We start from the raw sequence: 53,290 nt of genomic DNA, 5'->3' as shown, positions 1-53,290 counted from the left end.
CGATGCCCGAGCGCTCGTGCGCCAGCAGCGCCTTGGCGCAGGTCCAGCCCTGGTTCTCGTGGAAGATGCGGTTCTCGACCGGCACCTTCACATTGTCGAGGAAGACGTCGTTGACCTCGTGGCCGCCCTCCAGGGTGATGATCGGACGCACGGTGATGCCCGGCGTCTTCATGTCGATCAGCAGGAACGAGATGCCCGACTGCGGCTTGGCGTCCGGGTCGGTGCGGACCAGGAAGAAGCCCCAGTCGGCGTACTGGCCCAGCGTCGTCCAGGTCTTCTGGCCGTTCACCAGGTAGTATTCCTTGCCGTCGTCGCCGGTGATGCGCTCGGCCTTGGTCTTCAGGTTGGCGAGATCCGAGCCGGCGCCCGGCTCGGAGTAGCCCTGACACCACCAGACATTGCCGTTGTAGATGTCGGGCAGGAACTTCTTCTTCTGCTCGTCGGTGCCGAACGTGTAGATCACCGGCGCCAGCATCGACATGCCGAACGGCAGGATGGGCAGGCAGTCGGCGCGCGCGGTCTCTTCCGACCAGATGTACTTCTGGGTGGGGGTCCAGCCCGTGCCGCCCAGCTCCTTCGGCCAGCCCGGCGCGACCCACCCCTTGGCGGCCAGCACCTTGTGCCACATCAGGTACTCGTCCTTGGTCAGGGCGCGGTGCTCGTCCTGCGCCTTGCGCAGGGCGGCCGGGTAGTTCTCCTTGATGAAGGCCCTAACCTCGTCGCGGAACGCGTTTTCCTCAGGGGTGAAGTCGAGGTTCATCGGGTCATCCTCCAGTCGCGGCTTACGCCGTAATTCGATTGGAGCGACCCTATACGCGCGGCCATGACGGGAGAAAAGATGACGCTAACGTCAACGTAAGCCGCGCTATTTGGCGGCCTTCGCCGCGACGTCGAGACACTGGCGGAGAATGGGCGTTCCAGGCAAGGAAATGCCCGCCTCCGCGCCACGTCGCGCCGCCGAAAGATTAGTCTCGAATGTCTCAGGGCTGGCCCTCGCCTCGGTTTCCCGGAATGCGACCTGAGCCGCGAAGAACGCGTACGCTCGACTGGCTTCGCCGTTGGTCGGTTCCTTCTGAGCTGCCGCAGCCGTAACGCCGTAGCATCCAAGCATCGCCGAAAGAGGATCGATCTGGTTGTCGATGTGAAACCGGATCGGAATTTTGACCGTGCCGCCGGCTACAGTTTGGCCTTGGGGCGTCAGTGCCTGCATCTTGAAGGATGGGGCCATCCGTAGCGCAGCGTCGCCAAACCCTTCTTCAAGCGGGGCCTCCTCAAGGACCTGACAGCCGGTGAGGGTTCCTTCGCCGGTGACCGAACAACTGATCGTCGCGCGCCCCGAAATACCTCTGCGATAGGCATCCTTTGGATAAAGACGATTGATGTCTTCGCCCGTTGGACGCTTTAGCCACTTGGGACCGAGGATTTCAGAAGCTGGCGCCGCCTGAGGCTGGTCCGGCCCTGCACTCGCCTGAAGCAACACCGCTATCAGCGCCAGAAGCATCGAATCCCCCAATTCCAAGGCAAAGCTTAGAGTTGGAGGCTAACCACGCGCCACCGCCTCGTTTAGTCGCCCTGGACAATCGAGAACATGATCGGGATGCGGATCGTGCGGCCGGCGGTGGCGCTGCCGTCCGGGGCGCTGGCGCTCATCTTGAACAGCGGCGCGAGTTCCAGGGCGGCCATGCCGAATTCCAGGCCCACCGGGTCCTCGATCTGCACCGCGCACTTCTCGAGCGAGCCCTGGGTCGCGACCTTGCACTCCAGCAGCACCGCGCCGCTCTTGCCGGCCTGAACCGCGGTGGGGGGATAGACGTTGGCGATGTCCTGCCCCGTCGGCGTCGCCACCCAGGTCACTTCCCGAAGCTCCGGGGCCGGAGCCGCCGAGACCGCTGCTGCCGAGGAGATGGCCGCACTGGCCAGGGCGATCAGATGGAGCATTTCGGTCCCTACGCTTTGGTTATTGAAACGTTAAAGCAAGAGCCGGGCCAACCGCAAAGCGGTCTTTCCTTCGCCCCAGAAACCGGCCACACCTCCCCACCCAAATGACCCGCATCGTGACCTACAACGTGCACCGCTGCGTCGGGAACGACCGTCGCCTCGACGTCGCGCGGGTGGCCGCGGTCCTGGCGGCGCTCAATCCGGACATCGTCGCACTGCAGGAGCTGGACGTAGGCCGCCGGCGCACGAACCACGTCGACCAGGCGCACGAGATCGCCGAACGGCTGGAGATGGCGTGCCATTTCCATCCGGCGTTCCGGGTGGAGGAGGAGCTCTACGGCGACGCTATCCTCACCTCGCTGCCCGAACGTCTGGTCAAGGTGGGACCGTTGCCCGGCTACAACCGCATGCGGGCGCTGGAGCCGCGCGGCGCGCTCTGGGTCGAGGTGGAAATCGACGGTCGGCCCGTGCAGATCATCAACACGCACCTGGGCCTGGTGCCGCGCGAACAGCAGATCCAGGCGGCCCACCTGGCTGGGCCCCAGTGGTTGGAACATCCCTCGTGCCAGTGGCCGGTCATCCTGCTGGGCGACTTCAACGCCACCGCGAGCTCGATCGTCTACCGCACGCTGACCCAGCGGCTGCAGCCGGCGCGCCGGCTGGCGCGGCGCAAACAGCCCACCTCGACCTTTCCCTCGCCGCTCCCGGTGCTGCGGATCGACCACCTGTTCGTCAGCCCGGGGATCGAGGTCCAGGACGTAACCGCTCCCTTCGATCCCCTTACCCGCGTGGCGTCAGACCACCTGCCGCTGGTGATGGACTTCGAGCTGACCTAATCCGGGCGAGACCGGGCGGCGCCCAGCGCCCTGGCCTGTTCGAACAGCCGCTCGCGCCGGCGACCCAGCCGCCAGGAATCCTCGGGTCCCGCGGGATCGCCCAGGTGTAGCGCCGCAATCAGTTCGGCGAAGGCGTTGCTACGCGATGGATCGACCTGGCACAGGCGGCCGTCGCGGTTCAGGGCGTCGATCGCCGCGACCAGGCTGCCGCGCTCGGCGCGCGCCTTGCCGACGGCGTCGCCGGTGTAGCCGAGGAAATGGCCGACCAGCCGGTGCAGCAGCGCCGCGGCATGCGCGCGGGCGTGCTCGCCGTCGCACTGGACCGCCAGCTCGATCTCAGTGTCGAAGCCGAACGAGCGGTTGTTGAGGTTGGCGGAGCCCACCCGCACGATCCGGTCGTCGAAGATGCTGGTCTTGGAGTGGACTATGATCTTCGAGCCGCCGCTTGCCAGGGGATAGAGCGCGCGGAATCGCCCGAAGACGTCCGCCGATCGCAGCCGCCAGACCATGGCGCCGCGCGCGTTGTCCATCGTAAGCCGATCGAACCAGCTCGGCGCCTCGCCAGTGGTCACCAGCACCACCTCCGGCCCGTCCGGCTCAGCCAGCCGCCGGGCCAGCGCCTCGGTGATCACCGGCGAGGTAAAGTACTGGTTCTCCAGGTAGATAGTCTCCCGGGCCTCGGCGATGCAGGCCAGGGCCAGCGCCAGGATCTCGTCGGCCGGCGGCTGGCGCCGCCACGGCGGCCGCGTCCGGGCGATAGAGACGGGCACGCCGATGAGATGCGGCGGAACGTGGTCGGGCCACGGGTCGCCGCCCGCGTCCGGCGGGGGCTCCAGCAGGCCGCCACCCGGGCTGAAGCTCCACCGCTCGCGGAAATGGTCGCCGAGCGCGCGGGCCGCCGCGCCGTCCACCATCATCATGACTTCGTGCCGCGGCGCATGGCATTCCTGGTCGGGCATGATCCGGCGGCGGTCTTCCTCCAGGTGGCCCGGCGTATCCCAGCGATCGATGGCGATGTCGCCGCCGCCGCAGAACGCCAGCCGATCGTCGATCACCACCACCTTCTGGTGATGGCACGCGCCGAACGGCACCTGGTCGTCCAGGCGGAACTCGATCCGGCTGTCCTCGAACCACTTGCGCGCCTTGTGCGGGAAGAACTCCTGGGTCGCGGCGATCGGCAGCGCCGACTTCCAGATCAGCAACCGGATGTCGAGCTCCGGGCGGGATTCGGAGAGCCGCAGCAGCACGCGCCCGACCTCATCCGGATCGTTTGGCCCGTCATAGCCGTCCGGAAAAAGGCGGGTGCGCGGATCGAAACCCCACCCGAGGATCAGGATCGATCGGCGGGCCTTCTGCATGGCCTCGTACAGCGCGGTGAAATAGGCCTCGGTGTCGACGAGGAAGGCGATGCGGTCGGCCGGCTCGGTCCGCCAGCATGTCTCGCCTGGAATCAGCACGCTCATGAGCACCCTCGCCACGGCCCGCGCCGCGAAGGCTCAAAGCCTACGGCCGAGCTAGGGTTCCAGGCAAAGGCGAACGACGCGGTCGCTGCGCGCTTGGCTCTCGAGAAAAGAAGCCGGTCGTCCGAGGACGATCCCAACCCAAAAAAAGAAGCGGATCGTCCGAGGACGATCCGCCGGCGGGGGGCCTGGAGGTGGGCTTGGGAACTATTGCTTGGCGACGTTGGTGGCCGCGCCCAGGTAGGCTTGGCAGGAGTTGGTCAGTTCGGCCGTCAGGCGTTCGCGACGGTCGCCGCTCTTGGCCTCCTTGCGGGCGCGCTGGAACTCTTCTTCGCCGCGGTTGACGATGTAGTTCGCCCGCGAGCCGCGCTCGGCCTTGACGAAGCTGTTCAGCGCCGCGGGATCGACGACGCCGTCGATGCTCGTGGCGAGGCCGCGGCAGCGGTTGGCTTTCAGATAGTCGACGTCGCTGAACTTCTCGGAGGCGGAAGCAGCACCCGCGGCAAAGGTGGCGACGACGAGCGTGATGACTGCAAATTTCATGAGAATGTCTCCCTCAGAACCTGGGAGAATGCTGCCCATCCGCAGGTCTCAACTCAAATGAACAAGCCGCAATGTTGAGCAATCCCGGATTAATATTAGGTCATGATACGTGTTTGTTACGCCGGAGATAAATTGCTTGTAATAAATCTGTCGCCGACGTCACAAGAGGCCATGGCCACGCTCGAACCTAGACTGACCGCGGACGAGACGAATGCGCTGCTCCGGCGCGCGTTTCCCGACGCTCCGTCGGCCGCCTTTCCGCGTGTGACGGACGTATCGCCCGGACGCGTCTGCGTGCTGGCGCCTTATCGCGAGGGCCTGTTGCGCCCCGGCGGCGTGATCGCCGGTCCGACGCTGATGTCGCTGGCGGACACCGCGGCCTACGCCCTGGTCCTCGCCCATATCGGCGACGAGCTCATGGCGGTGACGTCGCAGCTCAACATGAGCTTCCTGCGGGGCGCGCGACCCGGAGACATCCACGCCGAGGCCGAGATGCTGCGCCTGGGCCGCCGGCTAGCGATCTGCGACGTCCGGATCTGGACCGAGGCGCCCGACCGACTGGCGGCGCAGGCCAACGTCACCTACGCTATCCCCGGATGAACGCCCCACCAGCCCCCATCAAGACCCCTTGCATCAAGGTCTGCGTCGTCGACGGCGAGAGCGGCCTGTGCCTGGGCTGCTATCGACGCCTCAGCGAAGTGGCGGCCTGGGCGCGCTTTTCAGACGAGGAGCGCGACCGCATCCTGGCCGAGCTTCCGGACCGCCGCAGCCTGATCCGCCCGGAGAAGCTGGGCCTGTTCTGACCCGAACACGGGCAGATTCAGGAATGTGAAACCCTGCGCGTTCACGGGTTCCAAACGCAACCTCACATAGCTTTCACCCCAACAAGACAGGCCAGAACGGCCGCTTTTCGTGGTGATCGAGGTGTCTTCTTTCGGCAAACTCGCCGTCGTGGCGGGCGTGTCGGCGCTGGTCAGCGCCTGCGCCGTCGCCGCGGTCAGCCCGCAGCCTCTGCGGATCGCGCGGCTCGGCGTGGACGGCATCGAAGCCGGGCCGCCGAAGGCCGGATCCGGCGCGGTCGCCAAGGCTTCGGACGGTCACTTCTGGGCCGACGCCGAGGTGGCCAGCACGGCCGGCGCCAAGGAACAGGTCCACTTCCTCGTCGACACCGGGGCCACCGCCGTGGCGCTGACGCCCGACGACGCCGCCAAGCTGGGTATCAAGCCCACAGAGCTGAAGTACGGCCACAGCGTCACCACGGCCGGCGGCCAGGCGCGCGCCGCGGCGGTCACCCTGGCGTCCATCTCGATCAACGGCGCGCGGCTCGAGAACGTGCAGGCGCTGGTCGTTTCAGACGGCCTCGACGTCTCGTTGCTGGGGATGAGCTACCTAGGCCGCCTCACCCGCTTCGAGGCCACGCGCGACACGCTTCGCTTCGAGCCCTGATCGGACCTCCGCCAGCGCGCGGTCGATCACCTCCAGGCCCGCCCCCGCCTTCACCCCTTCGACGGTGAGCGTGCGGCGCCAGGCCCGCGCGCCGGGCAGTCCGTGGAACAGGCCCAGCATGTGCCGCGTCATGGCCGCCAGGTGCGTCCCGGCCGCAAGCTCGGCCGCTACGTAGTTGCGATAGACCTCGACCGCGGCGAACGGGTCGACCGCCTCGCCCTCTCCGAAGATGCGCTTGTCCGCCTCCGCGAGGACCGCCGGGGTGTGGTAGGCCGCACGGCCCAGCATCACGCCGTCCACGTGGGCCAGTTGCTGGTCCACCTCGTCCAGCGAGCCGATCCCCCCGTTGATGACGATCGTCAGCTCCGGGCGCTCGCGCTTCAGCCGCCAGACCAGGGGATAGTCCAGGGGCGGGATGTCACGGTTCTCCCTGGGCGACAGCCCCTTCAGCCAGGCCTTGCGCGCGTGGACGACGAAGGTGGTGACGCCCGCCTTCGCACATAGATCCACCAGCTCGAAGAGGCTCTCCTCCGGGTCCTGGTCGTCGACCCCGATGCGGCATTTCACCGTCGCCGGGATATTCACGGCCGCGCCGATCGCCGCCATGCACTCGGCTACCAGCTCGGGCTCGCGCATCAGGCAGGCGCCGAACCGGCCCGACTGCACACGGTCGGACGGACAGCCGACGTTCAGGTTGATCTCGTCGTAGCCCTCGGCCTCGCCGATACGGGCCGCCGCGGCAAGCTCCGCCGGCTCCGAACCGCCAAGCTGGAGCGCCACGGGATGCTCCTGCGGGCCGAACCGCAACAGCCTGTCGCGATCGCCGTGCAGCACAGCGCCCGTCGTCAGCATCTCGGTATAGAGCAGGCTTTTGGCCGTCAGCGTCCGATGGAACGCCCGGCAATGCCGATCCGTCCAATCCATCATAGGTGCAACGGATAGCGAATAAGCTTGCTTTTTCAATGTTTTGCGCTTACATTTCAACTGACAAGAACAACCGTCTGACTCGCTATTTTACGACGTTCCACGATCCGTTTCGCCCGGTTTCGATCCTCCACCGCACCCGTATTGCACGCGAAAAATGGCCTCCATCCGCAAGCAAAAGTCCGGCCACTGGCGGGTCTGGGTTCGCCGCAAGGGCAAGTCCCTGACGGAGACTTTCGTCAACCGCGAGGACGCCAAGAACTGGGGTCTCGAAGCCGAAAGGCAAATCGACCGCGGCGGTTCGCCCCTGCCCTCCCGTGTCTCCCGCATCACCAAGTTCAAAGACCTCATCAACCTGCACATCGCCGACATGACCGAAGTCGGCAAGCCACCAGGCCGGTCGAAGGCGGCTACCCTTGAGATGCTCAAACGCGAGTTGGGGGCCAAGAGCGTCGTCGACCTGGATCGTGGTGAGCTCCTGAAGTTCGGGCGCGCCCGCGCCGCGCAGGGCGCCGGACCGGTAACGCTGTCGATGGACATCGGCGTGATCAAACTGGTGGTTTCGCATGCCGCCGCGGTTCACGGCCTTGATGTCAGCGTCGAGCCCATCAACCTCGCGCGCATCGCGCTGAAGCGGCTGGGTCTGATCGGCAAGAGCAACGAGCGCGACCGGCGGCCCACCGATGAGGAACTCGAGAAGCTCTTCCGGCACTTCGACAAGAACGAGCGCTACACGATCCCGATGTCGCGGGTGATCCGCTTCGCGATCGCCACGGCCATGCGGCAGGAGGAGATCTTCCGCGTCACCTGGAGCGACTACAACCCGCGCACCAAGATGCTCCTGATCCGCGACCGCAAGGACCCGCGCGAGAAGAAGGGCAACGACCAGCGCATCCCGCTTCTGGCTGTCTCGGGGTTTGACGCCGCAGCCCTGGTCGAGGAGCAGCGCGCGATCCGCGTCAACGACGACGACCGGATCTTCCCCCATCATCACAAGTCCGCCGGCACCGCGTTCACGCGCGCCTGCACCATGGCCGGTGTCTTCGACCTGCACTTCCACGACCTGCGGCACGAGGGCGCCAGCCGGCTCTTCGAGGCTGGCTTCGCGATCCAGCAGGTGGCGCTGGTCACGGGCCACAAGGACTGGAAGATGTTGCGGCGGTACACCCACCTGAAGCCCGAGTCCCTGCATGCGATCGCGGCGGGGCTCGGCCGATGAGCGACTTGCGTAGTATAGTCCTAGGGACTACATTTCCTCGCAAGCGCTCACGATGAGCGTCTACCAAACGAAGGGGTTCGGCCGCTTTGCCCGCAAGGCAAAGCTAGAGGTGTCGGAGCTCTTGGAGGCCGCGGCCGCCGTCGCATCCGGCGACTGGGATGCGGACCTGGGCGGCGGCGTCTTCAAGCAGCGTATCGCGCGTCGCGGTAGCGGGAAGTCCGGCGGCTTTCGGACGATCCTCTTGTTCAAGGTTGGCTCGCACACGTTCTTCGTCGTGGGGTTCGCCAAGAACGAGAGGGCGAGTTTGACGGATCGGGAACTGAGGGCCCTGAAGAAGCTGGCGGCCGCCTACCTGGCCGCGGACCTTACGATGGTAGAGGCCCTGGTCGACGCCGGAGAGATCGAGGAACTTAGGGACGATGGCGAAGGTGGCTCGTAAGGCAGGAAGCAAGGTTCTCGCAGCGGTTCACGAGGCCGCGGAAGGACTGTTCAGCGTCGGCCTGGTCGACAAGGCGACGATGCGCCAGTTCGATGAGTTGTGCCTCACGCCGGTGGAGGCCATGTCGCCTGATGAGATACGCGCACTGCGCGAACGGGAGCAGGTTTCCCAGCCGGTCTTCGCCCGCTACCTGAACGTCCGAAAGGACGCGGTCAGCAAATGGGAGCGTGGCGAGAAGCGGCCCGACGGCCCTTCCCTGAAGCTGCTGGCTCTGGTGAAGGCCAAGGGCCTGCAGGCCATCGCCTAGCTGGTCGGCTTGGCGACAGTCGAGACCTCGCCGATCCACAAGCTTCGCCCGACCAAAGCTTGGCCAGCAACGCGCCAAGGCGCATCATCGAGGCATGAGCGAGCGGTTCGTGGTCAGGCCCGATACGAAGGGTTTCAGCGTCTTCGACCTGGCGCTTGGCCAGGTGGCGGAGATCGCGAAGATCCCGCAGCGGACCCTGTCGACCGAGGACGCCGAACACCTCGCGCGGCTGCTGAACCAGCAGCCGCCGGCCGCGCCGGCCGAACAGCTCAACTGAGGTAACTGCGATGCTCGCGCTGGTGCCGAGCCGCGCTGATCGCGGCCTCGGCCTGCTCGGTCGTGGAGGTGCGCGCGCCCCGATCCGCCCACGCCTGCAGGTCATCCATCGCGTAGACGACCCGGCCACCGATCTTGCGATAGGCCGGCCCGGTCCCGAACGTGCGGTGCTTTTCGAGGGTGCGGCCCGACAGGCCCAGCCAGTCGGCGGCCTCATTCGTGCGGAGCAGGCGGTGGGGCGTGGCGGTCAGGACGTCGCTCATGGTCGCGGTCTCCAACGGATCTTCGCCATCCTGCCCGCCGGCCGCGGCGCTGCCGAGGGCGTAACCCTACCCACGTACCGACACGACCCGGGCCAGAAGCGTCGATCACCCGACCTTGGCTTTTGACACAGGCCTACCGCGCATGAACAACATGCAACAAGTTCCGGTTGTTGCGTGCGCGGCTCATGGATGTCTTGCAGGACCAGGATGCGGCTGCCCGACGCGCAACGCTGAGGGCGATCCTGAAGCTCTTCCGCAAACGTAGCGGCCTGAAGTCCGCGGAGATGGCCAAGCTGATGGGCAAGGGCCTCCGGACCTACCAGCGCTGGGAGTCCGGCTACTACGGGGTCCAGGTCGAGCCGATCCGCCGGTTCGCCGAGATCGTGCACGTCGATCCCTGGGGGATCATCTTCGCCGTCGAGTTCGGCTCCGTGGACTTCGCCGTCGACACCGCCGGCAACAACGGCGCGTCGCTCCTGCTCGTGGCGCTTCGGCGACTTCACCGGCGTCCCGGCGGCAAGGCGCTTCGGGAGCTAGATCCGCGCTCCCTCATGCTCACCTATACGCGGGGCTTCGACCTGCTGATCCAGCGCGCGGAGGAATATGCCGCCGACCTCGAGCAGTGGATGTTCGACGAGAACCTGGGCGGCGGCGACGATCCCGACGACGGGAAGCGCTAGCTGAGCGGCGGCGCGGAACGGCCAGGCGGCGGATCCGATATGAGGCCGAGCGAGCGCGCCCGGACCACCGCCTGCACCCGGGTGCGAACGCCGAGCCGGCCGCAAGCCCGGAACACGTGGCGTTCCACGATCCGATGCGAGACGCCCAGGATGATCCCGATGTCGCGTGAGCTCTTCCCTTGCTGCACCCAGTACAGGCATTCCGTCTGACGGGGCGACAAGGTCACTCGGTCGTCTCCGCCTCCAGATCCGGAACCGTCGGGGCGGCCTTCGTGCAAGCCACTCATTACGCCAATCCTTCGAATACCGGACGCCCAACACGGCCCGGCTTCCGAACACATGCAATTATTCGATTTCCGGCGAGGTTCCCGCGGCTCGACAGCGGCACAACCTAAGTCACGTGACGCGCCCCGTCTGGCGCGCGACGCGCCAAATTCTGGCGCATCCGCACGAACCGACGGGAGGAGGTTACGCCCTCGCGGGCTGCGGCCCCGCACGCCAGCCTTCTGGGGAAAGGACGGGCCCCATGCTGGATCCCCAAGCCGTCGTCGACCTGGCCGCGCAATGCGCGCCGCACGTCGCCCCGGCCACCTTGCTCGCGGTCGCCCGCGCCGAGAGCGGCCTCGACCCGCTCGCGATCGGCGTCAACGGCGCCCGCGGCCGTCGCCCGACCGCCACCACGTCGGCCGAGGCCGCCGCCGCCGCCAAGGCGCTCCTCGCCGCCGGCCGCGACATCGATCTCGGCCTCGGGCAGATCAACGTCCACAACCTGGCGCGGCTCGGCCTCTCCATCGAGGCGGCCTTCGACCCGTGCCGGAACCTCGCCGCCGCGGCGCAGGTCCTGAGCGAAGGCTATGCGCGCGGCCAGGCCCGCCATGGGCCTGGCCAGGCGGCGCTGCGCGTGGCGCTTAGCGTCTACAACACCGGCCACCTCGAGCGTGGCTTCGCCAACGGCTACGTCGCCCGGGTTGTCGCTCAGACCGGCCCGGCCGTTCGCGCCTCGCGCGTGGCCGCCGTCCCCGAACCGTCGCCGCCGGCCGCCTGGGACGTGTTCGCCCGCGCCGCAGCACAACCCTCCCGCTTCGTCCTGTCTACCTCAGGAGCCACGCCGTGACCCTCTCGCGCCGCGCCCGCCGCCTCATCCTGCTCGCCGCCTGCGCGACGCTTGCCGCCGAACCCGCCTATGCGCAGGACGTCGGCGGTGACCTCGGCGGCTTCATCCAGAACATCATCGACCTCCTCAACAGTGGGGTCGTCCGCGGCCTCGCCGTGCTGGCGGTGATCATCACCGGCATCGTCTGGATGTTCGGTCAGATCGACCTGCGCCGCGCCGGCACGGTGGTGGTGGGCATCATCGTGATCTTCGGCGCCTCGACGATCGTCGACCTCATCACCGGCGGCGGCGGGGGCGGCTGATGTCGGCAGAGCGCCTGCAGGAGGACGTACTCTTCCTCGCCTGCACCCGGCCGGCCCTGGTGCTGGGGGTGCCCATGGAGGCGATGGGCGTGAACCTCATCGTCTCCACCGTGGCGTTCCTCGGCGGCGGCTCGCTGCTCTACCTCCTGATCGCCCCGGTGCTCCACGTGGTCTTCCAGGCGGTCTGCAAGGCCGACCCCAACGCCTTCCGCGTGCTCTACCTCTTCGTCGAGACCAAGGGCCGGGCCCGCAACGTCGGCCTCTGGGGCGGCAGCTCCGCGAGCCCGCTGCCCATGCGGCGCGCGACCGGCCGGAGGGCCGTCCATGTCTGACCTCGCCATCAACGCCGCCCCCGATCGGGCGCGTGGCCGCGAGCTCCAGGCCTCGCGCACCCTGCCCTACGCGCGGCACGTCAACGAGCGGGTGGTGGCGCTGGACACCGGCGCCCTGATGCTCTGCTTCCGCCTCGACGGCGCGAGCTTCGAGACCGCCGACGTCCGCGACCTCAACGACCGGCACGCGAAGCTCAACGGCGCCTGGCGCAACATCGCCTCGGACCGCCTCGCGGTCTGGCACCACTTGGTGCGGCGCGAGGCGGACCCGCCCGCGCCCGGCCCGTTCCGCTCGGACTTCGCGCGCGAGCTGGACGCCGCCTATCGCGCCCGGCTTGGACGGGAGCGCCTCTTCGTCAACGAGCTCTACGTCACGCTCGTCCTGCATCCCGGGCGCGATGCGTCCGCCCGGACCCAGGCGTGGGTGGGCCGCCTGATCCGGGCCAGCCAGGTCGATCTCGAGACGGGCGACGCCGTCCGCGAGCTCGAGGACGCCGGCCAGGCTCTGGTCCAGCACCTTTCGCGGTACGGCGCCGCCCCCCTCGGTCTCTATGAGCGGGAGGGTCTCGTCTTCTCCGAGCCGATGGAGATGCTGCGCCGGGTGCTCACCGGCGAGCCGGCCCGCGTGCCGCTCGTCCGCGGCCATCTCGGCGAGGCGCTCTATACGGCGCGTGTGATCTTCGGTCGCGAGGCGCTGGAAATCCGCGACACGGCCAGCGCGCGCTACGCCGCGATCCTGGGGATCAAGGAGTATCCGGCGTCCACGCGGCCCGGACTCTGGGACGGCCTGCTCTCCGCCCCCTTCCCGCTGGTCGCGTCGCAGTCGTTCAGCTTCCTGTCGAAGGTCGCCGCCCAGGCGGTCATGACGCGCAAGCAGAACCAGATGCTGTCGGCGCGCGACCGCGCCGCCTCGCAGATCGACGGCCTGGACGCCGCGCTCGACGACCTGACGTCGAACCGCTTCGTGATGGGCGAGCACCAGGCGTCGGTCCTGGTGCAGGGCGAGACGCCGCACGCCCTGGCCGACCACCTGTCCCGCGCCCGCGCGCTTCTTGCCGACGCCGGGTTCGTCGCCGCGCGCGAGGACCTCGGGCTGGAAGCGGCGTTCTGGGCGCAGTTTCCCGGCAACTTCCGCCTGCGCCTACGGCCGGCGGTGATCACCAGCCGCAACTTCGCGGGCTTCGCGCCCTTCCACACGCACCCGGCGGGCCGCGCCGACGGCAACCACTGGGGCCCCGCCGTCACGACGCTGCGCACCTCGGCCGGTTCGCCCTACGCCTTCAGCTTCCACGTCGGCGACCTCGGCCATACGTTCATCTGCGGCCCCTCCGGTTCGGGCAAGACCGTCGTCCAGAACTTCATGCTGGCGCAGCTCGAGAAGCTCGGGGCGCAGCAGGTCTTCATCGACAAGGACCGCGGCGCGGAGATCTTCGTCCGGGCCTGCGGCGGGACCTATCTCGCGCTGGTCCCCGGCCAACCGACCGGCTTCGCCCCGCTCAAGGCGCTCGCGGACACGCCCGCCGACCGGGCGTTCCTCGGCGCCCTCGTCCGCCAGATGGTCTGGCACGGCGAGCGGCCGCCGACACCCCAGGAGGAGGCCGCGATCGACGGCGCGGTGGCGGCCCTCCTGCCGCTGCCGGCGGCCAACCGCTCCGTCGCGGCGCTCCGCGCGCTGCTCGGCCAGCGCGACGCCGGTGGCGTCGGGGCCCGCCTGGACCGCTGGCGCGCTGGCCAGGCGCTTGGCTGGGCGCTGGACGGCGACGCCGACGCCCTCCCCCTCGACACCCGGCTCCTGGGCTTCGACATGACCCATGTGCTCGATGCGCCCGACGTGCGCACGCCACTCATGATGTACCTCTTCCACCGCCTTCAGGGGCTGGTGGACGGCCGACGCCTCGTCATCGACGTGGACGAGTTCTGGAAGGCGCTCGGCGACGAGGCCTTCCGTGGGCTGGCGCAGGATGGCCTGAAGACCTTCCGCAAGCAGAACGCCCTGCTGGTGCTGGGCACGCAGTCGCCGGCCGATGTCCTGCGCTCGCCAATCGCGCACACCATTGTCGAGCAGTGCGCCACCAAGATCTTCCTCCCCAACCCGCACGCGGCCGAGCGCGACTACATCGACGGTTTCGGGCTGTCGGCGCGGGAATTCGCGCTGGTGCGCGAGGAGCTCGCGCCGAGCCAGCGCCGGTTCCTGGTCAAGCAGGGGCTCGACTCGGTGGTCGCCGAGCTGGACCTCGGCGGCCTCGACGACGCCCTCGCCGTGCTCTCCGGCCGGGCCGAGACGGTGGAGCTCCTCGACCGAATTCGCAGCGAGCACGGCGACGATCCCGTCCGCTGGATGGTTCCCTTCCACATGGCCCGGAGGCAGCTCCTATGAAGCCCCTCGTCCCCCTCGCGCTCGTCGCCTCCCTGGCGTTCGCCGCCCCCGCCTCCGCCCAGATGGCGGTCCATGACGTCGCGAGCTACGGCAGCCTGCTGCGGCAGGCGACCACCGCCCTCGACCAGCTGAAGGAACTCCAGGCGCAGGTCGGCGAGGCGAAGCGGCTCTACGACGGCTTCAACACCGCCTCGGGGGCCGGCGCGCTGGCGAACCTCCTCAAGGCGCCGGAGCTGCGCGCCTTCGTGCCGGACATCGACACCTATGTCGCCGCCGCCAAGGGCGACTTCTCCGCGCTCGGGGACATCGGCCGCAAGGCGACGACGATCCGAGCCGAGGCGCGCCTCTACACCGCGCCGGCCGACGACGCGCTTGGCCAGGAGCTGGAACGCCAGGGCGACCGGGCCGCCCGCGACCTCGCGCTCGGCCGCGCCGCGGCCGGCGCCGGCGCGCAACGCCTCGAAGGCCTGAACCAGCTGCTCGCCGCCCTCGACACGGCGCCCAACGCCCGCGCCGTCATGGACCTGCAGGCGCGGATCGCGGCCGAACAGGCGCTGGGCGTCAATGACCAGATGCGCTTGCAGGGGCTCGCCATGGCGCAGGACGCCGAGGCACGACTCCAGGCCCAGAGGGACCGCGAACGCGCCGCGGCGGCCCGAGACGCTCGCATGCAACGCTACCGGAGCGGATTCCAATGATCCGCGGCCTGATCTCAGTCGCTCTTCTTCTTGCCGCATGCGACCCGGCGCCTCGCGACGTGACGTGGTTCGAGGCGCATCCCGATGACGCCAAGAAGACTCTGGCGCAATGCGCCGAGGGCGCACGGAACGCGGAGTGCGAGAACGCTCGGTCGGCGCTCAACCGCTTGAAGGCCAACGCGCGCAAGGAGCGCTACCGCCAAGGCTTTGAATGATGGAAGGCGAACTACGGATCTTCGCGCCGGCCTACGCCTACATCGATGGCCGCCTCGACTCGTTTCTCCGAGAAGGCGCGGGCAACGCCATGGCGGAGGTGGCCGGGCCGCTCCGTATCGCTCTCGTGCTCTACGTCCTCCTCTACGGCTTCGCGATCCTACGCGGCGCGATCGCGGAGCCCATCATGGACTTTGCCATCCGCTCCGTGAAACTGGCGCTCGTGACAATGTTGGCCACGACCGCGGCGTACGGCTCGTGGATCGCGCAGCCGCTGTTTCAGGGCCTACCGAACGCACTGGCGCGTGCAATCGGTGGCGGGGCGGTCGGCGACGCGGGGGTAGCCTTCGACCAGTTCTTCAATCGTGCAGCCTACCTGGGCGAGAAAATCGCCGAGCAGGCGACATTGACGGATTGGGTCCCGCTCTTGCTCAGCGGAATCGTGTGGGTCTGCGGCGCGCTGGCTGCCGCCCTGGGGTTCGGCATTGTGGCCCTCTCGAAGGTCGCTCTCGCCCTGCTGATTGCGCTGGGTCCGATCTTCGTGGCCTGCGCGCTCTTCGAAGCCAGCCGCCGCTACTTCTTCGGCTGGCTGAGCCAGGCCGTGAACTACCTGATCTTGTTCGCCTTGATCCTGGCCATCTTCCAGATGGTGCTCGCGATCGTCGCCGAGCAATGGAGTGCGATCGAAGGCGACGACCCGATGGCGGGCGGCCTGATGTTCATCGCCCTCTGCCTCCTGGGCGCGATCTTCTTCCTGCAGACGCCGGCCATTGCGGCGGGCATCGCGGGCGGGGCGAGCATCGGGCTGGCCGACTTCGGCAACGCCATCGGCATTCGCGGCGGCGGGGCGGGCCGGGGTAGCACGTCGGCCGATGGAAACCGCGGCTTCGCGCCCCCTCAGGGCGGGTCCATTCGCCAGGTCAGGACGGCGCGATAGGCCCGGAGGGCGCGACGCGGGGGAGGAAGTTACGTCCTCCCGCCGCACCGGCCCGAACATCAAGCTAGCGACATGGAGCCTGTCATGTCGCCTTCCCCCACCGCTTGGTGCAAGCCGCTCATCCTCATCCTGCCCGCGAGCCTCCTCGCCGCCTGCGCGACGTTCGCGAGCCACGACGTGCCGGGGTGCTCCGGCGCGCGGCGACCGGCGAACCCCCACGGCTCGGTGCTGGCGCCGGGCGCCGGCACAGGGGCCGAAACGCAGCCAGCTCCCGCCGCAGCCTGCCGGGGCTCCCGGCCGTGAGCGGCGTGCCTGCCCCCGACCTCAAGGCTTACTTTGCGGAAGCGCAGAGCTGGGACCGCGATCGCCTTGCCGCGGCCTACCGATCGCGTCGCCTCGCTTGGAGCCTCGCCGCGGTGGCCGCGGCCTTGGCAGGCGTGGCGGTCGCCGGCGTGGCGGCGCTCACGCCGCTCAAGACGGTCGAGCCCTACGTGGTCCGCGTGGACCGCACCACCGGCGCCGTCGAGGTCCTGCGCGGCCTCACCCGGGCAGAGCCCGTCAGTTACGACGAGGCGGTCACCAAGTCCTTCCTCGCCACCTACGTCCGGGCGCGCGAAAGCTGGCTGCCACAGGCGGCCGAGGCCAACTTCCGCCAGGTGTCGATCATGTCGACGCCCGAGGAGCAGCAGCGCTGGGCGCTCGCCTACCGGCCGAGCAACGCCACCAGCCCGCAGGTTGCCTACGGCCCCGCCGCGGATGTCCAGATCAGCGTCCGGGCGATCAGCTTCGTGGCGCCGGGCGTCGCAAATGTCCGCTTCCATCGCGCCATCCGCCGGGGCGGCCAGGTGGAGGACAGCGACTGGATCGCCACGGCGGCTTTCGCCTATACCAAGGCGCCCATGGGCGAGAGCGACCGCCTGCGGAACCCGCTGGGCTTCCAGGTCTCGTCCTATCGCGCTGACCCGGAGGTCGTCCGGTGATCCGCGCCCTCACTCTGGCCGCCGCCCTCTTGGCCACCACCACGGTCCCGGCGATCGCCGTCGAGACCCCGCGCGCCGGTGCTGCGGATCCGCGGATCAAAACCGTCGACTATGACCCGCTGCAGGTCGTGCGCATCGTGGGCGTCTTCCGCACCGCCACCCAGATCCGGTTCTCGGCCGAAGAGACAATTCTCCACGTGGCGCTGGGCGACAGCTCCGGCTGGGAGGTCGCGCCCGAGAACAACATCCTCTTCGCCAAGCCGACGGCGCCCCGCCCGCCCACCAATCTGATCGTCACCACGCGGACCGCCGACGGCGAGACGCGCCACTACGCCTTCGAGCTCGCCACGCGCGCCAGCCGGACGTCGGGCGACGCTTTCTTCGTGGTGCAGTTCCGCTACCCGGCGGCCGAAAAGCTCAGGCTTGAGACGGCGCTGTCGGCGGAAGCCCAGGCGCTGGAGCAGCGGGTGCTGCAGCTCAAGCTCGAGCGCGGGGTGCTCGAAGGCCCGCGCAACCTCGCCTACGCGCTGCAGGGCTCTACCGAGATCGCGCCCTCCGAGGTCACCGACAACGGCCGGTTCACGGTGCTGCGGTTTCCCGGGGCCCAGGCGGTGCCAGCCATCTATACCGTCGCGCCGGACGGCGCGGAGGCCCTGGTCCCGTTCGACGTACGCGGCGAGTTCCTCGTCGTCCACCAGACCGCCGCGCAGCTGCGGCTACGGCGAGGCCGCGAGGTCGTCTGCATCTTCAACCTCGCCTACGCGCCGGCCGGCCGTCCCACCGGCACGGCCACGGCCGCGCCGGACGTCGACCGCACCCTGCGCCAGGAGCGCCCGAAGTGACCGACGCCATCCCCCGGTCGGCGGCCGAGCCCGATCCGCCGCTTGACCGCACCATCTCGCCCATCGCCGGGCCGCTGGCGTCCTCCGGCCGCGGCAAGGCCATCGCCTTCGCGGGCCTGCTTGCCGGCTGCGGCGCGGTGGCGCTGGCCACCTGGAGCGCGGAACGGCCCCGCGCCGAGCGGCCCCGCGAGACGCCCGCCCGCCAGGTCGTCGCCTTCGAGCCCGCCAAGCCGCCGCCGACCCTGGCGCATCCGGAGCCGGGCGCGTTGACCCTGTCCGGGGACGCCGGCCCGACCGCCGCCGTCGTCCCCGCCCTGGACCCGGCCGCGGCGACCAACCCGCCGTCCCGGACGCCGGGCCCTTCCCCTCGCGACGTGGCGCGACGCTCGCCGCTGATGGCCTATTCCCGGGGCGGCGGCCTTTCGCTCGCCGCCGCGCCGGGCCCGGCGATCGTGCCGGCCCTGCTGCCGGATCGTCCCGCACAGTCGGAGCTCGACGGCCTGCGCCAGGGCTCGACCGTCGGCCGGGCCACGGCGTCGGCGATCGGCGACCGCAACTTCCTGATCCTGGCGGGCGCCACCGTGCCCTGCGTGCTGCAGACCGCCCTCGACACGACGACGGCGGGGTACGTCACCTGCCTTGTGGATCGGGACGTCTACTCCGACAACGGCGCGGTCGTGCTGCTCGAGAAGGGCGCGCGGGTGCTCGGCGAGTACCGGACCGGCATGCGCCAAGGGCAGGACCGGATCTTCGTGCTCTGGACGCGCGCGGTCACGCCGGCGGGCGTCGCGATCGCCCTGGCCTCGCCCGCCAGCGACGCCCTGGGGCGCGCGGGCTTCGGCGGCCGGGTCGACACCCACTTCTGGGACCGCTTCGGCGCGGCCGTCCTGCTGTCGGTGATCGACGCCGGCGCGGCGGCCATCACCGACGGCGACGGTGCGGTCGGCACCGTGCGCCTTCCGTCCGACGCAGCCGGCCTCGCCGTGCAGCAGGGGGCCGACATCCGTCCGACGCTGCGCCTGGCGCAGGGCGCCCAGGTGGCGATCCAGGTCGCGCAGGACCTCGACTTCTCCTCGGTCTACGGGCTGCGGCCGCGGCCATGACCTACGACGCCGCCATCCTCACCCACTACCTGGCGCCGATCCGCGCGGCCCTCGATGCGCCCGACGTCACCGACGTGGTCGTGAATCGCCCCGGCGAGTTCGGCGTGGAGACCCCGGCGGGGTGGCGCTGGGTGGAGTCTGCGGAGTTGACTGCCGACGCACTGATGCGGATCGGCGTCGCCGCGGCCGCCGCCACCGCCCAGGACGTGGGCGCCGAGCAGCCGCTCTGCTCGACGGTGCTGCCGACGGGCGAACGGTGCCAGGTGGTCCTACCGCCCGCCGCCGAGCAGGTCTCCCTCACCTTCCGAAAGCCCTCGCCCCAGGCCTTCGCCCTGGAGGATCTCGCCCGGGCCGGGTTCTTCGAGGAGGCTTCGCCCGCGGTCTCGCCGCTGCGGCGCGCCGAGCCCGCGCTCGCCGCCCTGCGCGACGCCGGCGACTGGCCCGGCTTCTTCCGCGCCGCGGTGGAGGGCCGTCGCAACATTCTCGTGTCCGGCGCGACCGGCTCAGGCAAGACCACCTTCGCCAAGGCGCTCGTCCGGCTCATCCCCGAGGCGGAGCGTCTCGTCACCATCGAGGACGCCCGCGAGCTCGTCGTCCCGCATCGCAACGCCGTGCACCTGCTCTACGCCAAGGACGGACAGGGCCTGGCGCGGATCGGCCCCCGGGAGCTGCTGGAGAGCGCGCTTCGCATGCGCCCCGACCGCATCCTGCTGCAGGAGCTGCGCGACGCGTCGGCCTTCTTCTACCTGCGCAACGTCAATACCGGCCACCCTGGCGCGATCACCACCGTTCACGCCAACTCGGCGGAGCTCGCCTTCGAGCAGCTCACCCTGCTGGTCAAGGAGAGCGAGGCCGGCCGCGACCTCCACCGCGACGACGTCCGCCAGCTCCTGATGCGGCTGGTGGACATCGTGGTCCACGTTGAACGCCGCGGCGGCCGCTTCCGCCTGGCGGAGGTCTGGCATGAACCGCTTCGCCGCCACGCCCTGGCCGCTTAGGGCGGCCCTCGTCGCCGGCGCCGCCGCGCTCGCGCTGGGGTTCCTGGCGACACTGGCCGCGACCATCGCGCTCGTCGGCCTGAAGCAGCTGTCCGGCGACGTGGACCCTGCCGCCGTCCCGGCATGGCTCTGGCACTACCGGCACGATCCCGCGGTGCAGCGCTGGACCAAGGTCGGCGCGATTTCCGCGGCCGGCATCGGATCCCTGGTCACCGTGGGTGTCGCCGGCCAGCTGCGGCGCCCGCTGCACGGCGCGGCGCGCTGGGCGTCGGAGACGGAAATCCGCCGCGGGGGCCTGCGCGCCCGGACCGGCATCCTCCTTGGCCGCAAGGCGGGACGCCTGCTGGTGTTCGGCGGCCAGGAGCACGTGATGCTCTATGCGCCCACCCGGACCGGCAAGGGCGTGGGCGTGGTCATCCCCAACCTGCTGGCCTGGCCGGACTCGGTGGTCGTGCTCGACGTCAAGCGCGAGAACTGGGAGGCCACCGCCGGCTTCCGCGCGGCGCATGGCCAAGAGGTCCACCTCTTCGATCCTCTCGACCCGGAGGGCCGAACCGCCCGCTACAATCCGCTCGGCCACATCGACCGGGAGGACCCGGCGGCGATCCTGGACGAGCTGCAGCGGATCGCCGCCATGCTCTTCCCGCACCCGCCCAACGCCGACCCCTTCTGGGCGGAATCCGCGCGGACCGGGTTCGTCGGCGTCGCCGCCTACCTGGCGGAAACGCCGGAGCGGCCGCTCACCTTCGGCGACCTCTACGCCGAACTGACGGCCGGCGATCCGCGGACCCGGTTCCCGGCGCTGATCGCGCGTCGCCGCGAGGCGGGCCGTCCGCTGTCGCCCGGCTGCGTCCGCGCGCTGACCGACTTCACCTCCTCGTCCGAGAACACCTTCGCCTCGGTGCGGCAGAGCCTGACCGCCAAGCTGAACCTCTGGGTGAACCCGCGCGTCTGCGCAGCCACCGCCGCCAGCGACTTCGACCTGGCCGCGCTCCGCAGCCGCCGGTCTTCGGTCTACCTGGCCGCCTCCCCGGACAACCTGGGGCGCATCGCGCCGCTCTACGCCCTGCTGTTCCAACAACTCGTGGACAGGTCGTGCCGCGAACGCCCGGACCCAACCCGCCACCCGCACCAGGTGCTGGTGCTGCTGGACGAGTTCGCGCGGCTGGGTCACGCCGAGGTTCTGGCCAAGGCCTTCGCCTATGTCGCGGGCTACGGCCTGCGGCTGCTGCCCGTCCTGCAGTCGCCGGCGCAGCTCCGCGCCGAATACGGTCCCGACGTCACCGAAGAGATCCTGGCCAACTGCGCGGTGGAGATCGCGTTTGCGCCCAAGGAGCTGCGCCTCGCCCGCGACCTCTCGGAGCGCCTGGGCGACACCACGGTGCGCAGCCCCGCCCGCAGCCGACCCACCGGCCTGTCCCGCGGCCATCGCAGCGTCAGCGAGTCCGAGCAGCGTCGGCCGCTCCTGCTGCCGCAGGAGCTGAGCCAGATGCCGGAACACGACCTGATCGTCCTCAAGGCCGGCCTGCCGCCGATCCGCGGCCGAAAGCTTCGCTACTACCGCGAGCCGGCTTTCCGGCGGCGGCTCCTGGCGCCGCCCGCCGTCTCCGCCTTGCCGCCGTTACCGGTCGCGGCCGCCCCGGATCCCGCCTCTCCGGGCGGCGGCGGCGATCCCCTCACCCTACAAGCCATCGTGCCGATGCTGGCCGCGGAAGGGCTCGAGCCCCTGCCGCCGGAGGGGGCGAGCCCGGACCAGATCGAGGCCTGGGTGGAGCGCTTCATCGACGCCACCGCCCAGCCGCTGCCGAAGGAGCCGTCCCATGGCTGAAGACCTCAACATCCTCGTGCCCGAGGGGCGACCCCGGTCCGAAACCCAGGGCGACGTGCCCGAGAGGATCCAGCGCCGCTACCTCACCGAGCGCCGGGGCGGTCCCGGCCTCGGTTACTATGCCGACGCGCGGGTGACGGAGGCGGCGTTCCGCGACCAAGGCCGACGGCTCTCCACGAACCGGAACGACCCGCACGTCGTCCGCGACCTCGTCGCCATCGCCCAGCACCGTGGCTGGACCACCATCAGTGTCCGGGGACACAGCGAATTCCGCCGCGAAGTCTGGCTGGTGGCGCGCGCGGCCGGGCTGGAGGTCCGCGGGTACCGCCCCAGCGAGCGCGACCGTCAAGCGGCCGATCGCCGGGGCCGCGAAGGAGCCCGAACGACCTCACCAGACGCGGAGGCACGGATGCGCATCGTGGAGAGCGTGGTGCGGGCGCGGGTCGTCGAACCCGCCGAGCAATCGCGCATCCTCGCCTCGGCGCGAGGGCGCCTGGCGTCCTGGCTGGAACGGGGTGCGCGCTTCGAGCGCGTTCGGGACCGGGAGCGTTCGGTCCGATGATCGAGAGCGGCCAATCTCAACCTGCGCCGACTTTGCAGCAGCTTCAATCGGCGGCGCGTCGCGGTTTCCCGATCCCACGTTCCAGGGCCTGACGCTAGCGGCTCGAGGGTGCGTAGCCCACCAACTCATGGAGCCTTCCCAGGCTCCCGAACCGCTCGATGTACTGCCTTGCGGAAGGGGGCGAGGCTCCAGGCCGGCCGGGTACGCAGCGCATGACGTGGGGGTCGGCGCCGGCATTGGCGGCATCGCCGCCGCCCGCGCTCTCGGACGGATCGACGAGCTTCGCCTCGCCCACCCAAATCCCACTGCGCGACCTTCGACCTGATCCTGGCGAACCCGCTCGACCGCCGGTGTTTACGGCTGCGTCTTGGGTGGCGAGGTCATCCCAGGCGCGGCCGGATCGCCTTGGCGCGCGGCCTCGTCTGCGTTGGGAGACACGCCGCCCGGCCCTGCCGCGCCCACCGGGGTCTCCCCACCGTTCGGGTTCGGCTGGGGCGGCGCAGCGCCGCTCGGGTCCATGGTGGCCGTCGCCGCGCGTTCTGGCGCCGCCGCTTCGCGGGGACCGCAGGCCAACAGGCCAAGGGGCGCCATCAGCGCCAGCAACACTCGAAGTTTCATGGAGGTCTCCGTTTTTGGCGGCCCGGGAAACGGTCGGTTCCGAAGCCGGCTCCGGGAGACATCAATTGCGGGCTGCCCAAACGATGGGCGGAGGAATCCAAGGCCCCCGTTGCGCGAGTTGCCGACCTTGGAACGCCCCGGAAGCACGACATTGGCCGCGGGCGAACGTTGTCCCTTGCGGTTCGAGCCTACCTCGGCGTTCGCCGATATTTGGACGGCAGGAGTTCGGCAATCTTGACAGGCCTGAGGGGTCCCGTGCGGGTCAGGCATGATAACCGCCGCAGTCGGGGAATAGTCGCCAATCCGAGCTCGGCGCTTGCCACACGGCGCGCACACAAACGGTTCGCCTCGGCCAGGATGGTCGACGACAACCATGGTGTCGATGTCACCCAAGCCGTGTCCGCAAACCGCACGTCCAAGGGCCAGATGCCCTCGGACTTTGACGCACATCTTGCCCGGCGCTGGGCAAGTGGGGACTCGCCCAGGGCCGGTCCGGCGGCCTTCGATCGGATACGTCCGAGCCTGCAGCGGTGCGGCCGGGCGCCTTCCCCGCCGCAGCACCCTACCGGCTTTGCGGGCGTTACGGCGGTATGGCTCAGTCATCTCCCAGTCCTGCCTTCTCGACGCAAATCCCCGCGCGTCTGGACCGCCTTCCCTGGAGCCGCTTCCACTGGCTGGTGGTCGTCGCACTGGGGATCACCTGGATCCTCGACGGGCTCGAGGTCACGCTCGTCGGCGCCCTGTCGCCGGCCATCGCCGGGGCGGACGGCCTGGACCTCACGGCGACGCAGATCGGCTTGAGCGGCAGCGCCTACATTCTAGGCGCGGTTCTGGGCGCTGTGATCTTCGGCCGGCTGACCGACCATTTCGGTCGCCGCAAGCTGTTCACCTGGACGATCGGCGTCTACCTGCTGGCCACCATCGCGACGGGCTTCTCCTGGGACTTCACCTCGTTCCTGGTCTTCCGCTTCATCACCGGCGCAGGGATCGGCGGCGAGTACGGGGCAGTGAACTCCGCGATCCAGGAGCTGATACCGGCCCGACGACGCGGCTATACCGACCTCGCGATCAACGGCAGCTTCTGGGTGGGCGCGGCGCTGGGCGCGATGGGCTCGCTGGTGGTGCTGAACCCGGTTGTCATCGACCAGCAGCTGGGGTGGCGGCTCGCCTTCGCGGTCGGCGGCGGGCTGGCCATCGTGATCATCTGGCTGCGCCGGTTCATCCCGGAAAGCCCCCGCTGGCTGATGACCCACGGCCGCGCCGCGGAAGCCGAGGCTGTGATCGAACGCATCGAGGCGGACGTGGCGCGGCGGACCGGCCGCTCGATCCCGCCACACCGCGACCTGGGCGAGATCTGGCTCCGCCCGATGCGTGCGCGCTGGCTCGACATCGCCCGCACGCTGTTCGTCGCCTATCCCAAGCGGACCGCCCTATGCGTCGTGCTGATGGCCACCCAGGCGTTCTGCTACAACGCGATCTTCTTCACCTACGCGATGATCCTGACGCGGTTCTATGCCGTGGAGCCAGCCGCCATCGGCTGGTTCATCCTGCCGTTCGCCGCCGGCAACTTCCTGGGCCCCCTGCTCCTGGGCGGCCTGTTCGACAGCCTCGGGCGGCGGACGATGATCGGACTGACTTACGGCGTCGCCGGTGCGCTCCTCTGCGCCACGGGATGGGCCTTCGCCCAAGGGTGGCTCTCCGCGACGACTCAGACCGCCGCCTGGACGGTGATCTTCTTCTTCGCCTCGGCGGGCGCGAGCGCCGCCTACCTCACCATCGGCGAGAGCTTCCCGCTGGAAATCCGGGCGGTCACGATCTCGCTCTTCTACGCCTTCGGCACACTGGTGGGCGGCGTCGGCGGCCCGGCGCTGTTCGGCGCGCTGATCGACACCGGCGAGCCGGACCGCGTCATGCAGGGCTACCTGCTGGGCGGCGGCCTCATGCTGGCGGCGGGCGTCCTCGCACGGCGGTTCGCCGTTGCGGCCGAGCGCCGGCCGCTTGAGGAGGTGGCTCCGCCGCTCTCACAGGTGGTCCAAGATGCGCCCTGATCCAGTGTGGCGTTCGCTTTGGCTCCGCTTGGCGCCATGAGCCGAACTTGACCTTACGTCGCAAAGCGGACGTCACTGGCGGCTTATCTCAAAGGTCCTCGAATGATCCGCATCCTGCTCGCCGCCTTGGCGCTCTTCGTGTTCGCGAACGCGCAGGCCGCGGCGGCCCCAAAGTCTCCGATCCTCACCGAAGCCCGACGATTCATGGACGGCTACGCCCGCGACCTCGCACACGGCGACAGGGCCGCGATCGCAGCGCGCTATGATCGCACAGGCGTCTTTTTCTTGGTCGCCGGCGGCCGCGAGTTCGTGACACACGAGGCCCTAACGAAGGACTATGGGGAATCTTGGAGTCCTCCGAAGAGCTTCGCTTGGCGCGACCTCCACTTCGATCCTGTCGGCGCAGACGCCGTGGTGATCAACGGATCATTCGTCTGGGGAACGGAAAAGGGTGAGCAGGTCATCACCTACACCGGCTTCCTTCGCCGTCAGGACGGCCAGCTACGAATAAGGCTCGAGGACGAAACGCCGGCGATGCCGACCGCACGCTGAGCGCCAAGGTAGGCGCTGCCTAAGTCACCATGCCCACGAGCATGACAGTTCCCCAGGCGGCCAACAGGCCTATGCAAACATAGCCGACGTCGGACAGGCGCCAGTCGCGCCCCTGTTCGTGGCTCGTCGCGCGAGCTTTAATTCGCGCCGAAGCGATAAGGCCGAGAGCGATCCACACCCCGGCGACGGCGATACCTGCGCCGATCCCCACACCTGTTTTGAAGTCCATAATACATCCCCCGACCATACAGATTGGATGGCGGACGCCGAGCTCGGGTCAAGATCAACTTGACGCATCTCCGCGCCAATGGATTGGACCCTCGGCGCCTGAGCCTTGTGGCGGTTCAAGCTCAGCGCCTGTCGAACCCGCTCTCCGGCCACGGCTTCCGAATCAAGCCTGCGCGCTCGTCGCTCAAGCGGTTCGAGAGCGTGTAGGTCAGGAAGTCGGATGTGGCCTCCTCCCCCGTTCCGTTGACCTTGAGGGTATAGCTCGTGCCTTCGTACGAGCCCGTTCGAGCGAACTGCAGGTAGGCCCACCAGCGCGCTTCCCATTCCGTAATCCGGTGTTCGGGGTGGGCGGCCTGTAGCGCGTCGACCAGATCAGCCCGGACTTCGGTCATGAGCTGCCGAATCTCGTCGCCGCTATGCTGCTTCATGGGCCAAGTGTAGCCGGCGGGCCTCGGCGGGGGTCAAGTGACGGCTCACGTCTGGGGGCTCAGCGTCAGCAACGGGCGTCACCAGTGGTTGGCGGCGTCCGGCCTCCGGCTCTGGCTCCGGCCTACCCGCTGAGGACTGTTCGGCGCCAGCAGCGGACTCTGAGTTCCGTTCAGAAAACGGACACTCGACTTAACTGGCAGATCGACAAGCTTCGACACATAACCCGGCCGCCCCGACACGCGCCGGCAACACGCCGGCCTCAGGGAGGGCCGCTAACTCCCTGGGCGGACGACGAGGCTCCGCCAGGGAGCCCGGGTGTTGCGTCGGACGGCAAGAACGCATCGGACGGCGGCGCTGCTGGGCGCCGCGGTGCTGCATGGCCTCATGGCCTGGCTGCTCGTCGGAAGAACGCCGCCCAAGGTCGTGGAGTCTCCGGCCATGCAGGTAGCGATTGTTACGCTCACCCCCCGATCCGCGAGAGCGCGCCCCGTCGCGCCCCGTACCGCACCCAGCGCGACCGCGACGCGGGTTCCGGCGTCCCCTGTCCGCGGGGGCGAGCCAGCCCCCGCCACGTCGGCGGCGACCGACCCCGTCTGGCGGGTTCGCCCGACGGACGGCGCGGAAACCGAAGGCGCGCGCACAGCGCTCCGCGGCAAGCTGGGATGCCGCGCCGCCGACCTGCTGGCGCTGACCGCAGCGGAACGCGCCGCCTGTGAGGCGGCCCTGGGCCGTGACGCCGAGAACGCCAGGACCTACGCCGTGATCAGCCCCAAGTTGAAGAAGGTGTTCGACAAGGCATTCGAGTGCCCCAAGGGCGACGTCTGGTGCGAGTACCGGATCGGCAAGGCGCCCTACCCTGGTCTCTTTGCGCCGCGAAAGCCGCCCCGGGACAAGTCCTGGGACGGCAACTGAGCGGCCTCAGCCGCCGCCGAGAGCCTCATAGAGCGTGGCGCGGGCCTGGAGCTGGTCCAGGCGGTTCTGCAGAGCCGTGCGCTCGGCGGTGCGCAGCTGTTCCTGGGCGTCCAGGTAGGTGCGCAGTGGCACCGCGCCAGCGCGGTAGCGCACGCCGTACAGCCGCTCAGCCTCGCGGGCGGCCTGGAGCGAGGCCTCCAGGCTCTGGCCCTGAGACGCCAGGCGGGTCTGGGCCGACAGGGCGTTCTCCACATCGCCGAACGCTTGGAGCAGGGTCTGGCGGAAGAGGATGACCGCGCGCTCGTAGTCGGCCTTGGAGACCTTCAGCTGCAGGTTCAGCTGGTTGAAGTTGAGGAACGGCAGGTTGATCCCGACGCCCAGGGCCGAGATCGGATTGGCCAGAACGTTGGAAAGCTGGGCGCTGGACCCGCCGGCCGAACCCGTCAGTGTCAGGCTGGGATAGAAGCTGGCCCGATCGGCGTCGACGGTCGAGAGGCCCTCGCGCAGGCGCAGTTCGGCGGCGCGCACGTCAGGGCGCCGCGACAACAATTCGGCGGGCAGGCTCTCCTTGACCTGCGGCAGGGCCGAGCGGGGCAGCGCGGTCGGCTCGTCGGCCTCGCTCCAGGCGGCCTGACCCAGCAGCATGGCGAGCGCCGTCCGCGTCTCGGTGCGCGACTGCTTCAGCGTCTCCAGGCTCGCCTTCTGGCTCTCGACGCTCTGGCGCGCCTCGCTGAGCTCGATGGCCGAGACCGCGCCCGCCGCGCGCTGTGACGACACCAGCTTCAGGATGTCCTCGGCGTAGGTGACGCTACTGTCGCCCAGCGAAATCTGCTCGTTGAGCTGGGCGAGCTGCCAATAGAGGTCGAGCGTCGTGCCGATCAACGACAGGCGCGTCGCCGCCAGGTCCTGCGCCGTCGCGCCGGCCTCCCAGCGCGCCGCGTCCCGCTCCGCGCCCAGGCGGCCGAACAGGTCGACCTCCCAGGAGACCGAGGCGCTGGCGCTGTGCTGGTCGCTTTGGCCCGCGCCGACCGACGACGTCACGCCTGCGTCGGCGTGCGGCAGCAGCGCGTCGGACGCGAGACCCGCCTGCAACTGCGCGCGACGCACCAGGATGGTGGCGGCGGCCAGGTTGTTGTTCTGGGCCAGCACCCTGTCGACCAGGGCGGTCAGGCGCGCGTCGCCAAACGCCTCCCACCAGCGGTCCTGCGACTGGTTCGCCGACGACACCTGGCCGGAGCCCTGGGCGTATTGGGCCGGGAGCTGGACCTGCGGGGTCGTGTAGCGGCTGGTGGTGGCGCAGCCGCTGATCGCGGTCGCGCACAGCAGAAGGGTCAGGAATTTTCGCATCAGTCTCTAGCCAGGGCGACCACCGGATCCAGCCGGGCCGCGTTGCGGGCCGGCAGGTAGCCGAAGACCACGCCGATGAGGGTTGAGCAGGCGAACGCCGCGATGATCGAAAGCGGCGAGAACGCCAGGGTGAAGCTCGACGGGAAGAGGCTGAACACCACGCCGAAGGCCAGCGCGAGGACGACCCCGATGGTCCCGCCCAGCAGGCAGACCAGCACCGCCTCGACGAGGAACTGCTGGAGCACGTCGCTTTGACGCGCGCCGACCGCGATGCGGACGCCGATCTCGCCGGTCCGCTCGGTGACCGACACCAGCATGATGTTCATCACCCCGATGCCGCCGACGATCAGCGAGATCACAGCGATGGCGGCGATCAGCACGGTCATGGTCTCGGTCGTCGACGTGATCGTCTGGCGGATCTGGTCGGTGTTGACGATGAAGAAGTCTTGCGTGCCGTGCCGGCGGCTCAAGAGGTCGGTCACCGCCGACTGCGCCACCTGGCTGTCGGTGTCGTCGCGCACCCGCACGGTGATGCTACGCAGGTTGGTCTCGCCGAGCAGGCGGGCCTGCAGCGAGGTGTAGGGCAGATAGACCGAGAGGCTGTCGCCGCCCGCGCCCGGACCGATGCCGCCCGACGACTTCTGCAGCACGCCCACGATGCGGGCCGGCATGTCGCCGATCAGGATCACCTGGCCCAGCGCCGAACTGGCGCTGTTCGGGAAGAGTCGCTGCAGGGTGTTGTCGTCGATGACGACGGACTGGGCGTAGGCCTTCACGTCCGAGGCGTCGAACAGCCGGCCCTCGGCCAGCTTCAACCCCCGCACGCGGAAATATTGCTCGCCAACGCCGTAGACGGTGCCGTTGGCCGCGACGTTGCCCAGCCGCAGCGTCCCACTCGATTGGACGGCGGGCGTCACGCTGTCGACGTACGGCTGCTGGGCCAGGGCCTCGGCGTCGGCGACGACAAGCGTGCGGATGGCGCCGGAACGCATGTCGCCGAAGTTCTTGCCCGGCATGATGTCGAGCGTGTTGGTGCCGATGGAGCTGATCTGCTGCAGCACCTGGCGGCGCGAGCCCTCGCCCAAGGCCACCACCGACACCACCGAGGCGATGCCGATGATGATGCCCAGCATGGTCAGGAAGGTGCGCAGCCGGTGCGCGTTCATCGCCAGGAGCGCCATGCGGAACGCCTCGCGGAACCGGTCGGCCGCGGCGTTCAGCACGCCCTCGCCCGGCTCCGCCGCGGCAGCCGGAGTCGGGGCCGGCCGCACCTGCAACTCGGTGCTGCGCTTGTCGGAGACGATCTCGCCGTCACGGATCTCGATGATCCGGTCGCAGTGCGCAGCCACAGCGTGGTCGTGAGTGACGATGATGATCGTGCGGCCCTCGCGGTTGAGGTCCTTCAGGATCCGCATCACCTCCTCGCCGCTCTTGGTGTCCAGAGCGCCCGTAGGCTCGTCGGCCAGCACGATGTCGCCGCCGTTCATCAGGGCGCGTGCGATCGAGACCCGCTGCTGCTGGCCGCCCGAGAGCTGGCCGGGGCGGTGATCCAGGCGGTCCGCCAGGCCAAGCCTCGCCAGCAGACCGGCGGCGCGCTCGTGGCGTGCCTCGCGGCCGACGCCGGCGTAGATCGCCGGCACCTCGACGTTGGCCACGGCCGGCAGGTCGCCCAGCAGCTGGTAGCGCTGGAAGATGAAGCCGAAGTACTCGCGGCGCAGTTCGGCCAGTTCGTCCGGCCCCAGCTCCGCCGTCGCCCGGCCGGCGACGCGGTAGACGCCCGCCGTCGGCCGGTCCAGGCAGCCCAGGATATTCATCAGGGTCGACTTGCCGGAGCCCGACGCGCCGATGATGGCCACCATCTCGCCGGCCTCGATGGTCAGGTCGACGTCCTTCAGCACGGTCAGGACGCCGTCCCCGGCCGGAAACTCCCGACGGAGCCCCCGGACTTCGATCAGAGGTTCGCTCATGATCACAGGCCGCCCAGCCCGCCCATGCCGCGCCGCGTGCCGCCCGGAGGGCCGCCGCCCGGCATGCCGCCGCTGGCCGCCGTCTGGGCCAGCACGACGGTCTCGCCGGCCCTGAGGCCCGACTTCACCTCGGCGTGCGAGCTGTCATTAAGGCCCACCTGGATCTTCCGCGGCGCGATCTTGCCGTGCTCGTCCATCACTTGGACGGTGTAGGCGCCGTCGACGCCGGCCGAACCGAGCGCAGCGGCCGGGATGATCAGCACGTTGCTGGCGCGGCCCAGCACGATGTTCACCTGCGCCGTCATGAAGGTGCGCAGCCGCCCGTCGGTGTTCGGCACATCGAACAGGGCGTTGTAGTAGATCGCGGAGGACGACGAGCTGACGTTGGTGACGCTGTCCTCGGTCTCGATGGTTTCCGGGGCCGGCTCCACGATGCGCAGCGTCCCGGTGTAGCGATGGCTCGCATCGCCCAGCACAGTGAAGTACGCGCTCTGGCCCGAGCGCACCTTGATGACGTCCGCCTCCGAGACCTCCGCCTTGACGGTCATGGTGTCGAGCTGGCCCAGCTTGATGATGGTCGGCGCCGACTGTTGGGCGCTCACCGTCTGGCCTTCCTCGGTGACGATCGCGACCACGGTGCCGTCGATCGGCGCCACGATGCGCGTGTAGCTGAGGTTCAGCCTGGCGGTTTCCACCGCCACGGCGGCCTTTTGGACCTGAGCGATGTTGGAGGCGACCTGCGAGCGCGCCGCCTTCAGCGTTGCCTCGGCCGCCTCGTAGTCCGCGCGCGACGTGGCGTCAGCCGCCAGCATCGTCTGCTGGCGTGTGAAGGCGAGCTGGCTCTGCGCCAGGTTCGCGTCCAATTGGGCCCGCTGCGCGCGGACGTTCGCAAGGTCCGCCTGCGCGGTCTGCAGAGCGTTCTCCTGCGGCGCCGAGTCGATCTCGGCGATCAACTGGCCCTTGGTGACGGTCTGGCCCAGCACGACGTGCAGCTTCTTGACCTGCCCCGTCACCTGCGCGCCGACGCTGACCAGCTTGACGGGCTCGAGCGAGCCGGTGGCCATCACCGTCTGCTCGATATTGCCCACGGCCACCTGGGCGGTGACGGGCTTCGGCCCATCCGCGCTGAAGAAGAAGGCCTTGGCCCCGAAGCCCAGAACCAAAACCAGCACGATGGCCGCCAGGATGACGGCCGCTTTCCGACGATCGATCTTCATGTCTCGCACACGCGTTTTCATGGAGGCCGGTCTTCAGCTTCGCGTGTGGCGCCGGATCGTCGGTGAGGTGTCCCAGTGTGTCGGGCGAACAGGACTTTGTGTCGCTTTGTGTCGTGTGACGGGTCGCCGGGATTTCGGCACAAGAAACTTTCCCGCCGCGCCGGCTTGGCCGACAGAATGACGGCATGGACGCAACGCCCGACCATCTGCTCGTCGTCGACGACGACCGTGAGATCCGCTCGCTGCTGGCCGAGCGCCTCGCCGCAGCCGGCTACAAGGTCTCCACGGCCCAGGACGGAGCCGAAATGCGCAAGGCGCTGGGCCGCGCCGCCGTCGACCTAGTCGTGCTCGACCTCAACCTGCCGAAGGAGGACGGCCTCACGCTCTGCCGCGAACTGCGGACCACGTCCTCGATCCCGATCATCATGCTGACCGCGCGGGGCGAGCCGATCGACCGCGTGCTGGGCCTGGAGATGGGCGCCGACGACTACCTCGCGAAGCCGTTCGAGCCGCGCGAACTGCTCGCGCGCATCCGCAGCGTCCTGCGCCGCACCCGCGCGCTGCCGGGGAACATGGAGCCGCTGGAGGCGAAGCGGGTCCGCTTCTCGGACTGGACGCTCGACTTTGAGCACCGCCACCTGATCGACCCCGCCGGCAGGACCGTTGTCCTGTCGGGCGCCGAATTCCGCCTGCTGCGCGTGCTCGTGGACCACGCCAACCGCGTACTGAGCCGCGAGCAACTGCTGGCCCTGGGCGCCGTGCGGCAGGGCGAGGACCGGGCCATCGACCTTCAGGTCAGCCGCCTGCGCCAGAAGCTGGCGGACGATCCTCGCGCGCCCAGCCTGGTAAAGACCGTCCGCTCCGAGGGCTATGTCCTGGCCTCACCCGTGGTGTTCGAATGAAGGCGCTCGGCGGGTTCGCCGACTCCATGGCCGGCCGCATCTTCGCCATCCTGCTGGTGGGCATCGTCCTGTCGGCTGTGCTTGCGCTGACGCTTGCCGACGGCCGCCGACGCGCCGAGATCGACCGTTTGCGCCTCGACCAGGCGGCGGAACGGACACAGTCACTGTTCGAACAGCTCGGCCGCACACCCGAGCCCGAGCGCAGCCGCCTGGCGCACGAAGGCGCGCCGGGGGTCCGTGCGACGACCGCCGCGGCGACCGGAACGGCGGACGCGGCGCTTACCCGCCTCCTGGCGGACCGGCTGGGCGCCAGGGCCAACGCCGAGGCGCGCAAGGCGGACGTGTCGGTCTGTTTCGAGCGGCGGCCCAACCGCCCGCCCACGCCACGGCGGCCAGATCGCACCTTGCAGCCGCCACAGTGCTGGCTGGTGAGCGCACAACTACCGAACGGCGCCTCGATCCGCCTGGCCGTGGACACTCCGCCCCTGTTGCGCGACCAGGCCCTGGGCTTCGACCCGCTGTTCCTGAGCGTGCTGGCGCTCGCGGCACTTGGCCTGTCCTACACCGTCGCCCAGGTGGCCGCCCGGCCGCTGAACGCCCTGGCCCACGCCGCCGGCGAACTCGGGCGGAACCTCGACTACGCCTACGAAGGCCCCACCGGCCCCTCGGAGGTGCGCGCCGCTGGCGCCGCGTTCAACCGGATGCAGGCCGACCTGAAGCGCCACATGGCCGAACGGACCCAGATGCTGGCCGCCATCGCCCACGACCTGCAGACGCCGCTCACCCGAATGCGCCTGCGCCTCGACAAGATCTCTGACGCGGCGCTTCGCGACGGCCTGATCGCCGACGTCCAGGCCATGCACGGCTTGGTGCGCGAAGGGCTGGAGCTCGCGCGGAGCGAACAGCCGGTGGAACCGATCACGCTACTCGATCTGGCCTCGTTGCTGGAGAGCCTTGTGGAAGATGCCCAGGACGCCGGACGGCCGGTGGCGTTGGTGCGCGGCGAGGCGACCGATGTGCTGGCCCGTCCCCTGGCCCTGCGCCGCTGCCTGGAGAACCTGATCGACAACGCGGTGAAGTATGGCGGCGGCGCCGAGATCGCGTCTGAGCGCGAGCCCGGCGGCGTGATCGTACGGATCCGCGCCCACGGCCCAGGCGTGCCCGAAGATCGGATCGAGGAGCTGTTCCGGCCCTTCGTCCGCCTGGAGGAGTCCCGGTCGCGCGAGACCGGCGGTTCAGGCTTGGGCCTCGCCATCGCCCGCCGCCTGGCCGCCCAGAACGGCGCCGCGCTCAGCCTCCGCAACCACCCGGCCGGCGGCATGGAGGCCGAGTTGCGGCTGCCCGGGCCGCCGCATCCCGCTGCGGATCGCTAGGCGGCGCAGACACCGTCGTCGCGGGCGCGTCGGACTAGGGTCAGGTCGTGCGCATAGAGATAGCGCAGCCGCCACTCCTGGCGCGAGGTGAGCAAGGGCTTGCGATCCGGCCCTCGGTTCACCTCGCGCAGGGGCGCGGCCCAGGGCGCCAGGGTCCGGAGCGCCGCGCCCAGGTCGGCCAGCGTCACCAGGTGATCCACGGCGGGGGCGCCGTCAGCACCGGTGACGTACCAGGACTGCGGCCGGAAGATGTGATCGACGCCGTACGGCCAGACGGCCGCCTCCAGGTGATCCAGCGCCTCGTCCACGTCGCGGAAGGCGCGATAGGTCGACCGGAAGGGCGCGGAGACACAGTTGTCCGCACTCCCGCCGGCCTGGGCGTAGGCGAAGGCGGACCGGAAGCGTTCGACCGGATCGCGCACGACCGCGAGCTGGGGATGCTCGCCGCCAACCGGGGCGCCGCGGCGCGGTAGTAGCGGATCGAGGCGTGCTGCACCTGCTCGCCGTACAGCGCCTGGCTGATCGCCATGCCGGCGGTCTTGGGCACGTGGATGAACAACAGCCCGTGGCCGCGGAACAGCTCCAGCCGTCGGCGCCGCCGGGCGCCGAGGGGCGGCCTCAGGCCCAGGTCGCAGAGCCGTTCGGAGAGGTCGCCGTTCAACTGCACGCCCAGCAGACGCTTGAGCGTCTCGCGCGGCCAGGCGGAGCCTGACGTCCTCAGGGCGCCGGCTCCCGCGGCAGCGCCGGTGCCAGTGTGGCGCGCGGGTCGGGCGCGCGGCGGCGCGCGCGGCGGGCCTGAAGAATGGCGTCGACCACCGCATCGGCCGCCCGCTCCGAACAGGACCGCTCCCCCAGGTCGAAGGTGTCGGCGAAGGCCGCCAACTGCCGGGGGTGATGCTCGCCGAACGTCCGCACCGCCCGATCCACCAGCGCCAGCACGTCGCGCCCGTCACGGCCGATGGGGCCCAGCCGGACGTGCGCAGTGTTCGGATCGTCGGGGCTCAGCACGCCCCCGGCGTCGAGGAAGGCGCAGGGGCGCGGCTGGGCGATGAACTCATAGACCTGACTGCTGACGTCGCCGAGGTAGATGTCGGCGGCCCGCGCATAAGTCATGTCGCAACTGCGCGCCCCGCCCAGGTCCACGTGCACGTGCGGCAAGGCGGCGAACGGCGCGACTAGGTCGGCCAGGCCCCGCACCCGCTGGGCCAGGCGAATGTGCGGCGCGAAGATCAGGTTGAAGCGCGACTGCGCGGCAAACGCCCGCAATACGTCCGCGCCGAAGCGGTCCCACGAGCCCAGCGCGGCGTCGAAGTGGGGGTTGTAGAGCACGGTGGGCCGGGGCGTCGCGAACCACGGCGCCTGCGCCCCGCGGCTCGCCTCCGCGGCCTCGAACTTGGGATAGCCGACGATACGGTAGCGCCCGGGCCGGATCAGCCGCTCGCGCAGCATCCGCGCCTCTTGCTTGGCTCCCGCCAGCAGCGCGAAGTCGAACTGGGCGATGCGCGGCTCAAAGCCGACGGCGCGGTCGCCCGCGCCGTGATCGGAGTGGATCATCAGCGGCCGGCGCACGCCGATCCGCTTCAGGAACAGCGACGTCCGCTCCGGCGCCACCAGGGCGTCGCAGCCGGCCAGGAACGGCGCGGCCGCGGCCAGCATCAGGCGCTTCGGCGGGTGGCGGGCGGATGCGGTCAGTCCGTCCAGTCCCTTCGGCCACAGGGCGCGGAACGTGAGGCCCCCAGCGCCCAGCGTCTCGCAGAGCGCGCGGGCGGGCTCGATCGAGCCCGCCCGCGCCACGGCCACATGCACATCGACGTCGCCACGGCGACTGAGGGCGGCGGCGATGGGCAGCACGTGTAACGCCTGGTGCCACTGCGCGATGTTCAGGAGGCAGACCGTATGCATCTCGGTCGCCGCACCTACGAAGGAGACTATTTCTTATACGTCGCAGAATAACTGTATCTCGCGCGGGCTTGATTTCCTTTCGATGTCAGCCACGCCGGGCGTTCGCGGGCGCCCCAGACCGACGATCAGGCCGTGCCGCGCCGCCGCGCCGGGGAGGTTTTGAAAGCGCTCGCTCAGGGCGAAAACCCGTCCGCTCCGTTACAGACCGTCGCACAGCTGCACCTTATTGTGTCCCACTGTGTCGGTATCCGAGGCGATGCAGACCGACACCCCAAAGTCCTGCACGCCGCGTTCGGATCGATAACAGTCGTCGCATGCACGATGACGGCGACCGTCCCCGCCTGCTTTTCGTCGGCCACGATCGCGATGATCGGACGAGGCTGACCGAACGGTTGAGCGGCGCGGGCTACCAGGTCCGCACCGCCGACAGCGCGGCCGCCATGCACCTGGCGCTGCGCCGGCATCGCTGCGACCTCGTCATCCTGGATGTCGCCCTGCCCGGCGAGGACGGCCTGCAGCTCTGCCGCGACCTGCGCGCCGACTCCGACCTCCCGCTGATCCTGCTCACCGTGGGCGAGGACGCCGTGGATCGAATCGTCGGTCTGGAGATGGGGGCCGACGACTGCCTGTCCGGTCCATTCGAACCGCAGGAGCTGCTCGCGCGGATCAAGAGCGTGCTCCGCCGCGTCCGACGTCGCGCGCCAGCGACCGCCCCGCTCGATGCCCGCCTCGTGCGGTTCGCGGGATGGACGCTCGACTGGGGTAGTCGCCGGCTGCATCGCGCCAACGGACGCGAGGCCGGCCTTTCGGCCCTGCAGCTCCAGCTCTTGCGGACCCTGGTCGAGCGCCGCAACCGGATCGTCACGCGCAAGGAACTGATCGCGTCCGGCGGCCTGCTGGAGGCGGCGACGCCCCGCGCCGTGGACGTACAGATCGCCCGCCTGCGCAACAAGCTCGGCGCCAAGACGATCCGCACCGTCCGCGGCGAAGGCTACGCGTTGGCCGTGCCGCTGCGGTTCGAGTGGTCCGAGCCGCCCCGAGATCTAAGCCCGCCAAAGACCGCCCCGGACTCCCTGCCATGCGCCTGACCCACGGACTGTTCGCCCTCGCGCTCCTCAGCGTCGGCGGTTGCGCGACCGAGCCTCGCCAGACGCCGCCCGAGCCTGGCGGGCCGCCCCCGGGTGCGGGGCCGCCGATGCTGTTCATCAGCCCCTCCGGCGAACCCTTCCGCGGGCCGCCAGGCGCGCCCTATCCCGTCGTCGACTGGTTCGCGCGGGCCGACGCCAATCACGATGGCCGGCTCGACCGCTCCGAGTTCGTGGCCGACGCCATGCGCTTCTTCGCGGCGCTCGACCGCAACCATGACGAGGTCATCGACGGCCCGGAGGTGCGCTACTACGAGACCGTCATCGCGCCCGAGATCCTGCGCGGCCCGCAGTTCGGCGCCGCCGGCGGCCTCCGCCTGCAAGCCGCCTACCAGGGGGGCGGCGGTGGCATGGGCGGCATGGGCGGCATGGGCGGCGGCATGGGACCGCCCCCCGGCGGTGGCCGCGGCCGGCCCCCCGGCGGAGGCGCACCCGGACGTGGCCAGAGCCTGGCCGGCGCCGCGCCTTACGGCTTGCTGCGCGAGCCCCAACCCGTCGCCGCCGCCGGGCTGAGTATCGGGGGCCGGATCACTCCCACCGACTTCCGTCGGCGCGCTACCGAGCGCTTCGACTGGCTGGATCGCGATCGCAAGGGCTTCCTCGAACTGGCCACCCTGCCCAGGACCGCCGTCCAGGACATGGCGGCCGGCGGCGGGCGCCGGCGGCGCCCGGCCTGAGCCTGGCGCGGACGCTTCCCCCAAAATGCCCTATCCCTTTGGCGACCGGCCGGGCTTTCCCCGCAACCAGTGGTACATGGCGGCCTGGTCGCACGAGGTCACGCGCGCGCCTATGCGCCGGACCTTGCTCGGTCAGCCGGTGCTGCTGTGGCGTCAGGCCGATGGTCGCGCCACCGCCCTGCTGGCCGCCTGCCCGCATCGCTGGATGCCGCTGGATCCAGCGCGGCTCGTGGACGGAGACCTCGAGTGCCCCTACCACGGGGCCCGCTTCGACGCCTCGGGGGCCTGCGTTCGCGCACCGCTCGACCAGCGTGCGCCGCCCAGCTTCGCCTTGAGGCGCTTCAGCGTCGTCGAACGCGGACCATGTGTGCTGATCTGGATGGGCGACGGCGACCGGGCAGAACCATCGCGGGTCCCGCCTGTCGAGCGCCTGGGCCTGGGCGTCGCGGGATGGCGGCAGGACGTCGGCGCACATCAAAGTGTCGCCGCGCGCATCCAGCTCGTGATCGAGAACCTCTTCGACCAGTCGCACATCGGCGCGGTCCATCCAGCCACCCTGGGCGGCGCCCACGCTGAGGCGATATCGAGCGAGGTGGTCGAGGACCCGCATAGCCTCAGCGTGATCCGCACAATGCCCAGCATCGCGAGCGATGATCTCATGCGGACTCTAATGCCGAACCTCGGCGACCGGATGATCAACCGTGCGCGCATCGAGATGCTGGGCGCCGGAATCATCGCCTCGCTCGGCTCGCAGACGTTTGCCGCCGAGGAGGTCGACAGCATCGGCCTGCTACTGGGTGAGCTGAACTTCGTCCACCTGCTGACGCCCGAGACAGCGGGCCGTACCCATTACTTCACCGCCATCACGCGCACCTTCGCCTGCGACGACGACGCGTTCTCCCAGATGCTTCTGGAGCGCAACGCGTTGATCGTCGCTGAGGATGCCGCTGTCCTGGAGGCGCTGGAAGACGTGGTCGACGCGGTGGCCGACCGGCGGACGGAGGTCACCTTCGCCTCCGACGCCGCGGCGATCTGCGCCCGCCGCCGTATCGCAGACATGATCGACGAGGAAAGGGCCAGCGGCAGAAACCGACCGCACGGTTGCTTGGATGCGCCGCCGCCCTGACAGCCGCACGCCAAAGGCGGCACCACCGTGCGCTGCGCCGATTCACCCCGCCATGTATCGTTTCAACGCGGCGTAGCTGTCTCCAGTGCGCCAAGAGCTGACATCGAGATTGGGCCGGCAATCGGACATTCGGCGGCGCGTTCCCGTCTCGACCACGCCCCATGGCGAGACGCCTCAGGGGGTCGCAGCGACAGGTACTCGAAATGGCGCGCCTAACCGGTTGAAGGCGTTCATTGCAGCAATCGCGATCGTGAGGTCGACGAGATCCTTCGGTTCGAAGGCTGCTGACGCCGCGGCGTAGGCCTCGTCCGAGGCATGCGTTTCGCTCACGCGGGTCACTTCCTCCGCCCAGGCGAGCGCGGCCCGCTCCATCTCGGAGAAGAGCTGCCCGACTTCGTCCCAGACGGGCACAAGCGCGATCTTGTCGACCGACATGGTCTTACGCAGATCGCGGCTGTGCAGATCGATGCAGTGGGCGCAGCCGTTGATCTGCGACACGCGAAGGAACACGAGGTGAATCAGCTCCGCTGGGAGGCTAGTGCGGTTCACCACGTAGTGGTGGACACCATAGAGCGCCTTGGCGCCCTCTGGGGCGACATTGGACCAGTTCAAGCGCGGCATGGGATCTCCTGACATAGGCTTTGATCCCAAGACGCGCGGCCGATCCTGGCTGTGACATCGAGCGCTGCGGGCGCGTCGGCAAAGGGCCGCGTCGCGCAAGCACTGACCTTGATGTCAGACCCGAGAGCGGACCTTCATCCGCGCCACTCGAAATAATGGGTTTCCTCACCGTTCTCGTCGAGCCGGATAGCGCTAGGCGTCATTCCGACCTTCGTCAGGACAGCGCGCGACGCGACGTTTTCGGGAGCGATCGAGGCGATGAAGCCCATCAGGCCGAGCGTATCGCGGCCGTAGGCCAGCAGCCCGCCGACAGCTTCAGTGGCCAGGCCGCGGCCCCAGTGGGCTCTGCGGAAGGCATACTTGATCTCAGGCTCGACTTGATCGCCGGGATGCACGATCCCGCAGAAGCCAACTACGTTTGAGCTGGACAACTCCTCAGCGGCGTACATGCCGTATCCTCGGCGCTCATAGTTGGCCCGGGTCACGGCCAACCACCGCGAGCAATCGGCCTCGGTCAGCGGCTGGCCGTCGCCAACCCAGCGCATCGCATCGGCATCGCCGTAGACTTCGGCCAGGATCGGGAGGTCCGCATCCTGCCACCTTCGAATCGTGAGGCGCTTGGTCTGGAACATCGGACCGATCGTAGCGGTGGGCGCAACTCGGCCAAGGCCCAAGCAAGGTCACGCTTGCGCCAGTTGGAGACGTTGGTGTCGCGCCGGAAAGGCGACATTCAGCGCCGGGGGCCAAAGTCCGCTTGTTGGGCGGGACGCGATGACGGGATGCGACCCATAGGCGACATCCGGAAGGTCCACTAGACGGCTCCCTCAGCCACAGAGCAGCTTCTCGCTACGCTCCCTTTCTGCCCTCGACAAAGTGACTCTGGGCTCGCGGACGTTATTCTGAGCCGCCGCCTTATTGCGAAGGATTGGCGCCGCGGGTCTGACCGGCGTCCCTGAATAGACTTCGTCGTATTACTTTAGCGAGGCTCTGAACCAGCAATAGGCTTCATTCAGGCTCGCCGCGACTCAAGAGGCCATTCGTAGCCACGGACTTTCGTCATCCGCAAGCGACCCGGCCAAGCTCGGCGCAAGCAACTCGCGCCCAGTGGCGCTCGTCGGGAGCGCGCGGCCGTACCGTCGACGTTGTCGAAGGCTCCCTTCGCTTGCGAACCAATACGCGTTGATTAAGCTTGGCCTCATAGTGTGGTCGAGAGCCAGGGCAGCCAGGTGAATACGCCAAACGAATGCTGTGCGTTCTTGAGGGCGCTTGGCGCCGGCGGCAATGGAGCGGTTATGATCGTGCCCGCCGACTTGGCAAGCGGGGACCCGAGGCTACCACGAAAGGATTACCTCGGGGACGCCGCCGTTCCGCCTGTCCGAGCAACGGCGGGGGGCGTATGACGCTTGAGGTTGTAACCGATTCCGACAACCGCAAGCGGGGGCGCTTGGTCATCTGTTTGGCAGGGCTAGTCGTGACGGCCGCGGCTGGCGGTGCAGAGGCCGCTTCCGACGAATTCGGGTTGAACGCGCGAGATCTGCAGATTCGCTCCTCGCCCCAGCTCCTGAGGCGGGCTGATTTCAAGTCCCGGCGAGCGGAGATCGAGGACGCGGCCAGAAATGGCGATCCGCGCGCCAACCTGTTGATGGCGGGGGCCTATGCGAACGGGATCGAAGTGGCGAGAAGTCGCGACAATGCGCTCCGCTTCGCCGCGGCCGCGGTGACGGGCGGACTCTCGCGCGGTCTTGGCCTGCAATGTAGCGCATGGGCCGCTTCCGACCTTGGTCCACCCGATTTTACCGTGGCGCGGAGGCTCTGCGCGGAAGGGGTCGCACACGGGGATACGGCGTCTCTGTTCAGCTTGGGCCTCATGCTGCTGCTGGGACAGGGCGGCCCCAAGGACGAGGCTCGGGGGCTCGACTTGATCCGTGAGGCTGCGGCCGGAGGTCATCTCTACGCGCGCTATGAGCTGGCGAGACGGGCCTACTCAGGTGATCTCGTTCCAAAAGACCCGACATGGGCGACCTCGGAAATGCGGGCGCTGGCCGAGGACGATCTCCCCGAGGCCCAGTCGTTTCTGGCGGTCAGCTACTTCCAAGGAGCGAATGGCCTCGCTGTCGATGTCCAACGCGCGATGCGTCTGTTCCGGTCTGCGGCGACGAACGGCGTTCCAGAGGCGCAGTACAACCTTGGACTCGTCCTGGAGTCTGGAGTTCCGGGAGTGGCCGCCGATCGACGCGAAGCATTTGACCTGTTCGAGAAAGCCGCGGACGCGGGGTATCCGAAGGCCCTCGTCAAGATGGCGCGGGCCTATCAACTCGGCGGCGGCGATCGCCCGATCGACTGGGGACGGTCAATGGCGCTCTATAAGCGTGCCGCCGAGCAGGGCTTCGGCCCCGGGTTCACGGGGGTCGGCCTGCTCTATCAGAACGGCCAAGGTGTCCCGCAAGATTACGCCAAAGCGTTGGAATGGCATCGCAGGGGTCTCGCCGCCGGCGACGATGCGGCGGCGCGCTGGGTTGCCGACAACGAGCGACGCTTGGCCGAAGCGGCCGCGCGGAAAGTCGCCACGGCCAAGGCAGCCGATCTCGAGCGACGTCAGAGAGGGGCCGAAATCGCCGATCTCAAGGGCGGACAGATTCCGTCGCGCCTGCTGGGCGCGACTCTCAGTTGCGAGTTCGACGTTCTGCAGTTCCTCCCAGGCTCCGATCTCGCCTCGCGCGAATATGGCGGATGGATGGTTGTCAGCTTCTCCAGCCCGGATTTGGCTCACCTGCGGAGCTCCGAGTCCTTGCACCCGGGCACCTACAGGGTCCAGTTCGTCGATGGGTGGTTGCGGCTTGGGTATCCGGCCACCACGCGCAACGCGCTGAACATGGAGGTGCGCTGGAAATCGCCGCCCCAGGTCAACGCCCGGACGCTGAGGTTCGAGGCCGAGTACGAGATGACACTCCTCGGTCTTCCCGCACGAAAGCGGCTTGAGGGATCGTGCGAGTGAGCGGTGGACGTTGGCGTAAGCCACGACACCCAAGTGGCGTTGCGGGCGGAGGGGCGATGTTGTCGAAGCGGGGGCGTTGGCACAGGGCATTCGCCCATTTGGTAAGCGCAGGCTTGTTTCTCCTCATGCTCCTGTCGCTCCTGCCGGAACTCCGGGTCTGGGGGCCGGCAGGCCCTTTGATGGCCGTGGGGTTCGGATTGGCAGCGCTGGCCGTAAACCCCTTCGTGGCCAGGTTGTTTGCAAGGCAGGGTTGGGCGTTCGTCCACGTCTTAGGCTGGCTCTTGGTGGGGGGCGTACTGGTCTGCGCTGGCGCGGCTCTCTTTGTGACGGAGTATGCCTCCGAAGTTGCCGTCGACGCGCGTGATCATCCGACCGCAAAAGGTCGGATTCTGACGAAGCGCGCCGCCGAAGCTGGCGCGCCAGTGGCCATGTACAATCTGGGCCTCGCGCTGCTGCACGGCTACGGCGGAGAGCCCGCGCCTGGCGATGGCGTCACCTGGCTAGAGGCCGCGCACCGCGCCGGCTACACGCAGGCCGCCGGTGTCCTGAGCGACGTCTATCTCAACGGGCCGGAAACGCCGAGGGATCTGGCCAAGGCTGAGGCCTACGGGCGAGAGGCCGTGACGGTGGGACAGTATGCGCCCCTGTACAACCTCGCTTTGGCTTATCAAGACGGCAAACTGGTGTCCAAGGACATGGCGAAGGCGGTGGAACTCTATGCGGTGACGGCGGCCAAAGGGCACATCAAATCGGAGGCAAACCTTGGCGGCGTCTTGTTGGAAGGCAGGGGAGTCCCGCGCGATGTCGAGGCCGGCATGGCCTGGCTCGAGAAGGCCGCCGATCGCGGAAACTCGTACGCGCAGAACGAGTGGGGATTGCGCACTGTGATGCGCGATACGGGAGGTTGGATCGGGCCAAGGGGCGACGGTACTTCACGATGGCCGCGGATGGACCCAATCCGAATACGGCGGCCGTGGCGCGTGAGAATCTCCGGAGGGCGTGCGGATGAAGGACGGCGTAGACGCGGCGGTGATCCCACTTGAGACGCTGTCCGCGGATGTGGAGGTTCGTGCCGCCCCCGGCGATGTCGCCCTGCGTGACTTGGTGCGTGAGCGGCTGGCTGGCGCCGGACTGCAAATAGCTCAGGTCGGCGAACCGGCGCGCGTCCGGCTGTTCATCTGGACGCCGGAGGCTGCGCGCGTCTCTTCCCGCGAGCCGCTCGGCGCGCAGCGCACCGTCCATGTCCGCTTGCGCCCTTGCGAGCCGCCACCCTGGGCTCACCCTCTGATCGATGTGTTCGGCTGGGCGCCCGGCGTCGCCCATGCGGGATGGGACCAGGTGCTCGAGCAGGTCGGTGATTTGGCTTTTTCCGCCCCGGCCGAGGGCGTCGCGGCATCCCGCGCAATCGACGAGGCCCCACTTGCGAAGCCGCACCCAGGGGGGGCGGGCCTTAGGTTTACGATCCTCCCCTACGTTCTATTCGGAACGCTCCTTTTCACCGGCGCGGAGTTCCTGGACCTCACCAGTGCGGTGATCCAGCAAGGAAGATTGGAGCGAGCATGGATATACACGCCGCTCTTTGCGGCGCCGCTCGTACTCGTTTTGGCCGCGTCGCGGAAGCTGAGACTGTGGGAGGGGGCGGCCCTTGTCGCGGCAATGACCGTGGCCCACTTCGTCGCAATCAGGTCCGTTGCATTCACGATCGGCCTCACGGCCAGGTTCGCGGTATCCGAGCTGGCGGATGTCGTTGTGGCCGGCGCCTTCGCGGTCGCGAGCCTGATCGGGTCCACGCTGAGTCTTGCGCCGTGGCTAATGATCTGGAAGTTCGCGCGGATCGACCACACGCTTCGGCGTGTGGGCGCCAATTCGATGGTCTTGGCTATAATCGCCGGCCTTGTGGCCTATTGGCTACGTGATGCGTCGGACAAGGCCCTCTTGTTCACGCTCTTTCCGGCGTGGCAAGTGGTCTACGGCTTTGCCCTTGCAGATCTCGTGCGCGATCGCGATCGCGATCGGCGTCGCCGCTTCCGCCGTGACGGGATCTGACAGGAAGACACTACCCAGACGCCGAGCGGACCGTCGGTCATTCTGATAAAGGGGGGTACAGTGAGACGCATTGGCTTCAAGAGCCTCGTCCTTCTGCTCGCGCTGGCGGTTGCCGCACCAACCGCTTCGTCCGCGCAGAGCGTGGAAAGTGTCCTTCGCCGGGAGCGGCAACGGGAGAAGGCGGAAGCCATTCGCCGAGAGATGGAGCTGCGGCGGCAGCGAAGGGGGCCGATGTTCCCGCAACTGCAGGAATATGAGCAGGAGCGAAGATCGACTGAGCAGGAACGTCTCGCCGACGCCCGGCGCATCATTTCGCAGCCGGTTTCCCCCTCACTCTTCCGCCCGGAAGGCGCCAAGGATTTCAAACGCTTCGTGGAAGCCGCTGCGATCGTGGATTACTGGGACAAGGGCGTCTGCTTGGAGCGGCTCTATGCGTCACAGGGGCGCCGTTGGAACGGTACGAGGGTGCGCAATTCGCCTGAGGATGCCGCATGTACGCAGCCGAATGTGGCCAAGGCGCTCTCGGACCTAACCGACGGGTTGCGGATGTGGAGCGCCCAGGCGCCCGCCACGATCGAGGGCCTGAAGCAAATCAACATCGCCACGAAGGCCTACACCAGCCTTTGGTCGGACTTGCGCGTACGCGGTTATACGGAAGACGCGCCGGCCCGCGCCGTTCAGGCCGCACGGTCGGTTCTGAACGCGCGACGGGACGCTCTGATTCCGGTGCTCAGGCCGGAGATTCTAAGCCGGATCAACCTTGCGGGCCAAGATCTGCTGACTGAGGAGCTGTTCGACTCCGATCCCGCACTCCTGACCGAGTGGGAGTACGCGCGCATCATCCCGAGCTATCGGCGGCAGATGGAAGCGAAGCTCGGCGCGCGGATTCCGTTCTATAAGACCGCCGATCCGCGCTGGGCGTCCGCCCGCGAACGCGAGGGGCGTCTGGTTGGGGACCCCACGGACGAGGAGATCGCCTACGCCCTGCTTCGCACGATGAAGAGAAACGGAGGCCGCCTACTGGCTCCGTTCACAGCCTCGGTGCCACATGCGGACGCCCGGTTCGGCTCCAGCTTCGGCGACGCGCTGTCGCCGATGATCCTGCAGGTCCACGACATCCAGAAAGTTCGGTGCACGCCAGAGGGGCGTGGCCGGCGATGCGCCTTCAAGGCGTACTTCCTGATACTCACGATGCGCAACGATCCGCTGTCCATCTCGCTCAACCAGGCGGCAAACGCCAATTACGGCGCGCTGGCTTCAACCCTGCTGGTCCCGGGGCCAGGAGGTTGGACGGCACCCGAGTTTGAGGGACTTCTGCTGAAGGCGCACGCCAACGAGGTGGGCGGGTTCACCCAGTTCTTCGAGGCGACCGCAGACGCGGTCTCGACGGGCATCGGTATCGTCGACGAGGTGGCCAATCCCAAGATCAGCCCGCAGGAGAAGCGCGAGCGCGAAAGGCGTGAGCAACAGGAACGCGAAGAGGCCGAAAAGCTCCAGGAACGCCGGTCGACAAGCCGGTGACGGGAATGATGAGGTCGATCCGCGTCCGCCCGGCGATGCTTGTCGGCGTCGCCGTGCTCTTGCTTTTCGGGTGCGGTCGACGGGTCGACTCCGATCCGCCCCCAGCAGTCGAAGCGGCGGCCGCGCCAAGTCACGTCGACCCTGCCGAGATGCCCGACGCAGCGCCTGTACCGCCGGACGCCGCGCCTCCGAAGCCACAGTGCCGCGCCCTCCAACGCACAGCGGCTTCCTGCGGCGGTCTGGCCACGATCTGCACATCGGGCGGGGGCGGCGCCTATGTCGCATGCGGCGGCGGCGCGACGATCTGCACCTCTGGGGCTAGGGGCGACCGGGTTGCCTGCGGCGGACGCGCGACCATCTGCTCGTCGAGTTCCGATGGATCGCACGTCGCCTGCGGCGGAGAGGCGACCATCTGCACGTCCAGCTCGGACGGAACGCAGGTCGCCTGCGGCGGACGCGCGACGATCTGCACCGGGAGCTCGGACGGCTCACATGTAGCCTGCGGGGGCGAGGCCACGATCTGCACAACGAGTTCGGATGGCTCACAGGTAGCCTGTGGCGGCCGCGCGACCATCTGCAGCGGCAGTTCCGACGGCTCTCAGGTGGCATGCGGCGGGGAAGCCACGATCTGCACGACGAGTTCGGACGGCTCGCACGCGGCCTGTGGCGGCCGCGCGAACATCTGTACGAGCAGCTCCGATGGTCGCGACGTTGCCTGCGGCGGCGAGGCGACGATCTGCACCTCGAGCTCCGATGGCCGGCAGGTCGCATGCGGGGGACGCGCGACGATCTGCGCGACGAGTTCGGAGGACGATGACGGCGTCTGCGAGACCTAATCGAGCTCAGTCGATGTGCGGAGGAGTCTGGGTCCGATGATCAGCCGGCGCCAGCCCAACTTCAGCGCAGCACTCCTCTCCTCCATCCCCGGCGTTCACTGAAGGCGCGGCACGAGGACCGCTTTCTGGCGGGGCGCTAACGACCGCCTCCGACCCAATGGAGACATTCCTTGCCTCCGCACCATGTTCGAGGCGCACTACTGCTGGACGCTACAACCCACGTTCGCCTAACGTGAATTTGGCACCATATGGTGGAGGGGCGAATGCGGGTAGAGACATATAGTCCGTTAGCGTACGCAAACCTTCTGGACTTCTTCGTTGTGAAGGACGCGGTCCCGAAGCTCGAAAAGCAAATCCAAGAGCTTGGTGAAGTTATCCAGGCCCACAAGATGGCGCATATCGTTGGCGTCGCGCTTCTTCATAAACACTTTCACCTCTATGAGGGCGAAGTGCTCGCTCGAAAGGTTCGCGACAACGAACTTATTATTGAGCCAACGGCTGCAAATTCCTCGAATATCACGCCGTTCGTCTGGGCATTCTCAAAAGTAGGCCGAAGCGAACCATTTGCATTGCGGCCGGTAGAATTTGTGGAAAATTCAAACAAAACGAAGATTTACCTAGAATCGGCTAGTGCGGTGGAGGCCTCGCAGGAGTTTCTCGCCGACTACTTTGAGACCCTTGCTCGTCAAGGTTTGGCAAACGTGTTTGGGTTGGGTCTTCATCCAGGGCGACTGTTCAAGATCAAGCCGGGTGAAACCCTCATGGAGAACGACGTCGCTAACGCCCGTCGTCTGATTTTGAAGCCGACGCCGATCTCGGATCTTGGTGAAGTATCTCCCACCCAAACGCTTTGGGTCTTCAAGGAAGGTATTTCGGCAGCGAATGCCCCGAAGCCACAGTGGTGCTTCGTGCACTGCGGCGTACATGTGCCAAGCTGCCAAGTTCATTGTGGAATTCACGTGCCAAGCTGCCAAGTTCATTGCGGAATTCACGTCCCACCTGTCGACGTTGTTTGCGACGCGTGCCGTGTGAACCCTCTTTGGCCGATCGCGGTCGACGGGCTGAAGCGCGCAAAGGAAGCTCACCTAGTCACCGCGGAGACATGGCAGTCGTTAGTCGACGAAGCGGTCTACACTGCCACTGAATACAACGCTATTGTCGGATTAGTAGCGGCAGCTTGCGCAGATTGCCTCACCAAGGATGTGTTCGGGTAGCTCGCACCACATCGCGGCAAAGCCGGAAATCTCAGGACGGGCCGAGGCGGAATAGAAGGCGGCAAGCGCAGCCATTTCGGGCTTGCTGGTACGTCCGCAACCCACCCCTTGCAGACGCCTAGTGCGGCCGCTCGCAGGCTTACATCGATGGCGCCGGGGAACTCACGCTCCTACGTCAGATCTCAAGATGCTCGGAAAGCTCAAGCGCGTCGTCCACCTCGATGCCGAGATAGCGCACGGTGCTCTCGAGTTTGCGATGGCCCAAGAGCAGCTGACAGGCTCGCAGGTTGCCCGTCTTCTTGTAGACGAGCGCGACCTTTGTCCGACGTAGACTGTGCGTACCGTAGGCAGCTGGCTGCAGGTCGATCATGGTGACCCAGCGGTCGACGAGCCGGGCGTACTGGCGCGTGCCGATGTGATCGCCATGCCGGCTGCGGCTCGGAAACAACCAATCATCAGCGCGCCTTCCTCGCCGTTCCAGCCAGGCAGCAAGCGCCTCTCGCGTCGGCTCGGTGATTTCGAATGGAACGGGCCGACCGGTCTTCTGCTGTATCACGGTCGAGCGCTCGCGAAGCACGCCACCCGGCGCGACGTCGCTCACGCGGAGCTTGACTAGGTCGCAAGCCCGAAGCTTTGCATCGAGAGCGCAGTTGAACATCGCAAGATCGCGGATCCGCCGGAGCATCTTCAGCTGCTGGCGGATGGCCCAGATGTGCTTGGGCTTGAGCGGCGCCTTAGGGCCGATCAGACGCCCGGCGTTCCAGGGTCTTCGAGGGGTTCGAAATAGGTCTGGCTGTGCCATGGCCACCTCCATGAGGTCGCCCGTCCAGCCGGGACAGACTATGCGCCGTTCGGGGCGAGGTTGGTATCGGCGACACTTCTGATCGCTCAGCTGTGAGCAAGCGTCAGGACGGCGCCACGAGGAGACGTTGGGATCGCGCCGCGAACCGGATCATCCAGGCCCCCGGTTATCCATTCTCATTCAGGCGGATGTAACGGCCAACGGCCAGGCTCGCTGAGAGGCTGGGTTCTCTGGCGGATGCTGTCGATGAGTAAGAGAAAAGGGCCGGCGAGCCTAACTGCTCGCACCCTCGCAGCAATTCGAGTTGCTTACGAACTGGATGCGTCCAATCCGAAGTTCGTCTCCATCGACGCCCGCGACTCTGACGACGACACCCTTCTGCACCGTGCGGTCTTCCGCGGCGACCGCAGAGATGTCCAAGACCTGTTGGTGCTCGGCGCCAACGTTCGTACGCACGGAGACCTGGGTTACACTGCACTCCACTACGCGGCCATGCAGGGTCACCGAGAGATAGCTGAACTGCTCTTGGCTGCAGGAGCTGATCCGGCCGCTACCGACGAGCAAGGCCATGTTCCTGCGCTAACCGCGGAGCTTGCGGGCAACGCCGAAATCGCTCGGCTGCTACGGTCGCCGCGAGGCTGGCAGAGGGTTGTCAGCGGCTGAGGTGTGAAACGTCGCAGTCTCAGTTGCGCCACAAACGGTTCTTGGCTCCGCGCCCGACACCGGACACTCGCGGACAAGACACGAGCGTCCACTCATGGGCGGCACCGATAACGAGGACGAACCAGAGCGACCTGAAAGGTGCTCCACGGCCGCTACTGACGCAAAGCGATCCGCGTTAGCCGAACAGGAAGTTCAACGCCGCGCGCATGAGCGTATGCGCTGAGGGTGATAGCCGCGTCGCCGACCCCGGGGTCAAGCCAGCATCCCACCTCGTTCGCTCGATCTTTGGATCACCTCGCCAATGGCGTCGAACAGCGCCTGCATCTGCACTGGCTTGTGCAGAAGATCGTCGGCGCCGGCGTCCATCGCCTGGGCCCGAATGTTGGGCGCATTGTCGGCGGTCACCACGATGATAGACAGCCCTGCCTTCGCGTCATTCCGGGCGCGAATGGCGCGGATCGCAGCCAAGCCGTCCATACCGGGCATCCGCAGATCCATGAGGATCAGGTCGAAGGGGTGGGCGTCGATGAGCTCCAGACCGATCTCGGCCCCCTCCGCCTCAACCACCTCAACGTCCGCGGCGCCCAGCATGCCCTTCACGACCGCTCGGTTCATCGCGTTGTCATCGACGAAAAGTACGCGCACGGCGCCCTCCAGGCGGCTCTACACTGGCCCTGCTGACATCTATAATTTGCGAGGCTTTACAAAACCCTGAGCTTAGCCGGCCCTCCGCTTGCCGAGCCTGCTAGGTTCAGCGGCCGCCGTTCGGCGAAGCGCCCGAAGCCTATCGACGAAGTCCGCGGCGCCGATCGGTTTGCGCACGACACATGCTCCTGCCTCTTCCAGATCGGCCACATCCTCGGCCGCACCGCCCCACAGCACGACGACCTGAGCGCCAGCGGCCGCTTCATCCAAATCCCTGAGCGCGCTTAGGGCCCCAGCCGGCGTGGCAAGCGACTTTCCTTCCACGAGCAGAATGTCGAAACGGCGCTGTCCCAGCGCCGGAAAGGCCTCGTCGGGGGTGGCCACAATCTCCAGCGCCGCCACCTGCCCGCCGAGGGCCGCCTTCATCACGCTCTGGGCCAGGGGGTTCGCTTCCACCAGCAGGACCGCCGCGCCGCTCAGCCCAGGACCGCCGGCGGCCTCCTGCGTCGCGTGAACGCGATGCAAAGGCAGTCGCAAGGTGAAGCGAGAGCCTCGGCCTAGCTCGCTTTCAAGCTGCACATCGCCGCCCATCGCTCGCGCCAGTCGGCGGCAGATGGCCAGTCCAAGCCCTGTGCCTCCGAACTTTCGGGTGGTGCTGTCATCCACCTGCGAGAACGCGTCGAAAACCTCCTCGAGCTTGTCCTGGGGAATTCCGATCCCCGTGTCGGACACCTCCAACGCGAGAATCTCACCCTGGGCGGATGTCTCCACCGTCGCGATCAGGGCGACCTCGCCGGTCTCCGTGAACTTGATGGCGTTGGCCAGCAGGTTGAAGAGGATTTGCCGCAAGCGCCCGGTGTCTTCCCTGATCAGCGCCGGGACGCCCCTGCGATCCGCCCGCAACACCAGACCTTTCCCCTGGGCGCGCCCCGCCCACAGCCGAACCGTGTCGTCGAGCAACTGGTGCAGATCCATCTGCACGGGGACTATGGAAAGCGCGCCATTCTCCATCTTCGCCACATCAAGCAGGTCATCCACCAGCGCCAGCATGGTCTCCCCGCTGCTATGGACCAGCCGCAGCTTGTCGCGGAGGCCGTCGGCAAGGTGACGATCAGCGAGGATCACCTGCGTCATTCCCATGATGCCGTTGAGCGGCGTCCTGATCTCGTGGCTGGTCATCGCCAGGAAATCGGTGCGCGCCTTGAGCGCTCGATCCAAGGCCCGATTCACCACTTGGAGCTCGTCGTGGGCGGCCTTGATGCTGTCCCGGCTCTCGCGCATGTGCTCGGCAAGTTGCACAAAATGCGCCTCGCGCTGCTCGACCACGGCCCGCGCCCGGCGCTTCAGTTCCTCGCGCACGGTCCAAAGGAGGCATAGGGCCTGGGCGAGCAGCAAAGGCGCCACATCGACGCTGACGGGGAGCCAGGCCTGCAGCGCCAGCGGCGCGCCCAGCGCGGTCGCGGCGACCAGCAGATGCCGCCGCAGCATGCGGCCGTAGACCCGCTGGGCGCGGGGGCGCAGAAAGAAGGCCGCCAGGATCGCCAGGCCGACCGTCACCGGATGCGACAGTTCGCGGAGTGCGCGGCCGGCGCGAAGACTCTCGTACGCCAGGGCGTGGACGTAAACGCCTTCGAGCGTGCCGAGCATGGGCGTCGCGAATTCGTCGCCGAGCTCGAGGGCGGTGGCGCCAATCAGAACATTGCGGCCGCGAACGAGGGCCGGATCGAAGCGGCCGGCGTGGACCGCCTCGAATGAGAGCCGGTCGATGTCGGCGGCGCGAATCCCGTAATCGATCAGGAAGGCGCCTGATGGACTGGGCGAGCGCCCGGCGAGCGCTGCCGCCAGCGAGGATCGCCCGCCTTCGCCTTCAGCGAACGAAGGGCGGTAGCGTCGTACCCGTCCGTCGCGGTCTACCGGCACGTTAACGCTCGCGAGCACCGCTTGGTCCGTGAGGGGCTCGATGGGGCGGCTGTCGGCCTGACGGCGATGCTCGCCTTGGCCCGCCGCCTGCACGAACGTTGGGAGGACCACTTGGCCGGGATGGCGATTGATGGCGGCCGCGAGCGCCGCGTCGGACGCGGGCGATGAGGGGGCGCTGAAGTCCACGTCTAGGGCTACGACCTGCGCCCCTGCAGCCGTAAGATTGTCGATCGCCTGGGCGAACCTGTCTCGGCTCCACGGCCACGACTTGGCGGCCCGCAGGCTGTCGACGTCGATCTCGACGACCGTCAGGGTATCGCTGGGCGCCCGCTGCAGCACCATGAATCGGAACTGGGCCAAGCCGTCGTCGACGGGCTGCAGCAACCCCGTCGTCGCCGCGAGCGCCACCGTCAGGACGATCAGCAGCAGGCCCGCCGTGGTCTGGACGCGGGCGATGAATCCACGCCATTCAAGTCGTGGCGCAAGGAGCCCCATCAGGATCGCACGCTGCCGCCAGCGTTGCCATTGCGACCTCCGCGCCCGCCGTTGCCGCCCCCCGACGCGCCGTTGTCAACGCCGCCGTTCGCATCCCCGCCGCCACCGTTCCCATTCGCGTTCCCGGGCCCGGCCCCAGGATTGCCGTTGCCGTTGCCGTTTCCATTTCCATTCCCAGAGCCGCCCGTGTTGCCGGCCTGGTCGCCACCGGCGCCGTTTCCATTGCCCCCACCATTGCTCTGGCCGCCGCCAGTGCCGTTTCCGTTGCCGCCGGCGTTCCCGGTCGCGCCGCCGTTGTCCTGGCCGCCGGCGTTGCCGTTGCCGCCGTCAGCGCCGTTTCCGTTTCCGCCGACGTTGCCGGTCGCGCCGCTATTGCCCTGGCCGCCGCCGTTGCCGTTGGCGCCGCCCGCGCCGTTTCCGTTGCCGCCGGCGTTCCCGTTCGCGCCGCCATTGCCCTGGCCGCCGCCGTTGC

At 68.5% G+C, this 53,290-nt stretch carries 60 protein-coding genes; 37 read left to right on the top strand and 23 right to left on the bottom strand.

All coding sequences use genetic code 11. The annotated features are described in order from the left end of the window. The 3 genes from Q0L11_RS04260 to Q0L11_RS04250 form a co-directional block, all read right to left on the bottom strand. Positions 1 to 760, bottom strand: a 760-nt coding sequence (locus Q0L11_RS04260) for an acyl-CoA dehydrogenase family protein (protein ID WP_296595612.1), incomplete at its 3' end; no start/stop codon positions are given. A 105-nt stretch (positions 761 to 865) separates the two neighbouring features. Continuing rightward, on the bottom strand, positions 866 to 1,501 hold the full coding sequence (locus tag Q0L11_RS04255) for an energy transducer TonB (protein WP_296595611.1): 636 nt from the start codon (positions 1,499 to 1,501) through the stop codon (positions 866 to 868). A gap of 62 nt (positions 1,502 to 1,563) precedes the next feature. Beyond that, a complete protein-coding gene (locus tag Q0L11_RS04250; RefSeq protein ID WP_296595610.1) occupies positions 1,564 to 1,938 on the bottom strand; it encodes an energy transducer TonB in 375 nt (124 codons plus the stop codon). 104 nt (positions 1,939 to 2,042) lie between these two features. Between Q0L11_RS04250 and Q0L11_RS04245 the strand changes: the two genes are divergently transcribed. Continuing rightward, positions 2,043 to 2,774 (top strand): endonuclease/exonuclease/phosphatase family protein, encoded by a 732-nt coding sequence (locus tag Q0L11_RS04245; RefSeq protein WP_296595609.1) that lies wholly within the window; start codon positions 2,043 to 2,045, stop codon positions 2,772 to 2,774. On the opposite strand, the gene Q0L11_RS04240 is transcribed toward Q0L11_RS04245, so the two are convergent. Together Q0L11_RS04240 and Q0L11_RS04235 are read right to left on the bottom strand one after the other, a co-directional pair. Then, positions 2,771 to 4,237 carry a phospholipase D-like domain-containing protein gene (locus Q0L11_RS04240; protein WP_296595608.1) on the bottom strand — a complete coding sequence of 489 codons (1,467 nt, stop codon included), beginning with the start codon at positions 4,235 to 4,237 and terminating at the stop codon, positions 2,771 to 2,773. The genes Q0L11_RS04245 and Q0L11_RS04240 overlap by 4 nt on opposite strands. A gap of 204 nt (positions 4,238 to 4,441) precedes the next feature. Continuing rightward, positions 4,442 to 4,816: a hypothetical protein gene (locus tag Q0L11_RS04235; protein ID WP_296595607.1), complete on the bottom strand. Its 375-nt coding sequence runs from the start codon at positions 4,814 to 4,816 to the stop codon at positions 4,442 to 4,444. Positions 4,817 to 4,948: 132 nt separating this feature from the next. Between Q0L11_RS04235 and Q0L11_RS04230 the strand changes: the two genes are divergently transcribed. The 3 genes from Q0L11_RS04230 (at position 4,949) to Q0L11_RS04220 (ending at position 6,223) form a co-directional block, all read left to right on the top strand. Then, positions 4,949 to 5,377: a PaaI family thioesterase gene (locus Q0L11_RS04230; RefSeq protein ID WP_296595606.1), complete on the top strand. Its 429-nt coding sequence runs from the start codon at positions 4,949 to 4,951 to the stop codon at positions 5,375 to 5,377. Beyond that, positions 5,374 to 5,580: a DUF1289 domain-containing protein gene (locus Q0L11_RS04225; RefSeq protein ID WP_296595605.1), complete on the top strand. Its 207-nt coding sequence runs from the start codon at positions 5,374 to 5,376 to the stop codon at positions 5,578 to 5,580. The genes Q0L11_RS04230 and Q0L11_RS04225 overlap by 4 nt, the downstream gene beginning before the upstream one ends. Positions 5,581 to 5,701: 121 nt before the next feature. Next, the gene (locus Q0L11_RS04220) at positions 5,702 to 6,223 is read left to right on the top strand and encodes a TIGR02281 family clan AA aspartic protease (RefSeq protein WP_296595603.1); all 522 of its coding nucleotides are present in this window, start codon (positions 5,702 to 5,704) and stop codon (positions 6,221 to 6,223) included. On the opposite strand, the gene dusA is transcribed toward Q0L11_RS04220, so the two are convergent. Then, entirely contained in the window at positions 6,167 to 7,186 is a 1,020-nt protein-coding gene (gene dusA / locus Q0L11_RS04215) for a tRNA dihydrouridine(20/20a) synthase DusA (protein ID WP_296595602.1), read from the bottom strand. The two genes, Q0L11_RS04220 and dusA, sit on opposite strands and share 57 nt — an antisense overlap. A 118-nt stretch (positions 7,187 to 7,304) precedes the next feature. Here dusA and Q0L11_RS04210 point away from each other — a divergent pair, with 118 nt between their 5' ends. The 4 genes from Q0L11_RS04210 to Q0L11_RS04195 all read left to right on the top strand — a co-directional run bounded on the left by Q0L11_RS04210 (position 7,305) and on the right by Q0L11_RS04195 (position 9,389). Further along, entirely contained in the window at positions 7,305 to 8,366 is a 1,062-nt protein-coding gene (locus Q0L11_RS04210) for a site-specific integrase (RefSeq protein ID WP_296595601.1), read from the top strand. Between the two features lie 52 nt (positions 8,367 to 8,418). Continuing rightward, positions 8,419 to 8,805: a type II toxin-antitoxin system RelE/ParE family toxin gene (locus tag Q0L11_RS04205; RefSeq protein ID WP_296595600.1), complete on the top strand. Its 387-nt coding sequence runs from the start codon at positions 8,419 to 8,421 to the stop codon at positions 8,803 to 8,805. Beyond that, positions 8,786 to 9,112 carry a DNA-binding transcriptional regulator gene (locus Q0L11_RS04200; RefSeq protein WP_296595599.1) on the top strand — a complete coding sequence of 109 codons (327 nt, stop codon included), beginning with the start codon at positions 8,786 to 8,788 and terminating at the stop codon, positions 9,110 to 9,112. The genes Q0L11_RS04205 and Q0L11_RS04200 overlap by 20 nt, the downstream gene beginning before the upstream one ends. 94 nt (positions 9,113 to 9,206) lie before the next feature. Continuing rightward, entirely contained in the window at positions 9,207 to 9,389 is a 183-nt protein-coding gene (locus Q0L11_RS04195) for a hypothetical protein (protein ID WP_296595598.1), read from the top strand. Here Q0L11_RS04195 and Q0L11_RS04190 read toward each other — a convergent pair. After that, positions 9,382 to 9,651 carry a helix-turn-helix domain-containing protein gene (locus Q0L11_RS04190; protein WP_296595597.1) on the bottom strand — a complete coding sequence of 90 codons (270 nt, stop codon included), beginning with the start codon at positions 9,649 to 9,651 and terminating at the stop codon, positions 9,382 to 9,384. The two genes, Q0L11_RS04195 and Q0L11_RS04190, sit on opposite strands and share 8 nt — an antisense overlap. 185 nt (positions 9,652 to 9,836) lie before the next feature. Between Q0L11_RS04190 and Q0L11_RS04185 the strand changes: the two genes are divergently transcribed. After that, entirely contained in the window at positions 9,837 to 10,331 is a 495-nt protein-coding gene (locus Q0L11_RS04185) for a helix-turn-helix transcriptional regulator (protein ID WP_296595596.1), read from the top strand. On the opposite strand, the gene Q0L11_RS04180 is transcribed toward Q0L11_RS04185, so the two are convergent. Continuing rightward, a complete protein-coding gene (locus tag Q0L11_RS04180) occupies positions 10,328 to 10,618 on the bottom strand; it encodes a helix-turn-helix transcriptional regulator (protein ID WP_296595595.1) in 291 nt (96 codons plus the stop codon). The two genes, Q0L11_RS04185 and Q0L11_RS04180, sit on opposite strands and share 4 nt — an antisense overlap. Before the next feature lie 239 nt (positions 10,619 to 10,857). Here Q0L11_RS04180 and Q0L11_RS04175 point away from each other — a divergent pair, with 239 nt between their 5' ends. The 13 genes from Q0L11_RS04175 to Q0L11_RS04115 all read left to right on the top strand — a co-directional run bounded on the left by Q0L11_RS04175 (position 10,858) and on the right by Q0L11_RS04115 (position 22,617). Next, the gene (locus tag Q0L11_RS04175) at positions 10,858 to 11,445 is read left to right on the top strand and encodes a lytic transglycosylase domain-containing protein (RefSeq protein WP_296595594.1); all 588 of its coding nucleotides are present in this window, start codon (positions 10,858 to 10,860) and stop codon (positions 11,443 to 11,445) included. After that, complete coding sequence (locus Q0L11_RS04170; RefSeq protein ID WP_296595593.1) at positions 11,442 to 11,747, top strand: TrbC/VirB2 family protein; 306 nt, start codon at positions 11,442 to 11,444, stop codon at positions 11,745 to 11,747. Before Q0L11_RS04175 ends, Q0L11_RS04170 begins: the two co-directional genes overlap by 4 nt. Further along, a complete protein-coding gene (locus tag Q0L11_RS04165; protein WP_296595592.1) occupies positions 11,747 to 12,079 on the top strand; it encodes a type IV secretion system protein VirB3 in 333 nt (110 codons plus the stop codon). Before Q0L11_RS04170 ends, Q0L11_RS04165 begins: the two co-directional genes overlap by 1 nt. Next, positions 12,072 to 14,456: a VirB4 family type IV secretion/conjugal transfer ATPase gene (locus tag Q0L11_RS04160; RefSeq protein WP_296595591.1), complete on the top strand. Its 2,385-nt coding sequence runs from the start codon at positions 12,072 to 12,074 to the stop codon at positions 14,454 to 14,456. Before Q0L11_RS04165 ends, Q0L11_RS04160 begins: the two co-directional genes overlap by 8 nt. Further along, the gene (locus tag Q0L11_RS04155; protein WP_296595590.1) at positions 14,453 to 15,154 is read left to right on the top strand and encodes a type IV secretion system protein; all 702 of its coding nucleotides are present in this window, start codon (positions 14,453 to 14,455) and stop codon (positions 15,152 to 15,154) included. The genes Q0L11_RS04160 and Q0L11_RS04155 overlap by 4 nt, the downstream gene beginning before the upstream one ends. Further along, positions 15,151 to 15,369 (top strand): EexN family lipoprotein, encoded by a 219-nt coding sequence (locus Q0L11_RS04150; RefSeq protein WP_296595589.1) that lies wholly within the window; start codon positions 15,151 to 15,153, stop codon positions 15,367 to 15,369. Before Q0L11_RS04155 ends, Q0L11_RS04150 begins: the two co-directional genes overlap by 4 nt. After that, positions 15,366 to 16,304, top strand: coding sequence for a type IV secretion system protein (locus Q0L11_RS04145; protein ID WP_296595588.1), 939 nt, complete (start codon positions 15,366 to 15,368; stop codon positions 16,302 to 16,304). The genes Q0L11_RS04150 and Q0L11_RS04145 overlap by 4 nt, the downstream gene beginning before the upstream one ends. A 299-nt stretch (positions 16,305 to 16,603) precedes the next feature. After that, positions 16,604 to 17,284, top strand: a complete 681-nt coding sequence (locus Q0L11_RS04140; RefSeq protein WP_296595587.1) for a VirB8/TrbF family protein — start codon at positions 16,604 to 16,606, stop codon at positions 17,282 to 17,284. Then, positions 17,281 to 18,126 carry a P-type conjugative transfer protein VirB9 gene (virB9, locus tag Q0L11_RS04135; RefSeq protein ID WP_296595586.1) on the top strand — a complete coding sequence of 282 codons (846 nt, stop codon included), beginning with the start codon at positions 17,281 to 17,283 and terminating at the stop codon, positions 18,124 to 18,126. Before Q0L11_RS04140 ends, virB9 begins: the two co-directional genes overlap by 4 nt. After that, complete coding sequence (gene virB10 / locus Q0L11_RS04130; protein WP_296595585.1) at positions 18,123 to 19,229, top strand: type IV secretion system protein VirB10; 1,107 nt, start codon at positions 18,123 to 18,125, stop codon at positions 19,227 to 19,229. The genes virB9 and virB10 overlap by 4 nt, the downstream gene beginning before the upstream one ends. Continuing rightward, positions 19,226 to 20,227, top strand: coding sequence for a P-type DNA transfer ATPase VirB11 (gene virB11, locus Q0L11_RS04125; protein ID WP_296595584.1), 1,002 nt, complete (start codon positions 19,226 to 19,228; stop codon positions 20,225 to 20,227). The genes virB10 and virB11 overlap by 4 nt, the downstream gene beginning before the upstream one ends. After that, positions 20,193 to 22,055, top strand: a complete 1,863-nt coding sequence (locus Q0L11_RS04120; protein WP_296595583.1) for a type IV secretory system conjugative DNA transfer family protein — start codon at positions 20,193 to 20,195, stop codon at positions 22,053 to 22,055. The genes virB11 and Q0L11_RS04120 overlap by 35 nt, the downstream gene beginning before the upstream one ends. After that, positions 22,048 to 22,617: an LPD7 domain-containing protein gene (locus Q0L11_RS04115; RefSeq protein WP_296595582.1), complete on the top strand. Its 570-nt coding sequence runs from the start codon at positions 22,048 to 22,050 to the stop codon at positions 22,615 to 22,617. Before Q0L11_RS04120 ends, Q0L11_RS04115 begins: the two co-directional genes overlap by 8 nt. A 354-nt stretch (positions 22,618 to 22,971) precedes the next feature. On the opposite strand, the gene Q0L11_RS04110 is transcribed toward Q0L11_RS04115, so the two are convergent. Then, positions 22,972 to 23,235 carry a hypothetical protein gene (locus Q0L11_RS04110; RefSeq protein ID WP_296595581.1) on the bottom strand — a complete coding sequence of 88 codons (264 nt, stop codon included), beginning with the start codon at positions 23,233 to 23,235 and terminating at the stop codon, positions 22,972 to 22,974. Between the two features lie 590 nt (positions 23,236 to 23,825). Here Q0L11_RS04110 and Q0L11_RS04105 point away from each other — a divergent pair. Beyond that, positions 23,826 to 25,283, top strand: coding sequence for an MFS transporter (locus Q0L11_RS04105; RefSeq protein ID WP_296595580.1), 1,458 nt, complete (start codon positions 23,826 to 23,828; stop codon positions 25,281 to 25,283). Positions 25,284 to 25,385: 102 nt separating this feature from the next. Then, positions 25,386 to 25,835 carry a nuclear transport factor 2 family protein gene (locus tag Q0L11_RS04100; RefSeq protein ID WP_296595579.1) on the top strand — a complete coding sequence of 150 codons (450 nt, stop codon included), beginning with the start codon at positions 25,386 to 25,388 and terminating at the stop codon, positions 25,833 to 25,835. A 19-nt stretch (positions 25,836 to 25,854) separates the two neighbouring features. On the opposite strand, the gene Q0L11_RS04095 is transcribed toward Q0L11_RS04100, so the two are convergent. After that, positions 25,855 to 26,064, bottom strand: coding sequence for a hypothetical protein (locus Q0L11_RS04095; RefSeq protein WP_296595578.1), 210 nt, complete (start codon positions 26,062 to 26,064; stop codon positions 25,855 to 25,857). Between the two features lie 121 nt (positions 26,065 to 26,185). Continuing rightward, positions 26,186 to 26,491, bottom strand: coding sequence for a hypothetical protein (locus Q0L11_RS04090; RefSeq protein ID WP_296595577.1), 306 nt, complete (start codon positions 26,489 to 26,491; stop codon positions 26,186 to 26,188). 316 nt (positions 26,492 to 26,807) lie between these two features. Here Q0L11_RS04090 and Q0L11_RS04085 point away from each other — a divergent pair, with 316 nt between their 5' ends. Next, a complete protein-coding gene (locus Q0L11_RS04085) occupies positions 26,808 to 27,404 on the top strand; it encodes a hypothetical protein (protein ID WP_296595576.1) in 597 nt (198 codons plus the stop codon). 6 nt (positions 27,405 to 27,410) lie between these two features. Here the strand turns inward: Q0L11_RS04085 and Q0L11_RS04080 are convergent, their stop codons facing one another. The 3 genes from Q0L11_RS04080 to Q0L11_RS04070 are packed head-to-tail and all read right to left on the bottom strand — an operon-like array spanning position 27,411 to position 31,935. After that, positions 27,411 to 28,751 (bottom strand): efflux transporter outer membrane subunit, encoded by a 1,341-nt coding sequence (locus tag Q0L11_RS04080; protein WP_296595575.1) that lies wholly within the window; start codon positions 28,749 to 28,751, stop codon positions 27,411 to 27,413. After that, entirely contained in the window at positions 28,751 to 30,718 is a 1,968-nt protein-coding gene (locus Q0L11_RS04075) for a MacB family efflux pump subunit (RefSeq protein WP_296595574.1), read from the bottom strand. The genes Q0L11_RS04080 and Q0L11_RS04075 overlap by 1 nt, the downstream gene beginning before the upstream one ends. Positions 30,719 to 30,720: 2 nt before the next feature. Further along, positions 30,721 to 31,935 carry an efflux RND transporter periplasmic adaptor subunit gene (locus Q0L11_RS04070; protein ID WP_296595573.1) on the bottom strand — a complete coding sequence of 405 codons (1,215 nt, stop codon included), beginning with the start codon at positions 31,933 to 31,935 and terminating at the stop codon, positions 30,721 to 30,723. A 185-nt stretch (positions 31,936 to 32,120) separates the two neighbouring features. Here Q0L11_RS04070 and Q0L11_RS04065 point away from each other — a divergent pair, with 185 nt between their 5' ends. Beyond that, positions 32,121 to 32,837, top strand: a complete 717-nt coding sequence (locus Q0L11_RS04065) for a response regulator transcription factor (RefSeq protein WP_296595572.1) — start codon at positions 32,121 to 32,123, stop codon at positions 32,835 to 32,837. Beyond that, a complete protein-coding gene (locus Q0L11_RS04060) occupies positions 32,834 to 34,210 on the top strand; it encodes an ATP-binding protein (protein ID WP_296595571.1) in 1,377 nt (458 codons plus the stop codon). Before Q0L11_RS04065 ends, Q0L11_RS04060 begins: the two co-directional genes overlap by 4 nt. On the opposite strand, the gene Q0L11_RS04055 is transcribed toward Q0L11_RS04060, so the two are convergent. Then, the gene (locus Q0L11_RS04055; RefSeq protein ID WP_296595570.1) at positions 34,207 to 34,632 is read right to left on the bottom strand and encodes a hypothetical protein; all 426 of its coding nucleotides are present in this window, start codon (positions 34,630 to 34,632) and stop codon (positions 34,207 to 34,209) included. The two genes, Q0L11_RS04060 and Q0L11_RS04055, sit on opposite strands and share 4 nt — an antisense overlap. A 65-nt stretch (positions 34,633 to 34,697) precedes the next feature. Between Q0L11_RS04055 and Q0L11_RS04050 the strand changes: the two genes are divergently transcribed. Further along, positions 34,698 to 34,922: a hypothetical protein gene (locus tag Q0L11_RS04050; protein ID WP_296595569.1), complete on the top strand. Its 225-nt coding sequence runs from the start codon at positions 34,698 to 34,700 to the stop codon at positions 34,920 to 34,922. Between the two features lie 5 nt (positions 34,923 to 34,927). Here the strand turns inward: Q0L11_RS04050 and Q0L11_RS04045 are convergent, their stop codons facing one another. Then, a complete protein-coding gene (locus Q0L11_RS04045) occupies positions 34,928 to 36,112 on the bottom strand; it encodes a glycerophosphotransferase (RefSeq protein ID WP_296595568.1) in 1,185 nt (394 codons plus the stop codon). A gap of 314 nt (positions 36,113 to 36,426) precedes the next feature. Between Q0L11_RS04045 and Q0L11_RS04040 the strand changes: the two genes are divergently transcribed. The 3 genes from Q0L11_RS04040 to Q0L11_RS04030 all read left to right on the top strand — a co-directional run bounded on the left by Q0L11_RS04040 (position 36,427) and on the right by Q0L11_RS04030 (position 39,060). Beyond that, complete coding sequence (locus tag Q0L11_RS04040; protein WP_296595567.1) at positions 36,427 to 37,200, top strand: response regulator transcription factor; 774 nt, start codon at positions 36,427 to 36,429, stop codon at positions 37,198 to 37,200. Beyond that, entirely contained in the window at positions 37,191 to 37,934 is a 744-nt protein-coding gene (locus Q0L11_RS04035; RefSeq protein WP_296595566.1) for a hypothetical protein, read from the top strand. The genes Q0L11_RS04040 and Q0L11_RS04035 overlap by 10 nt, the downstream gene beginning before the upstream one ends. A 76-nt stretch (positions 37,935 to 38,010) precedes the next feature. After that, positions 38,011 to 39,060 carry an aromatic ring-hydroxylating dioxygenase subunit alpha gene (locus Q0L11_RS04030; protein ID WP_296595565.1) on the top strand — a complete coding sequence of 350 codons (1,050 nt, stop codon included), beginning with the start codon at positions 38,011 to 38,013 and terminating at the stop codon, positions 39,058 to 39,060. 174 nt (positions 39,061 to 39,234) lie between these two features. Here Q0L11_RS04030 and Q0L11_RS04025 read toward each other — a convergent pair whose 3' ends face one another. Together Q0L11_RS04025 and Q0L11_RS04020 are read right to left on the bottom strand one after the other, a co-directional pair. Then, on the bottom strand, positions 39,235 to 39,681 hold the full coding sequence (locus tag Q0L11_RS04025) for a carboxymuconolactone decarboxylase family protein (protein WP_296595564.1): 447 nt from the start codon (positions 39,679 to 39,681) through the stop codon (positions 39,235 to 39,237). A 134-nt stretch (positions 39,682 to 39,815) separates the two neighbouring features. After that, positions 39,816 to 40,313 carry a GNAT family N-acetyltransferase gene (locus tag Q0L11_RS04020; RefSeq protein WP_296595563.1) on the bottom strand — a complete coding sequence of 166 codons (498 nt, stop codon included), beginning with the start codon at positions 40,311 to 40,313 and terminating at the stop codon, positions 39,816 to 39,818. Positions 40,314 to 41,077: 764 nt separating this feature from the next. On the opposite strand from Q0L11_RS04020, the gene Q0L11_RS04015 reads away from it, so the two are divergent. The 4 genes from Q0L11_RS04015 to Q0L11_RS04000 all read left to right on the top strand — a co-directional run bounded on the left by Q0L11_RS04015 (position 41,078) and on the right by Q0L11_RS04000 (position 46,243). Then, entirely contained in the window at positions 41,078 to 42,676 is a 1,599-nt protein-coding gene (locus Q0L11_RS04015; protein ID WP_296595562.1) for a tetratricopeptide repeat protein, read from the top strand. A gap of 125 nt (positions 42,677 to 42,801) precedes the next feature. Then, positions 42,802 to 43,719: a tetratricopeptide repeat protein gene (locus tag Q0L11_RS04010; RefSeq protein WP_296595561.1), complete on the top strand. Its 918-nt coding sequence runs from the start codon at positions 42,802 to 42,804 to the stop codon at positions 43,717 to 43,719. Further along, the gene (locus tag Q0L11_RS04005; RefSeq protein ID WP_296595560.1) at positions 43,682 to 44,722 is read left to right on the top strand and encodes a hypothetical protein; all 1,041 of its coding nucleotides are present in this window, start codon (positions 43,682 to 43,684) and stop codon (positions 44,720 to 44,722) included. The genes Q0L11_RS04010 and Q0L11_RS04005 overlap by 38 nt, the downstream gene beginning before the upstream one ends. 60 nt (positions 44,723 to 44,782) lie before the next feature. Further along, a complete protein-coding gene (locus Q0L11_RS04000) occupies positions 44,783 to 46,243 on the top strand; it encodes a hypothetical protein (RefSeq protein WP_296595559.1) in 1,461 nt (486 codons plus the stop codon). Positions 46,244 to 46,841: 598 nt separating this feature from the next. On the opposite strand, the gene Q0L11_RS03995 is transcribed toward Q0L11_RS04000, so the two are convergent. Then, positions 46,842 to 46,985 carry a hypothetical protein gene (locus Q0L11_RS03995; protein ID WP_296595558.1) on the bottom strand — a complete coding sequence of 48 codons (144 nt, stop codon included), beginning with the start codon at positions 46,983 to 46,985 and terminating at the stop codon, positions 46,842 to 46,844. Between the two features lie 357 nt (positions 46,986 to 47,342). Between Q0L11_RS03995 and Q0L11_RS03990 the strand changes: the two genes are divergently transcribed. After that, positions 47,343 to 48,293: a hypothetical protein gene (locus Q0L11_RS03990; RefSeq protein WP_296595557.1), complete on the top strand. Its 951-nt coding sequence runs from the start codon at positions 47,343 to 47,345 to the stop codon at positions 48,291 to 48,293. 175 nt (positions 48,294 to 48,468) lie between these two features. Here the strand turns inward: Q0L11_RS03990 and Q0L11_RS03985 are convergent, their stop codons facing one another. After that, positions 48,469 to 49,095: a tyrosine-type recombinase/integrase gene (locus Q0L11_RS03985; protein ID WP_296595556.1), complete on the bottom strand. Its 627-nt coding sequence runs from the start codon at positions 49,093 to 49,095 to the stop codon at positions 48,469 to 48,471. A gap of 246 nt (positions 49,096 to 49,341) precedes the next feature. On the opposite strand from Q0L11_RS03985, the gene Q0L11_RS03980 reads away from it, so the two are divergent. Further along, on the top strand, positions 49,342 to 49,758 hold the full coding sequence (locus Q0L11_RS03980; protein WP_296595555.1) for an ankyrin repeat domain-containing protein: 417 nt from the start codon (positions 49,342 to 49,344) through the stop codon (positions 49,756 to 49,758). A gap of 252 nt (positions 49,759 to 50,010) precedes the next feature. Here Q0L11_RS03980 and Q0L11_RS03975 read toward each other — a convergent pair whose 3' ends face one another. The 3 genes from Q0L11_RS03975 to Q0L11_RS03965 form a co-directional block, all read right to left on the bottom strand. Continuing rightward, complete coding sequence (locus Q0L11_RS03975; protein WP_296595554.1) at positions 50,011 to 50,403, bottom strand: response regulator; 393 nt, start codon at positions 50,401 to 50,403, stop codon at positions 50,011 to 50,013. 72 nt (positions 50,404 to 50,475) lie between these two features. After that, entirely contained in the window at positions 50,476 to 52,818 is a 2,343-nt protein-coding gene (locus Q0L11_RS03970; protein WP_296595553.1) for a CHASE2 domain-containing protein, read from the bottom strand. Continuing rightward, the coding region (locus Q0L11_RS03965) for a hypothetical protein (protein ID WP_296595552.1) at positions 52,818 to 53,290 on the bottom strand (473 nt) is incomplete at its 5' end. The genes Q0L11_RS03965 and Q0L11_RS03970, both read right to left, overlap by 1 nt.

The organism is Phenylobacterium sp. (assembly GCF_024508875.1).
Lineage (GTDB): Bacteria > Pseudomonadota > Alphaproteobacteria > Caulobacterales > Caulobacteraceae > Phenylobacterium.
The sequence above is the reverse complement of the archived record's forward strand: the minus strand, read 5'-3'. Positions and strand labels throughout refer to the sequence as shown.

What these genes read in the sequence shown, in the direction of transcription:
- Q0L11_RS04245 (WP_296595609.1), top strand. Translation starts at nt 2,043, where the DNA reads ATGACCCGCATCGTGACCTACAACGTGCACCGCTGCGTCGGGAACGAC.
- Q0L11_RS04185 (WP_296595596.1), top strand. Translation starts at nt 9,837, where the DNA reads ATGGATGTCTTGCAGGACCAGGATGCGGCTGCCCGACGCGCAACGCTG.
- Q0L11_RS04235 (WP_296595607.1), bottom strand. Translation starts at nt 4,816, where the DNA reads ATGGGCAGCATTCTCCCAGGTTCTGAGGGAGACATTCTCATGAAATTT.
- Q0L11_RS04195 (WP_296595598.1), top strand. Translation starts at nt 9,207, where the DNA reads ATGAGCGAGCGGTTCGTGGTCAGGCCCGATACGAAGGGTTTCAGCGTC.
- Q0L11_RS04015 (WP_296595562.1), top strand. Translation starts at nt 41,078, where the DNA reads ATGACGCTTGAGGTTGTAACCGATTCCGACAACCGCAAGCGGGGGCGC.
- Q0L11_RS04095 (WP_296595578.1), bottom strand. Translation starts at nt 26,064, where the DNA reads ATGGACTTCAAAACAGGTGTGGGGATCGGCGCAGGTATCGCCGTCGCC.
- Q0L11_RS03985 (WP_296595556.1), bottom strand. Translation starts at nt 49,095, where the DNA reads ATGGCACAGCCAGACCTATTTCGAACCCCTCGAAGACCCTGGAACGCC.
- Q0L11_RS03970 (WP_296595553.1), bottom strand. Translation starts at nt 52,818, where the DNA reads ATGGGGCTCCTTGCGCCACGACTTGAATGGCGTGGATTCATCGCCCGC.
- Q0L11_RS04120 (WP_296595583.1), top strand. Translation starts at nt 20,193, where the DNA reads ATGAACCGCTTCGCCGCCACGCCCTGGCCGCTTAGGGCGGCCCTCGTC.
- Q0L11_RS04165 (WP_296595592.1), top strand. Translation starts at nt 11,747, where the DNA reads ATGTCGGCAGAGCGCCTGCAGGAGGACGTACTCTTCCTCGCCTGCACC.
- Q0L11_RS04005 (WP_296595560.1), top strand. Translation starts at nt 43,682, where the DNA reads ATGAAGGACGGCGTAGACGCGGCGGTGATCCCACTTGAGACGCTGTCC.
- Q0L11_RS04190 (WP_296595597.1), bottom strand. Translation starts at nt 9,651, where the DNA reads ATGAGCGACGTCCTGACCGCCACGCCCCACCGCCTGCTCCGCACGAAT.
- Q0L11_RS04060 (WP_296595571.1), top strand. Translation starts at nt 32,834, where the DNA reads ATGAAGGCGCTCGGCGGGTTCGCCGACTCCATGGCCGGCCGCATCTTC.
- Q0L11_RS04150 (WP_296595589.1), top strand. Translation starts at nt 15,151, where the DNA reads ATGATCCGCGGCCTGATCTCAGTCGCTCTTCTTCTTGCCGCATGCGAC.
- Q0L11_RS03990 (WP_296595557.1), top strand. Translation starts at nt 47,343, where the DNA reads ATGCGGGTAGAGACATATAGTCCGTTAGCGTACGCAAACCTTCTGGAC.
- Q0L11_RS04255 (WP_296595611.1), bottom strand. Translation starts at nt 1,501, where the DNA reads ATGCTTCTGGCGCTGATAGCGGTGTTGCTTCAGGCGAGTGCAGGGCCG.
- Q0L11_RS04025 (WP_296595564.1), bottom strand. Translation starts at nt 39,681, where the DNA reads ATGCCGCGCTTGAACTGGTCCAATGTCGCCCCAGAGGGCGCCAAGGCG.
- Q0L11_RS04200 (WP_296595599.1), top strand. Translation starts at nt 8,786, where the DNA reads ATGGCGAAGGTGGCTCGTAAGGCAGGAAGCAAGGTTCTCGCAGCGGTT.
- Q0L11_RS04040 (WP_296595567.1), top strand. Translation starts at nt 36,427, where the DNA reads ATGCACGATGACGGCGACCGTCCCCGCCTGCTTTTCGTCGGCCACGAT.
- Q0L11_RS04205 (WP_296595600.1), top strand. Translation starts at nt 8,419, where the DNA reads ATGAGCGTCTACCAAACGAAGGGGTTCGGCCGCTTTGCCCGCAAGGCA.
- Q0L11_RS04115 (WP_296595582.1), top strand. Translation starts at nt 22,048, where the DNA reads ATGGCTGAAGACCTCAACATCCTCGTGCCCGAGGGGCGACCCCGGTCC.
- Q0L11_RS04180 (WP_296595595.1), bottom strand. Translation starts at nt 10,618, where the DNA reads ATGAGTGGCTTGCACGAAGGCCGCCCCGACGGTTCCGGATCTGGAGGC.
- Q0L11_RS04035 (WP_296595566.1), top strand. Translation starts at nt 37,191, where the DNA reads ATGCGCCTGACCCACGGACTGTTCGCCCTCGCGCTCCTCAGCGTCGGC.
- Q0L11_RS04230 (WP_296595606.1), top strand. Translation starts at nt 4,949, where the DNA reads ATGGCCACGCTCGAACCTAGACTGACCGCGGACGAGACGAATGCGCTG.
- virB11 (WP_296595584.1), top strand. Translation starts at nt 19,226, where the DNA reads ATGACCTACGACGCCGCCATCCTCACCCACTACCTGGCGCCGATCCGC.
- Q0L11_RS04225 (WP_296595605.1), top strand. Translation starts at nt 5,374, where the DNA reads ATGAACGCCCCACCAGCCCCCATCAAGACCCCTTGCATCAAGGTCTGC.
- Q0L11_RS04250 (WP_296595610.1), bottom strand. Translation starts at nt 1,938, where the DNA reads ATGCTCCATCTGATCGCCCTGGCCAGTGCGGCCATCTCCTCGGCAGCA.
- Q0L11_RS04105 (WP_296595580.1), top strand. Translation starts at nt 23,826, where the DNA reads ATGGCTCAGTCATCTCCCAGTCCTGCCTTCTCGACGCAAATCCCCGCG.
- Q0L11_RS04070 (WP_296595573.1), bottom strand. Translation starts at nt 31,935, where the DNA reads ATGAAGATCGATCGTCGGAAAGCGGCCGTCATCCTGGCGGCCATCGTG.
- Q0L11_RS04240 (WP_296595608.1), bottom strand. Translation starts at nt 4,237, where the DNA reads ATGAGCGTGCTGATTCCAGGCGAGACATGCTGGCGGACCGAGCCGGCC.
- Q0L11_RS04145 (WP_296595588.1), top strand. Translation starts at nt 15,366, where the DNA reads ATGATGGAAGGCGAACTACGGATCTTCGCGCCGGCCTACGCCTACATC.
- Q0L11_RS04030 (WP_296595565.1), top strand. Translation starts at nt 38,011, where the DNA reads ATGGCGGCCTGGTCGCACGAGGTCACGCGCGCGCCTATGCGCCGGACC.
- Q0L11_RS04090 (WP_296595577.1), bottom strand. Translation starts at nt 26,491, where the DNA reads ATGAAGCAGCATAGCGGCGACGAGATTCGGCAGCTCATGACCGAAGTC.
- Q0L11_RS04010 (WP_296595561.1), top strand. Translation starts at nt 42,802, where the DNA reads ATGCTCCTGTCGCTCCTGCCGGAACTCCGGGTCTGGGGGCCGGCAGGC.
- Q0L11_RS04020 (WP_296595563.1), bottom strand. Translation starts at nt 40,313, where the DNA reads ATGTTCCAGACCAAGCGCCTCACGATTCGAAGGTGGCAGGATGCGGAC.
- Q0L11_RS04210 (WP_296595601.1), top strand. Translation starts at nt 7,305, where the DNA reads ATGGCCTCCATCCGCAAGCAAAAGTCCGGCCACTGGCGGGTCTGGGTT.
- Q0L11_RS03980 (WP_296595555.1), top strand. Translation starts at nt 49,342, where the DNA reads ATGAGTAAGAGAAAAGGGCCGGCGAGCCTAACTGCTCGCACCCTCGCA.
- Q0L11_RS04080 (WP_296595575.1), bottom strand. Translation starts at nt 28,751, where the DNA reads ATGCGAAAATTCCTGACCCTTCTGCTGTGCGCGACCGCGATCAGCGGC.
- Q0L11_RS04075 (WP_296595574.1), bottom strand. Translation starts at nt 30,718, where the DNA reads ATGAGCGAACCTCTGATCGAAGTCCGGGGGCTCCGTCGGGAGTTTCCG.
- Q0L11_RS04100 (WP_296595579.1), top strand. Translation starts at nt 25,386, where the DNA reads ATGATCCGCATCCTGCTCGCCGCCTTGGCGCTCTTCGTGTTCGCGAAC.
- Q0L11_RS04175 (WP_296595594.1), top strand. Translation starts at nt 10,858, where the DNA reads ATGCTGGATCCCCAAGCCGTCGTCGACCTGGCCGCGCAATGCGCGCCG.
- Q0L11_RS04110 (WP_296595581.1), bottom strand. Translation starts at nt 23,235, where the DNA reads ATGAAACTTCGAGTGTTGCTGGCGCTGATGGCGCCCCTTGGCCTGTTG.
- Q0L11_RS04045 (WP_296595568.1), bottom strand. Translation starts at nt 36,112, where the DNA reads ATGCATACGGTCTGCCTCCTGAACATCGCGCAGTGGCACCAGGCGTTA.
- Q0L11_RS04155 (WP_296595590.1), top strand. Translation starts at nt 14,453, where the DNA reads ATGAAGCCCCTCGTCCCCCTCGCGCTCGTCGCCTCCCTGGCGTTCGCC.
- Q0L11_RS04160 (WP_296595591.1), top strand. Translation starts at nt 12,072, where the DNA reads ATGTCTGACCTCGCCATCAACGCCGCCCCCGATCGGGCGCGTGGCCGC.
- Q0L11_RS04065 (WP_296595572.1), top strand. Translation starts at nt 32,121, where the DNA reads ATGGACGCAACGCCCGACCATCTGCTCGTCGTCGACGACGACCGTGAG.